The 57,671-nt window shown below is 60.9% G+C and carries 51 protein-coding genes, 1 tRNA gene and 3 pseudogenes (2 of these 55 cut by a window edge); 30 read left to right on the forward strand and 25 right to left on the reverse strand.

What is annotated here, in order from left to right; translation table 11 throughout:
• The 5 genes and pseudogenes from BN2475_RS01905 to BN2475_RS01930 all read left to right on the forward strand — a co-directional run.
• Positions 1-15: the 3' end of an ornithine cyclodeaminase family protein gene (locus tag BN2475_RS01905; protein WP_245841126.1), read on the forward strand. 921 nt of this gene lie to the left of the window's left edge; 15 of the gene's 936 nt are visible here — the last part of the coding sequence; its start codon lies beyond the left edge, outside the window; the stop codon is at positions 13-15.
• A gap of 117 nt (positions 16-132) precedes the next feature.
• Positions 133-1,122: a LysR family transcriptional regulator gene (locus BN2475_RS01910; protein ID WP_425435455.1), complete on the forward strand. Its 990-nt coding sequence runs from the start codon at positions 133-135 to the stop codon at positions 1,120-1,122.
• 215 nt (positions 1,123-1,337) lie between these two features.
• Positions 1,338-2,438, forward strand: coding sequence for a cis-3-hydroxy-L-proline dehydratase (locus BN2475_RS01915; RefSeq protein WP_094777887.1), 1,101 nt, complete (start codon positions 1,338-1,340; stop codon positions 2,436-2,438).
• A gap of 500 nt (positions 2,439-2,938) precedes the next feature.
• A pseudogene (locus BN2475_RS01925) lies at positions 2,939-3,971 on the forward strand (proline racemase family protein).
• Between the two features lie 339 nt (positions 3,972-4,310).
• Complete coding sequence (locus BN2475_RS01930) at positions 4,311-4,664, forward strand: BON domain-containing protein (protein ID WP_094777888.1); 354 nt, start codon at positions 4,311-4,313, stop codon at positions 4,662-4,664.
• Positions 4,665-4,851: 187 nt separating this feature from the next.
• Here the strand turns inward: BN2475_RS01930 and BN2475_RS01935 are convergent, their stop codons facing one another.
• A complete protein-coding gene (locus tag BN2475_RS01935) occupies positions 4,852-5,736 on the reverse strand; it encodes a LysR family transcriptional regulator (protein WP_094777889.1) in 885 nt (294 codons plus the stop codon).
• A 106-nt stretch (positions 5,737-5,842) separates the two neighbouring features.
• On the opposite strand from BN2475_RS01935, the gene BN2475_RS01940 reads away from it, so the two are divergent.
• From BN2475_RS01940 to rpiB, 8 genes are all read left to right on the forward strand, one after another.
• Complete coding sequence (locus BN2475_RS01940) at positions 5,843-6,121, forward strand: hypothetical protein (protein WP_094777890.1); 279 nt, start codon at positions 5,843-5,845, stop codon at positions 6,119-6,121.
• Positions 6,122-6,310: 189 nt separating this feature from the next.
• Complete coding sequence (locus tag BN2475_RS01945) at positions 6,311-7,036, forward strand: FadR/GntR family transcriptional regulator (protein WP_094777891.1); 726 nt, start codon at positions 6,311-6,313, stop codon at positions 7,034-7,036.
• 54 nt (positions 7,037-7,090) lie between these two features.
• Positions 7,091-7,993 (forward strand): NAD(P)-dependent oxidoreductase, encoded by a 903-nt coding sequence (locus tag BN2475_RS01950; RefSeq protein WP_094777892.1) that lies wholly within the window; start codon positions 7,091-7,093, stop codon positions 7,991-7,993.
• Between the two features lie 31 nt (positions 7,994-8,024).
• Positions 8,025-8,705 (forward strand): amino acid ABC transporter permease, encoded by a 681-nt coding sequence (locus BN2475_RS01955; protein WP_094777893.1) that lies wholly within the window; start codon positions 8,025-8,027, stop codon positions 8,703-8,705.
• Positions 8,706-8,732: 27 nt separating this feature from the next.
• Complete coding sequence (locus BN2475_RS01960) at positions 8,733-9,413, forward strand: amino acid ABC transporter permease (RefSeq protein ID WP_094777894.1); 681 nt, start codon at positions 8,733-8,735, stop codon at positions 9,411-9,413.
• The gene (locus BN2475_RS01965; RefSeq protein ID WP_094777895.1) at positions 9,406-10,209 is read left to right on the forward strand and encodes an amino acid ABC transporter ATP-binding protein; all 804 of its coding nucleotides are present in this window, start codon (positions 9,406-9,408) and stop codon (positions 10,207-10,209) included. The genes BN2475_RS01960 and BN2475_RS01965 overlap by 8 nt, the downstream gene beginning before the upstream one ends.
• 72 nt (positions 10,210-10,281) lie before the next feature.
• Positions 10,282-11,076 carry a transporter substrate-binding domain-containing protein gene (locus BN2475_RS01970; RefSeq protein WP_094777896.1) on the forward strand — a complete coding sequence of 265 codons (795 nt, stop codon included), beginning with the start codon at positions 10,282-10,284 and terminating at the stop codon, positions 11,074-11,076.
• 69 nt (positions 11,077-11,145) lie between these two features.
• Positions 11,146-11,595, forward strand: coding sequence for a ribose 5-phosphate isomerase B (rpiB, locus tag BN2475_RS01975; protein ID WP_094777897.1), 450 nt, complete (start codon positions 11,146-11,148; stop codon positions 11,593-11,595).
• Positions 11,596-11,611: 16 nt separating this feature from the next.
• Here rpiB and BN2475_RS01980 read toward each other — a convergent pair whose 3' ends face one another.
• The 3 genes from BN2475_RS01980 to BN2475_RS01990 all read right to left on the reverse strand — a co-directional run bounded on the left by BN2475_RS01980 (position 11,612) and on the right by BN2475_RS01990 (position 13,448).
• Complete coding sequence (locus BN2475_RS01980; protein ID WP_094777898.1) at positions 11,612-11,926, reverse strand: VOC family protein; 315 nt, start codon at positions 11,924-11,926, stop codon at positions 11,612-11,614.
• 367 nt (positions 11,927-12,293) lie between these two features.
• Positions 12,294-12,378 (reverse strand) — tRNA-Cys (locus tag BN2475_RS01985).
• Between the two features lie 197 nt (positions 12,379-12,575).
• Positions 12,576-13,448: a LysR family transcriptional regulator gene (locus BN2475_RS01990; RefSeq protein ID WP_094778017.1), complete on the reverse strand. Its 873-nt coding sequence runs from the start codon at positions 13,446-13,448 to the stop codon at positions 12,576-12,578.
• Positions 13,449-13,553: 105 nt separating this feature from the next.
• On the opposite strand from BN2475_RS01990, the gene BN2475_RS01995 reads away from it, so the two are divergent.
• From BN2475_RS01995 to BN2475_RS02005, 3 genes and pseudogenes are all read left to right on the forward strand, one after another.
• Complete coding sequence (locus tag BN2475_RS01995; RefSeq protein ID WP_094777899.1) at positions 13,554-14,627, forward strand: alkene reductase; 1,074 nt, start codon at positions 13,554-13,556, stop codon at positions 14,625-14,627.
• Between the two features lie 10 nt (positions 14,628-14,637).
• Positions 14,638-14,766 (forward strand): annotated as a pseudogene (locus BN2475_RS02000) (pirin family protein); the annotation flags it as partial.
• A 62-nt stretch (positions 14,767-14,828) separates the two neighbouring features.
• Positions 14,829-15,350 carry an isochorismatase family protein gene (locus tag BN2475_RS02005; protein WP_245841135.1) on the forward strand — a complete coding sequence of 174 codons (522 nt, stop codon included), beginning with the start codon at positions 14,829-14,831 and terminating at the stop codon, positions 15,348-15,350.
• An 83-nt stretch (positions 15,351-15,433) separates the two neighbouring features.
• Here BN2475_RS02005 and BN2475_RS02010 read toward each other — a convergent pair whose 3' ends face one another.
• Positions 15,434-16,168, reverse strand: coding sequence for a transporter substrate-binding domain-containing protein (locus BN2475_RS02010; RefSeq protein ID WP_094777901.1), 735 nt, complete (start codon positions 16,166-16,168; stop codon positions 15,434-15,436).
• 84 nt (positions 16,169-16,252) lie between these two features.
• Positions 16,253-17,296 (reverse strand): STAS-like domain-containing protein, encoded by a 1,044-nt coding sequence (locus BN2475_RS02015; RefSeq protein WP_218023678.1) that lies wholly within the window; start codon positions 17,294-17,296, stop codon positions 16,253-16,255.
• 622 nt (positions 17,297-17,918) lie between these two features.
• Here BN2475_RS02015 and BN2475_RS02020 point away from each other — a divergent pair.
• Positions 17,919-19,622, forward strand: coding sequence for an ATP-binding cassette domain-containing protein (locus BN2475_RS02020; RefSeq protein WP_143325718.1), 1,704 nt, complete (start codon positions 17,919-17,921; stop codon positions 19,620-19,622).
• 243 nt (positions 19,623-19,865) lie between these two features.
• Positions 19,866-20,228, forward strand: a pseudogene (locus BN2475_RS02025) (hypothetical protein); the annotation flags it as partial.
• A gap of 106 nt (positions 20,229-20,334) precedes the next feature.
• Here the strand turns inward: BN2475_RS02025 and BN2475_RS02030 are convergent.
• From BN2475_RS02030 to BN2475_RS02085, 12 genes are all read right to left on the reverse strand, one after another.
• Positions 20,335-21,168, reverse strand: a complete 834-nt coding sequence (locus BN2475_RS02030; RefSeq protein WP_094777903.1) for an AraC family transcriptional regulator — start codon at positions 21,166-21,168, stop codon at positions 20,335-20,337.
• 102 nt (positions 21,169-21,270) lie between these two features.
• Positions 21,271-22,494 carry a dienelactone hydrolase family protein gene (locus BN2475_RS02035; protein WP_094777904.1) on the reverse strand — a complete coding sequence of 408 codons (1,224 nt, stop codon included), beginning with the start codon at positions 22,492-22,494 and terminating at the stop codon, positions 21,271-21,273.
• A 131-nt stretch (positions 22,495-22,625) separates the two neighbouring features.
• Positions 22,626-24,266 carry an AMP-binding protein gene (locus tag BN2475_RS02040; protein ID WP_094777905.1) on the reverse strand — a complete coding sequence of 547 codons (1,641 nt, stop codon included), beginning with the start codon at positions 24,264-24,266 and terminating at the stop codon, positions 22,626-22,628.
• 78 nt (positions 24,267-24,344) lie between these two features.
• Complete coding sequence (locus BN2475_RS02045) at positions 24,345-24,740, reverse strand: RidA family protein (RefSeq protein ID WP_094777906.1); 396 nt, start codon at positions 24,738-24,740, stop codon at positions 24,345-24,347.
• Positions 24,737-25,180, reverse strand: coding sequence for an acyl-CoA thioesterase (locus tag BN2475_RS02050; protein ID WP_094777907.1), 444 nt, complete (start codon positions 25,178-25,180; stop codon positions 24,737-24,739). The genes BN2475_RS02045 and BN2475_RS02050 overlap by 4 nt, the downstream gene beginning before the upstream one ends.
• The gene (locus BN2475_RS02055) at positions 25,180-26,379 is read right to left on the reverse strand and encodes an acyl-CoA dehydrogenase family protein (RefSeq protein ID WP_094777908.1); all 1,200 of its coding nucleotides are present in this window, start codon (positions 26,377-26,379) and stop codon (positions 25,180-25,182) included. The genes BN2475_RS02050 and BN2475_RS02055 overlap by 1 nt, the downstream gene beginning before the upstream one ends.
• A 1-nt stretch (position 26,380) precedes the next feature.
• Positions 26,381-27,232, reverse strand: coding sequence for an enoyl-CoA hydratase family protein (locus tag BN2475_RS02060; protein WP_094778019.1), 852 nt, complete (start codon positions 27,230-27,232; stop codon positions 26,381-26,383).
• A 47-nt stretch (positions 27,233-27,279) separates the two neighbouring features.
• On the reverse strand, positions 27,280-27,840 hold the full coding sequence (locus BN2475_RS02065) for a MarR family winged helix-turn-helix transcriptional regulator (RefSeq protein ID WP_094777909.1): 561 nt from the start codon (positions 27,838-27,840) through the stop codon (positions 27,280-27,282).
• Positions 27,837-28,610: an SDR family NAD(P)-dependent oxidoreductase gene (locus BN2475_RS02070; RefSeq protein WP_094777910.1), complete on the reverse strand. Its 774-nt coding sequence runs from the start codon at positions 28,608-28,610 to the stop codon at positions 27,837-27,839. The genes BN2475_RS02065 and BN2475_RS02070 overlap by 4 nt, the downstream gene beginning before the upstream one ends.
• Complete coding sequence (locus tag BN2475_RS02075) at positions 28,607-30,979, reverse strand: bifunctional salicylyl-CoA 5-hydroxylase/oxidoreductase (protein ID WP_094777911.1); 2,373 nt, start codon at positions 30,977-30,979, stop codon at positions 28,607-28,609. Before BN2475_RS02075 ends, BN2475_RS02070 begins: the two co-directional genes overlap by 4 nt.
• 239 nt (positions 30,980-31,218) lie before the next feature.
• Complete coding sequence (locus tag BN2475_RS02080; protein WP_094777912.1) at positions 31,219-31,530, reverse strand: hypothetical protein; 312 nt, start codon at positions 31,528-31,530, stop codon at positions 31,219-31,221.
• A gap of 140 nt (positions 31,531-31,670) precedes the next feature.
• Complete coding sequence (locus tag BN2475_RS02085; RefSeq protein ID WP_094777913.1) at positions 31,671-33,152, reverse strand: M30 family zinc metallopeptidase; 1,482 nt, start codon at positions 33,150-33,152, stop codon at positions 31,671-31,673.
• A 1,253-nt stretch (positions 33,153-34,405) separates the two neighbouring features.
• On the opposite strand from BN2475_RS02085, the gene BN2475_RS34565 reads away from it, so the two are divergent.
• The 11 genes from BN2475_RS34565 (at position 34,406) to BN2475_RS02135 (ending at position 50,168) form a co-directional block, all read left to right on the forward strand.
• Positions 34,406-34,546 carry a hypothetical protein gene (locus BN2475_RS34565; protein ID WP_162844452.1) on the forward strand — a complete coding sequence of 47 codons (141 nt, stop codon included), beginning with the start codon at positions 34,406-34,408 and terminating at the stop codon, positions 34,544-34,546.
• Positions 34,547-34,646: 100 nt separating this feature from the next.
• The gene (locus BN2475_RS02090) at positions 34,647-36,314 is read left to right on the forward strand and encodes an Nramp family divalent metal transporter (protein WP_094777914.1); all 1,668 of its coding nucleotides are present in this window, start codon (positions 34,647-34,649) and stop codon (positions 36,312-36,314) included.
• Positions 36,315-36,465: 151 nt separating this feature from the next.
• Complete coding sequence (locus BN2475_RS02095) at positions 36,466-37,173, forward strand: MgtC/SapB family protein (RefSeq protein ID WP_094777915.1); 708 nt, start codon at positions 36,466-36,468, stop codon at positions 37,171-37,173.
• Between the two features lie 206 nt (positions 37,174-37,379).
• Positions 37,380-38,504 (forward strand): VIT1/CCC1 transporter family protein, encoded by a 1,125-nt coding sequence (locus BN2475_RS02100; RefSeq protein ID WP_094777916.1) that lies wholly within the window; start codon positions 37,380-37,382, stop codon positions 38,502-38,504.
• Positions 38,505-38,561: 57 nt separating this feature from the next.
• Positions 38,562-38,822 (forward strand): hypothetical protein, encoded by a 261-nt coding sequence (locus BN2475_RS02105; protein ID WP_094777917.1) that lies wholly within the window; start codon positions 38,562-38,564, stop codon positions 38,820-38,822.
• A gap of 433 nt (positions 38,823-39,255) precedes the next feature.
• Positions 39,256-40,467, forward strand: a complete 1,212-nt coding sequence (locus BN2475_RS02110) for an NHL repeat-containing protein (RefSeq protein WP_143325719.1) — start codon at positions 39,256-39,258, stop codon at positions 40,465-40,467.
• 856 nt (positions 40,468-41,323) lie between these two features.
• Positions 41,324-43,720, forward strand: a complete 2,397-nt coding sequence (locus tag BN2475_RS02115; RefSeq protein ID WP_094777919.1) for a phosphoketolase family protein — start codon at positions 41,324-41,326, stop codon at positions 43,718-43,720.
• A gap of 33 nt (positions 43,721-43,753) precedes the next feature.
• Entirely contained in the window at positions 43,754-46,249 is a 2,496-nt protein-coding gene (locus tag BN2475_RS02120; RefSeq protein ID WP_094777920.1) for a glycogen/starch/alpha-glucan phosphorylase, read from the forward strand.
• Positions 46,239-48,335, forward strand: a complete 2,097-nt coding sequence (gene glgX, locus BN2475_RS02125) for a glycogen debranching protein GlgX (protein WP_094777921.1) — start codon at positions 46,239-46,241, stop codon at positions 48,333-48,335. Before BN2475_RS02120 ends, glgX begins: the two co-directional genes overlap by 11 nt.
• Before the next feature lie 310 nt (positions 48,336-48,645).
• Positions 48,646-49,296: a TetR/AcrR family transcriptional regulator gene (locus BN2475_RS02130; RefSeq protein ID WP_245841127.1), complete on the forward strand. Its 651-nt coding sequence runs from the start codon at positions 48,646-48,648 to the stop codon at positions 49,294-49,296.
• Positions 49,293-50,168, forward strand: coding sequence for a haloalkane dehalogenase (locus BN2475_RS02135; RefSeq protein ID WP_094777922.1), 876 nt, complete (start codon positions 49,293-49,295; stop codon positions 50,166-50,168). The genes BN2475_RS02130 and BN2475_RS02135 overlap by 4 nt, the downstream gene beginning before the upstream one ends.
• A 160-nt stretch (positions 50,169-50,328) precedes the next feature.
• Here the strand turns inward: BN2475_RS02135 and BN2475_RS02140 are convergent, their stop codons facing one another.
• From BN2475_RS02140 to coxB, 5 genes are all read right to left on the reverse strand, one after another.
• Positions 50,329-51,096 carry a tetratricopeptide repeat protein gene (locus BN2475_RS02140; RefSeq protein WP_094777923.1) on the reverse strand — a complete coding sequence of 256 codons (768 nt, stop codon included), beginning with the start codon at positions 51,094-51,096 and terminating at the stop codon, positions 50,329-50,331.
• Between the two features lie 290 nt (positions 51,097-51,386).
• Positions 51,387-52,712, reverse strand: a complete 1,326-nt coding sequence (locus BN2475_RS02145) for a ferredoxin reductase family protein (RefSeq protein WP_094777924.1) — start codon at positions 52,710-52,712, stop codon at positions 51,387-51,389.
• 90 nt (positions 52,713-52,802) lie between these two features.
• Entirely contained in the window at positions 52,803-53,138 is a 336-nt protein-coding gene (locus BN2475_RS02150; RefSeq protein WP_094777925.1) for a hypothetical protein, read from the reverse strand.
• Complete coding sequence (gene ctaD / locus BN2475_RS02155; protein ID WP_094777926.1) at positions 53,135-55,672, reverse strand: cytochrome c oxidase subunit I; 2,538 nt, start codon at positions 55,670-55,672, stop codon at positions 53,135-53,137. The genes BN2475_RS02150 and ctaD overlap by 4 nt, the downstream gene beginning before the upstream one ends.
• Complete coding sequence (gene coxB, locus BN2475_RS02160) at positions 55,669-56,355, reverse strand: cytochrome c oxidase subunit II (RefSeq protein ID WP_094778021.1); 687 nt, start codon at positions 56,353-56,355, stop codon at positions 55,669-55,671. The genes ctaD and coxB overlap by 4 nt, the downstream gene beginning before the upstream one ends.
• A gap of 51 nt (positions 56,356-56,406) precedes the next feature.
• On the opposite strand from coxB, the gene BN2475_RS02165 reads away from it, so the two are divergent.
• The gene (locus BN2475_RS02165; protein WP_094777927.1) at positions 56,407-56,919 is read left to right on the forward strand and encodes a DUF2231 domain-containing protein; all 513 of its coding nucleotides are present in this window, start codon (positions 56,407-56,409) and stop codon (positions 56,917-56,919) included.
• Here the strand turns inward: BN2475_RS02165 and BN2475_RS02170 are convergent.
• Positions 56,883-57,395 carry a CopD family protein gene (locus BN2475_RS02170; RefSeq protein WP_094777928.1) on the reverse strand — a complete coding sequence of 171 codons (513 nt, stop codon included), beginning with the start codon at positions 57,393-57,395 and terminating at the stop codon, positions 56,883-56,885. The two genes, BN2475_RS02165 and BN2475_RS02170, sit on opposite strands and share 37 nt — an antisense overlap.
• Positions 57,392-57,671: the 3' portion of a cytochrome c oxidase assembly protein gene (locus BN2475_RS02175; protein ID WP_174641847.1), read on the reverse strand. Its footprint extends 446 nt past the window's final position; the window shows 280 of its 726 coding nt (coding positions 447-726); its start codon lies off the right edge, out of view — the gene reads right to left on this strand; the stop codon is at positions 57,392-57,394. Before BN2475_RS02175 ends, BN2475_RS02170 begins: the two co-directional genes overlap by 4 nt.

The raw sequence follows: 57,671 nt of genomic DNA on the forward strand, positions 1-57,671 counted from the left end.
GGCGCTAGCGTCTAGTGCGACGTGAAACGTTTTGCTTCGTCGGGCCAACGCGTTGAATCGGAAGCTTCGGGTGAGCAGCATACGTATCCCCTGAAAAACAGATACAGAAAAAGTCAGACCATGCAGAGGAGGATGCCGCTTTTCGCCGACCGCTTGCTTGTTCAGATGCCCTCGCTCAGAGCACTACGGTGCTTCGTAACGGCTGCACGTTATGGAAATTTCACGCAGGCAGCTGAGGTGCTCTGTGTTACTCAAGCGGCCATAAGCCGTCAGATCAAAGAGCTAGAGGATTCTCTGGACGTCGTTCTTTTCGAACGTTCAGGTCGGCGCATCGCGTTGACGGAAGCCGGTACGATTTTATATAACGCGTCCTACCTCTCCATCATGAACATCGCTGAGTCGATCGAGGCGCTGCGTCGGCATGGAAGGACTAAGTTGATTATCTGCGTGTCCCATGCCTTCTCTATGTTATGGCTCGCACCTCGACTCGCGGCATTCCAGGGACAGTTCCCCGATATAAGGCTGCATGTAGTCGTCACCGACCACTATGTGGAGTCTGACGGGATCATCGACCCTGACGTGATAGTCACTAAAAATCCACCGAGGGAAGCGGAATACAAGGTCGAGCAACTCTTTCACGACATCGTATATCCAGTCTGCAGCGAACAGTTTTTCCAGCAAAACCTTCGCGGCAAACGTCTTACGGCGCTTGGTTTGCTGAATTATCCGACCCTAAACCTCTCTCCCGTTGGCCGAACGCATCTCGGTGAACACGTCGATTGGCGCGTGTGGCGAAATTGGTTCCAGCAAGGCGGCGACGTCATGGAGCGGCTCATCGAAAACGAATGTCTGGTCAGCAACGACTATCAGCTGCTTGTTTCTCAGGCGGAAGCTGGCGAAGGAATGGTTTTGGGGTGGCACCATTTAGTTCACCGTCAGATTGAGAAAGGCGTTCTGGTGAGACCCATCGAGGAAAGTTTGGTATTCCGTGATAGGCACCACTACCTGATTACGCACAAGAACGCACTGAAAAGGCCAGACTACGAGATTTTTCGAGAATGGATGGTGGGCGAGGTCGAGAAGATGCTTTCCGGCTGGTGCGAGTCGGACGAAGTGCGCTGAGCCGTCCGGTTAGAGTCCGTCCGTTCCTCCGTCGGCATCTGCAAGACACACAACCTGGCCCGGACAACCCATCGCTATGGTTAACCCGATGGCGCTTCATTGACCTACGAATCGTCCGAATCATACAAGTTCTTGCGGGTAACCAAAGCTAATCTAACTGAACTCGGCACCACGTCGAACGCATCACCAACTCAACGCAACCAAGGAGCAGCAACTTGAAAATCACGAAGATTTCAATCTATCAAGTGGATCTTCCGTTGAAGGAAGGAAAGTACAGTTGGTCAACGTATTCCTTTTCCTCTTTCGATAGCACAGTACTTATCGTTGAGACCGACAGTGGCCTCACCGGGGTCGGTGAAATCTGTCCGCTTGGCCCGTCCTATCTTGCTGCGTATGCCGAAGGTGCCCGAACTGGTCTGATGAAGCTCGCGCACGGCTTGTTGGGCGAGGATCCTTGCCAACTCGGACGAATCAATCTCCGGATGGACGAACTGCTGAAAGGACATCCTTACGTCAAGTCCGCGTTCGATATGGCGTGCTGGGACATCCTCGGCAAAGCAACCGGGCAGCCCGTGTATAACTTGTTGGGCGGTCGCATTCACGACAAGGTCAAGCTCTTCAAGGTCGTTAGTCGTCAAGAGCCCGATGCAATGGCCGCCAAGATCCGGCAATACCAGGAAGAAGGTTTCAAGCAGTTCCAAATGAAGGTCGGAGCCGGCGCGGACTCTGACATCGAGAGGATCTTTGCGGTTTCTGCGGAATTGCGACCGGGCAATATTCTCGCTGCAGACGCGAATACCGGTTGGCGTCAACACGAGGCGATTCGCGTCGTGAAGGCGATTCGAGATGTCGACATCTACATTGAGCAACCTTGCCTCAGTTACGAAGAGTGCTTGACAGTCCGTAAGCATTCGGATCATCCCATGATCCTCGATGAATGCATGGAAGACATTAAGGTTCTCATGCGCGGTTTCCAGGACCAGGCAATGGACGTCGTCAATCTGAAAATCAGCCGAATTGGCGGGTTGACGAAGGCAAGGCAATTCCGAGATCTTGCTGCTACTCTGGGGATCTCGCTTACGATTGAAGACTCGTGGGGTGGGGAGATCGACACCGCCGCAATTGCACACCTCGCACATTCCGCTCCGACTGGCTACCACTTCCAGTCGTCCGCTTTTCACGAATATCACACCCTCTCGATCGCTTCGGGCGGCCCGGAACTTAGCGACGGCTACATGTACGCGTCCGATGCTCCAGGATTGGGCGTGACCCCGAACATGGAAGTTCTTGGTGATCCTGTCGGCGTGGTGTCGTAACGCCGAAAGGGTGTGGGGTTGAATCCGGAGAAGGCTCGACCTGAAGAAATATCTCGGTAGTTCACTGACGATCTATCCGAACCCGGTTGCGCTCGCGCAAGATCTGTCAGCAAAGCGCATCGACATCGGAATCGACAGCTATTTGACGGCGGCGTATAACCAGAAGACTGCGGGATATCGTGGATATAAGGTATTGCCGATCAGGGCGGACGCTGCAGTGCCGGCTTCGCAGAGCCCTAGCCAAGCGGGATTTCCTTATCAAAAGTCAAACAGTGCACTTGGCGAGGCGATAAGCGCGGATATCGCGGAGATGCATAAGACGGGGGAGATTGCCAAGATCATCCAGTCCTACGGCTTGCAACCTTCAGCGGCGGACGTCGGTGAACCACGGCTTGTCCAGTAGTCAGCAAGGCTGAGACCGTTCCTCAGGCCTTTGAGCTGGGCAAGCCGGGGAACGGGCCACGGCTTTATTTTCCAACATCGAAATAGGGCAATCAATCATGCGCTGGAAGAAGACTTTGCAATTGCTTGACGTTCACTGCGAGGGGGAAGTCGGAAAGGTCGTGTTATCCGGGATCTATGACATTCCGGGGGAGACGATGACCGCGAAGATGAACTACATCAACAAGGAGAACGATAGTCTGCGCCGTTTCGTTTGTCTGGAGCCACGCGGTGCAGTCAACCAAACGGTGAACCTTATGGTCCCGCCGTGCGACCCGACAGCAGACGCAGGCTTCATAGTATTGCAGGCCGATGAGGCGCATCCGATGTCAGGCGCCAACACCATGTGCGTTGCGACGGCCCTTCTGGAAACCGGAATGATCGAGATGCAGGAACCGCACACTCAGCTGCGCCTCGAGGCACCCGCCGGGATCGTAACGGCTAACGTCGAATGTAAGGATGGAAAATGTGTCCGTGTGTCTCTGGACATGATCCCAGCGTTCGTCGAAGCCCTGGATCAGGTTGTCGAAACGGAGGAATGGGGGAAGGTCAAGGTCGACATCGCGTTCGGGGGTGTCTTCTACGCTGTCGTTTTTGTCGACCAGCTCGATTTCGAAACCAGTCCTGAGGACACGGATAAGCTGGTCAGGGCGGGAATGGCGATCAAGAAGGCAGCGAATGAGGCGTTCAAGGTGCAGCATCCCGAAATTCCGTCAATCGACCATATTGCCTATGCGATCTTCGCACAGCGCATGCCTGACGGTGTGATTCGCACATGTTGCACGCTTTGGCCAGGTCGGGTGGACAGGTCTCCGTGCGGAACGGGAAGCTCAGCAATTCTCTCCGTGTTGCGCGCGCAAGGAAATTGCCATCGGTGATTCTCTCACCACGCAATCAATCATTGGAAGCGAATTTCGGGTGCGGCTGATCGGCGAGACCTCGGTGGGGACGAAACCGGCAGTGCTGCCGAACGTATCGGGGCGTTGTTGGACCTACGGAATGAGTCAACTATCATTAGATCCGACTGATCCTTTCGCTGCTGGATTTGCGCTTCCTGATGCTTGGGGAGCTGAGGCTATTCATATCAGGTGAATACACGGATGGGTGCGGTAGCGTCTCTCGACGCTGCCTTTTTCACTGGTGCAGCGCTCCTACCGCCGACTCGGCTGCGGGGACCTTTACGAAAAAAGCCGCAAGGTCCTTGAAAATATCCGCACGTTCTCGCCACAATGGGTGGACGTTCATTCATGTGGGCCGTGATGTGTCCGTCGAAACGCTCGATGCAGGCATTTACGTTGCACGGATAATCGACCTGCGAGCGGGGGCGCGTCCGGTGCGGGTTTTCCCTTAATCGTGCAAGCAGCTTTGTTAGAAGCGGAAAGTTGGCTATCTTTGACTCACCATCTGCCAAGCCGAACAACAGAGGCAATCATGAAAGCATGCAACGTCGTGAGTCTGATCGTCCTTGTGGGATGCGTGACGCTGACATCGAACGTCTACGCGCAAGCCACCGACACCATGCCGATGGCGTCGAGTCCGGCTGCAAGTTCAGGTAAGGCGACGCCAGCCGACAAGAAGCTGGCTCGCGATGTACGCAAGGCGTTATCGAAAGCGCCCAACTTCAACGTGTCGAACGTCTACGTCAAGGCGCGCGGCGGTGTCGTGACATTGTCCGGCAGCGTTCCGGATGGTCCTCAGATCCAGCAGGCCGCGGAAGTGGCGATGGGCGTGCCGGGTGTAACGTCGGTGAGTAACCATCTGACGCTTTACACGAGAGGGTATTAACGCTTCAAGGCGGCGCCAGGATGTACTGGCCGTTTTCAGCCGTGAATTTCGCAAGAGGAGCCGACGCTCCGTGCAATCGCACGCGATGCTTTAGCGGCTTCGACTTGCAACCCGGCCACTCATCCGTCGTCGCGTGCAATGGGTCTCTGTCCTGAGGAGAGCGAATCGACGCGACAGGGGACGATTTCTAGACCGCTTGCAGATCCCACAAGACATCGAGGACGTGTTGCGTAGAACTCTCGACGCGCCCCGCACGATGTGCGATGCCGAGCCGACGCCACAGCGCTGGTCGCAGCGGGCGCATGACAATGCGCGGATCGTGCGATGGAGTAGCGGCTTCATGAGGCAACAACGCCGCGCCGTATCCAGCCGCGACCAGACTTCTGATTGCGTCGTTGTAGTTGAGCTGAATGCGCGGTACAGGATGATGACCGCCCGCTGCAAACCACTCGGTGCTCAGGTGCGAGAGCCGTGTAGTCGAGTCATTGAGAACGAGTGGCTTGCCAGCCAGCCATTTGGGTGTGACGCGGGCCGGGCATTTCCACTGGGCAGGCATGAAGGCCATGACAGGATCACGGCGCCAAGGCTTGATCACAAGTCCCGCCATTGTGGGTTGAGGTAACGCGACTAGTCCGATATCCAGTGACCCTTCCGCGAGGCGGCTGAGCGTATCCTGCGACGTCAGCACCGAAACCTGGACATCGATCGCAGGATGCTGCTGCCCCAATGCTTCAAGGGTCCGCGGCAGCAGGTTTGCTATTGCGCCCGTCGACGCGCCAAGTCGTACCCGCCCCTCAAGTCCCTGTACTTGCCGCCGAACATCGTCCAGTACCTGTGCGGCATCGGCCAGCAGGTGCCGCGCCTTTGTCAGAAGGGTCTCCCCAATCGCCGTGGGTTGAACGTGTCCGCGCTTGCGTGACAACAGCGGCGCACCAATGCGCTCCTCCAGTTCCTGGATGTGAAGGCTGACTGTTGGCGCTGCCAGATGCAGGACACGTGCGGCCTCGGCAAAGGAACGATGGTCTACGATTGTCACCAACGTGCGCAGGCGGTCCAGACTAATCTCTCTCATGGTGGTACCAGATTAGGAATAACTGAACGTAGGTTTCAGGAAATTCAACTTTTCATATTTTATCCATGGAACCAAGATCGGAGTCATCGGTTCAGGAGGATAGAAAATGATTGGTATCAAGGAGAGCATGAAGGGCGATGAAGATGGCCCACTATCAGCAAGCGCTGTGGAGGCGCAACGATGGGTAGCTGCGCTGACGCTCACCGGTTTATTGATGACCATTCTGGTCATTGCCGGCCTGTATGTAGCGACGACGCCCCGCAATGTCAATCAGGCATGTTTCCAGGCAAAAATGGACGACGAGCACACCCTCCTGGAGGCTTCTTTCCAGACATCATCGGATCAGGATGCAATCGTGGAGGCGATGCGCGCCTGTTCGCGTTGATGAAACAGGCAAGTGGGATAAGAGCGCGTTGCGCACCGCCGGATTGTCGAGGACCCAGGGTTATCGCCGGCGAGAAGAAGCAACGTGCATTCGAGACGCAGCTCATGCACCCGGGTAAGTCCGTATAGGTAGGAGTGTACGCTCTCGCTTACCTTCTGGTCTTACCACGGTTTTACCGCACGATCCATCATGCAAATTGTTCGGCAAGAGGACGACAGCAAGGGCTTCGAGAAAGTCTTTTCTTTTCTTCGCGACCTGCTTCTGGAAGGCGCCATCCAGCCTGGCGACAAGCTCATTCCCGAGCGCGATCTCGCGTTGAAACTCGGCGTGAGCCGGCCTGTCGTGCGCGAGGCGCTGCGCGCGCTGTCGATGATCGGGGCGGTCGATATCCGCGAACGCGTGGGAACCATCGTCACGCGTCCCGACGTATCGACTCTTGGGGAGTTCTTCGCTTTCGCGCTCGCGCAGGAGAAGGACGTCGTCGAGGACGTGATGGAGGCCCGGATCGCCATCGAATGCCAGTCGATCAGGCTTGCGTGCCGGCGTGCGAGCCTTACCGACCTCGAGCGGCTGCGCGCCGCGCTCGATCAGATCGAGGCGACAGTCGACCAGCTCGAACTGGGCAGCCAGGCAGACTTCGAGTTTCATGCCGCGCTGGTGCAGGCGGGCGGCTCAAAGACGCTGATCAATCTGCATGGCACGGTCGCCGCGTTGCTGATGCACTCGCATCGGCATCGACGCGAAACCGTTCAGCTTCATCCGGATATCAAGTCGCGCGTCATCGCGGATCATCGCCGGATCTTTCAGGCTGTGGTCGATCACGACGAGCAGGCCGCCGATCAGATCCTGCGCGAGCACTTTCGCATCGGCGACGAGTATCGGCACAAGGCCGCGACCGAATGGCGGCCTTCCTGAGCGCAAAGGGGTTCGCGCCTTCGGCATGCTCAAACGAGATCAATAGGGGATTCGATGCCACACAGCACAGCGTTGCGCACGGTGGGTTTCATCGGGCTGGGGACCATGGGGCGCGAGATGGCCCTGAATCTGATGAAGGCAGGCATGGCGGTGCGCGTGTTCGACGTGCGCCGCGAGGCAGTCGACGAGCTGGCCGCGCTGGGAGCCCATGCGGCGCAAAGCGTTGCCGACGCGGCGCGCGGCGCGGATGCGGCGATCACGATGCTGCCGAACACGCCCGACGTGGAAGCGGTGGTGCTCGGCGAAGAGGGTTTGTTTGCGCATCCACCGGCGGGGCGTCTAATCATCGACATGAGCACGATCGCGCCTGCCGCCGAACGGCGCATGCACGCGCAGTGCGCGGCGCGAGGCATCGAATATGTCGATGCGCCGGTGTCGGGTGGCCCCATCGGCGCGAAGAACGCCACGCTCACGATCATGGCAGGCGGCACCGGGCAGGCGTACGAAATGGCGCTGCCGTTCTTCAAGGCGATGGGCACCACGGTCACGCACGTGGGCGCGAGCGGCGCGGGACAGACGGTGAAGCTCTGCAATCAGCTCATATGCGGCATCAACATCCAGGCAATCTGCGAGGCCTTCGCGCTCGGCCGTGCCTCGGGCGTGAATCTCAGGCAGTTGCGCGAAGTGCTGATGGGCGGCTCGGCGGCCTCGTGGATGATGGACAAGCTGGGCCCCGCGATGATCGACGGCGACGCGTCTGCGGGGTTTCGCATCGATCTGATGCTCAAGGATCTGCGCCTCGTGCAGGAACAGTCGCATACGCTGAACGTGCCGCTGCCGGCAGCGTCGCTGGTGACGAACCAGTATCTCGATGCGGTTGCGCACGGCGAGGGACGTAACGGCAATCAGGCGTTGTTCCGCGTCTACGACCGCATGACGGCCCAGACTTCCCGCTAGTCGGCCGCTACGCACATCGCTCCAGTCCGCCATGACGAACCTTGATTTCTCCGCCGTACTGTCGCACTGGCGCGAACTGATGGATGGCGCGCTGTTGTCGCTGATCCTCGCGACCGCAGCGACATTGCTGGGATTTCTCATCGGAACCTTGTGTGCGATCGGCCGCCGCAGCTCGATCGGCTGGCTTGCCGCACTCTGCAGCGGCTATATCGAAGCGATTCGCAACACCCCCCTGCTCGTGCAAATCTTCCTGGTCTATTTCGGCCTGTCGAGCATGGGTCTGCGGCTCTCCGCCGTCGCCGTGGCGATCCTCGCGCTCGTTATCAACGTCGGCGCCTACGCGGCCGAGATCATGCGCGCGGGCTTTGATTCGATCCACCGCGGCCAGATCGAAGCGGCCGAGTGCCTCGGGCTGTCGCGCCTGCAGGTCTATTGCCATGTGATCCTGCTGCCGGGCCTGGAGCGCGTCTATCCCGCGCTGACGAGCCAGTTCGTGCTGATGATGCTCGCTTCCTCGGTATGTTCGCAGATCTCGGCGGAAGAGCTGACGGCGGTGGCGAACTATGTGCAATCGGATACATACCGGCCGCTGGAGACATATCTCATCGTCGCGGTCGCGTATGTGGCGCTGTCGTTGCTGATGAGAATTGGCTTCTGGGCACTGGGCGCGTGGCTGTTTCCACGACGCAGAAGGCTCGGCACGCCGCTCTGAGGCGCGTTGAACACACGGATCGAAAAAATGCCTGGACACTTGAACGGCACTCATCTCGAGTTTTTGCTCGACGGCGCACTCTGGACAGTCGTCCTCTCGCTGGTGGCGTTGATCGGCGGCGGAGTGGCCGGCTTCGTCGTCGCGCTGGCGCGCATCTCGCCGCGCAAAGGCGTGAGAATTGCCGCGACCGGCTACGTGCAACTGATACAGGGCACGCCTCTGCTCGTCGTCATGTTCGTCACCTATTTCGGACTACCAACTGTGGGCGTGACCATTTCTCCGTTGGTCGCGGCGGGCGCTTCGCTCACGCTGAATGTCAGTGCCTATCTCGGCGAGATCTGGCGTGGTGCGATCGAATCCGTGCCGAAGCCGCAGTGGGAGGCGGCGGAGTGCCTTGCGTTGAGTCGCGCGCAGAGGATGTTCCGGGTGATTCTCCCGCAGGCGGTCAGGATCGCCACGCCGCCCACGGTCGGCTTCATGGTGCAGATCATCAAGAACACGTCGCTGGCATCGGTGGTGGGTTTCGTCGAACTCGCGCGTTCTGGGCAGATCATCAACAACTCGCTGTTTCAACCGTTCATCGTCTATGTGATCATCGCCGCCGTCTATTTCTGTCTGTGTTACCCGATCTCGCGTCTTAGCCGCTCGCTCGAACGCCGCACCGGATTCGCGCGGGCGCTGCAACTGGAGGCCATCGCGCATGACTGAATTTCCTCAGCCGGTCGAGGGAGCCGCACTTTCCGATGCCGGCGCTTCGGCAATCATTCCGCAAGCCGCCGATCCCGTCGTCGTGGTCAAGGATGTGCACAAGCGCTTCGGCGCGACCCAGGTCCTGAACGGTGTGAGCTTCGACGTGGGCCGTGGCACGGTGACCGTGATCATCGGACGAAGCGGCTCCGGCAAGAGCACGGCTCTGCGATGCATCAATCGCCTCGAAGCAATCGATCGCGGCGAAATCACGGTATGCGGGCATCGCGTGGATCAGGCGGACGTGTCGCTCAAGGCGCTGCGGCTCGATGTCGGCATCGTGTTTCAGCAATACAACCTGTTTCCACATCTGACGGTCGAGCAGAACATCATGCTCGCGCCGCGTCTGGCCAAATCGGTGCCGAAGAACGAGGCGCGCGAGATGGCGCGAGAAGCCATTGGGCGCGTGGGGCTGGCGGAGAAGGCCGATCACTATCCCGAGCAACTGTCGGGCGGCCAGCAGCAGCGCGCCGCCATCGCACGCTCGCTCGCCATGCAGCCGAAGGTCATGCTATTCGATGAAGTCACATCCGCTCTGGATCCGCAACTGACCGGCGAAGTGCTGCGCGTCATCGAGGACCTGGCGGCGGGCGGCATGACCATGATCATGGTGACGCACGAGATGGGCTTCGCGCGCAATGTCGCGGACCAGGTGCTCTTTATGCACGAGGGCCGAGTCTGGGAGCGCGGCGGCGCGGAAATCATGCGCGCGCCGCGCTCGGCCGAATTGCAGCAATTCCTCGACAGCGATCTATAGCACGCGCCCGCGCACGATTGGCAACCGCAGCGCGACGTTTGTATTCGATATCAACAAGGAGACACTTTCAACATGAATAAAAGCAAGATGCTCACCCTTGCCGCGATCACGGCATGCCTTCTCGGCACGGTCGCCGCCGTCGCGCATGCGGACGTACTCGACGACATTACCAAGGCGAAATCGATCCGCATTGCGACCGATCTCGCCATTCCGCCCTCGGGCATGATGGACGCGAGCATGAAGCCGATCGGCTCGGATGTCGAAACCGCGCAATTGCTCGCAAAGGACTGGGGACTGAAACTCGAGTTCGTGCAGACGACCGGCGCGACGCGTATCCCGAACCTGCAGACCGGCAAGGCGGATATCGCCATCTCCACGTTGTCGGTGACGCCCGACCGTGCCAAGGTGATCGATTTCTCGAGGCCTTATGCGGTGCTGGAATCGGTCATTGGCGGGAGGAAGGACGTGCCGGTTCACAGCATCGACGATCTGAAAGGGCGCACCGTCTGCGTCACGCGCGGCACGACGCAGGACGTCGAGCTGACGAAGATCTCACGCGACAAGGGCTTCGAGCTTGCCCGCTACGACGATGATGCAACCGACGTGACCGCAGCAGTAAGCGGACAGTGCGATCTGATCGCGACCTCGCTTACGATCGTCAACCAGATCACCAAAAAAGCGCCTGACCACCCGTTCGAGAAGAAGGTCGTGCTGAACGTATTCGATCTGGCAATCGGCGTGAAGAAAGGCGAGCCGCAGTTGCTTGCAAGGCTCAACGGGTGGATCGACGCGAACCTGAAAAACGGCAAGCTCAATACGATCTACAAGAAGTATCACGGCAACGATTTGCCGCCTCAAATGCGTTAAGCGGGTTTGAGACAGGCATCGGCGCGCGTGGCGCGCCAGGACGTTCAACATCACAACAAGGAGCATGGGATGCGCATCGCAATCGGTTCGGATCACGCAGGCTGGCCGTTGAAGTCCACGGTGATCGAACATATCAGATCTCTCGGCCACGAAGTGATCGACGTAGGCGGCTTCAGCGATACGCCCGTTGACTTTCCAGACGTTGCGCAGAATCTGACGAGCGAAGTGCTGGCGGGGCGCGCCGAGCGCGGCATCATGGTGTGTGGCACGGGCGTCGGCGCGTCGATTGCGGCGAACAAGATCCGGGGCATTCGCGCGGCGGTGTGTCACGACGTACATTCGGCGCATCAGTCGGTCGAGCACGACGACGTCAACGTGATGTGCCTCGGCGCGCAGATCGTCGGTGCGTGGCTCGCCACGGATCTCATCGACGCGTTTCTCGGTGCCGAATTCTCGACCGACGATGATTTCCGCCGGCGCGTGGAAAAACTCAATGCGCTGGAAAGAAGCCCACAGTAGCGATTGCCTACACTCGTCAGCGGGGCGCGGGAATGCCATAAGTGCTGACGATGCGCGCGTCCTGCTCAGCGGCTGAGAACAGCTCCCACTCGAGCCCGTTCACATCGAAGCTGCTCGAATAACCTTCCGCAGCATCGTCTTCAAATCCGATGTGTCGCAACTGCCCCGCCTTTTCGGGTTTCTCGTTGATCGAGAAGTTGAGCAGATCGGTGCGCCACATCGCATATTGGCCTGGCACGACGGCGGACGGTGATTGTCCGAGGCGGCGGCTATAGTCGCCGATCGATTCGTCGAGGTTCGCAACGGCCAGCGCAATGTGAAAACGCTTCATAATGGACTCCGTGATGGTTGTTGAACTTGAACCATCGTAACCACAACACACCAGCGTAACCAGTTCAGCGATTATGCTGGTATGTGTATTACCCGTCTTCTGCCAGCTGCCGCCTTTTCCTGCAGAACACGTCCAATTTTTGACAATCATGGCCTCGGTCCTGATAACTGAAACTGGACCCAATCCAGACGCTCGCATCCCCCGGCGTCGTGTGTCCGTCATGAGACACAGATTTGCCATTTACTCCGCGCTACCCATCCTGGGAACAGTTCCTTGAAAATGGGATCGATCCTCCAGCCGCTTGGCTACGCATGCACCATCAGTACTGCGAACTTCGTCACCGTGAGCCCATGCCGAAGCTGAAACATGGAGCAGGTGGCAGGATTCCAACCCACGTGGACATTGTCGCTGGTTTTGCAAACCAGTGCCTTCGAGCGCTCGGCCACACCTGCATCGGTACTGCACTCTACACAGCTGACCTTACGATTCGACCCCATTGGTGTGCGTTCCCGCACAAATCCTCAGTCGAATCGTCCAGGCGGGTCATGTGATCGGCTGCAAGAGCCACCGGGATAGCCTGTGGACGACCTTCTTTGCGGCGCGGACGTTCGCCACCGCATAGAGGGAAACAACCTGTCAGCCGTGCGAGCTACCGCCCTAATCGCTCCCGCAGGAACTCAATGAAGCGCTGCGTTTTCGCAGGCGGCAACCGGGTTTCGGTAATGGCATAGACAGGCATCGGCGTGCCGTGCCAAGCCGGCATGATGCGCCGCAGCTTCCCGCTGGCCACGTCATCGGCGACGATTTCCTCGGGCATCAGGATCACGCCCATATCGAGCGTCGCCAGCCGGCGGATCATGCCAACGTTGTTGAGCATGAACCGGCCACCCACCGACACCGTGACGGTCCGCTTCCCGTCCAGCAGCGTCCACGACCCTGCCTTCAGGATGCCTAAGCACTCATGCCTTGGCAGGTCGGCGGGCCTGGCTGGCTCGCCTGATCGTTCGAGGTAGCCAGGCGAGGCATAGAGGTGAGGCGTGAGCGAGGCCAACGTGCGTGCGATCAGTTGCGAGCTGTCGGACTCGCCCATTCGGATCGCCACGTCAAAGGGTTCGCTGACCAGGTCGACCCGTCGCGGCGTCAGGTCGAAGTCGAAGGTGATGCCGGGATAGAGACCGGCAAACTCCGCGATCAAGGGTGCCAGGTAGGTCACGGCGAAATCCACTGGTAACGATGCGCGCAGTACGCCGCTGGGCTGGGCCAGCATTTCGCCGAGCTGCTCGTGCGCCAGCCGGGCTTCATCGACGATGCGCTTGCAACGCTCGAAATAAATCTGACCGGCCTCGGTCAGTTCGATCTTGCGTGTCGTGCGATGCAGCAGGCGCAGCCCGATCGCCTTCTCCAATCCGCTGATCCGGCGCGACAGCGTCGAGTTCGGCACGCCCATCGCCTCGGCGGCACTGCGAAAGCCCTTGGCTTTGACGACCTCAACGAACAAGGCCATGTCGTTAAGCAGTTCCATGAACATTGCTCCATGAGCGGATCAATGTTCTCCAAATTACCATATTTATCCCGTATGAGGATCGCGCGATGATGCCTCCTTTCACTCCAACCAAGGAATTTCATCGTGAGCAAACTGTTCGATCCCATTCGCGTGGGCCGCTACACTCTGCAGAACCGTCTGGTGATGGCCCCAATGACTCGAAGTCGTGCCCAGTACGATGGCACGCCGGGAGAACTGGCCGCCGAGTACTACGCTCAGCGCGCCAGCGTTGGCCTGATTGTCGCTGAAGGCGCCCAGCCCTCGGACGACGGGCAGGGTTACTTGACTACGCCGGGCATCTATACCGACGCACATGTCGCCGGATGGAAGAAGACCACCGATGCCGTGCACGCCAAAGGTGGCCACCTCTTCATCCAGCTGATGCACGCCGGGCGCATGTCGCACCCGGATAACACGCCGCATCATCGGCAGGGCGTCGCGCCGTCGGCAAGCGCGCCGGGCGCGGCGATGTTCACGGTCAAGGGTATGCAGGACATACCTGTGCCGCGTGCGCTGACTACCGAGGAAGTGCGTCAGACTGTCCAGGATTTTCGCCACGCGGCACGCCGCGCGATCGAGGCAGGTGCCGATGGCGTCGAAATCCACGGCGCCAACGCCTACCTCGTCCAGCAGTTCTTCGCCCCGAGCGCGAACACGCGCACCGATGAATACGGTGGTTCGCTCGAGAACCGCGCTCGCTTTGCCATCGAAGTCGCCACCGCGATCGCCGAAGAGATCGGCGCGGACCGCACCGCCATCCGCCTGTCTCCCGGCACGGCGATATGGGGCATCGACGAAGGTGCCGAAGGGCCAGACCTGTACCGCTACCTTGTCGCCGAACTCGACAAGCTGGGGCTGGCCTATCTGCACATCATGGACCAGGGCAACGAACCGCTGCTGGCCGACATCCGCAAGCTGTGGCAGGGCACGCTGGTTTTGAACCGGCCGGGCCGACCGCGTGAGCAAGTTGGGGCCGACCTGGCGACGGGGCTGGCCGACCTGGAGGGCTATGGCCAGATGATCCTTGCGAACCCGGATTTCGTCGCCCGGCTGAAGAGCAGTGCGCCAATGAACGAGGCGGACCGCAATGACTTCTTCGGCGGTACGGCGCGGGGCTACACAGACTACCCGACCCTGAGCGAAACCCAGTGCGCCTGAGGTGAACATCATGCCCGTCATTGCCCCGCTGCAGCGCGCCAACCACGGCAGCCACTTCCGGGCCTACGGCTTGCGCGGTGTGGCCGCGCAGATCGATCCATTCCTCGGGGTCGATCACGCGTGGATGAGTGCGCCGACGCTTTCGAACGCTTCACCGGCGATAACGCTGCCTTTCTGTTGATCGACCACCAGGTCGGCACCATGGGCTGGGTACATTCCATTCCTTTCGAGGAGATGAAACGCAATGCGCTGATGCTGGCCAGGACCGCAAGCATTCTGAAGATGCCCGTGGTGCTGACCTCCAGCATGGAGGAGTACGCACAGGGGCCGTTGCTGAGCGAACTGGAGACTATCCTGCCGGACCAGTTCGCCGGCCGCATCAAGCGCATCGGTATCGTCAACGCGATGGACGACGAAAACTTCGCCGCGGCAGTCAAGGCGACCGGGCGCCGTAAGCTCATCATTGCCGGCGTCAGCAACGACGTTTGCACGGTGTTCCCGGCACTGAGCCTGGTTGGCGATGGCTACGAAGTGCAGGTGATCGCCGATGCCGGGGGCTCGCCGAGCGAGATTGGCGACGACATGGCCTTGCGCCGCATGGAGAAGAACGGCGTCACGCTCTCTAGTACGAACCAGGTGATCGCCGAGCTTGCGGGTAGCTGGAGCACGCCCGAAGGGATGCGGATTGTGCAGGAAGTGATCATGCCCGCATTGCAGGGTTGACGGAGCGAGCACTTCTAGTCAGGCCGGAGGTGCCGATCCGAAGGCCTGACGGTGCGCGCCGACCGCGAGCGGCATGCGGTGGATCAACGACCTTTCTCGTGACGTGCAGCAGCGAGCGCCGGATCGATCTCCCGGTGCGTGATCCCGAACTTCGCCATGCGGGCACGATGGTCCGCAGAGCCAAGATACAAGCGAAGCTGCTCGTTGATTCTGCGCATCAAATCGCCGTTGCTCTTGTTGAACGAGTAGGCCCCGGTCGGAGGGCACTGCCTTTCTGGATGATCGACCGCCTCCACAGAGCCGCCGCTGCGGTCGGCCACAATGCGATTGCCTACGGCCGTGCTCGCGTACGCATCGATCGCCCCCGAGCAAACCGCTTCGATTGCGTCGGCCTGTCGATCAAAAATGACGATTTGCTCTTCGGCAACTCCTGCGGCTCTCGCCGACTCGTGTTGCACCTGTCCGGCTATTATTCCAAGGCGCGCATTCGGATGAGTGGCGAGTGACTCATAGCTGAAGAGTCCCTTCGGATTCCCCGTTCGAATCAGAAAGCCGTCCCCGATCGCCCACACTGGCAAACTAAAGGAGACCATGGTGGCTCGCTCTGGCGTGACGAACAATGGCACATTCATATCCCAACGGCCTGCTGCAACTCCCGGCAGAAGCTCGCTAAACGTTGTCGGCCGATAGTCGATCCTGGTGACGCCGATGGCGTGAAGGAGGCTTTCGGCAAGATCGAGATCGGCTCCCGTAGCCGTACCGTCCGGCTCGCTCCAGCCGAAGGGCGGTTCTTCAATGTATGCGATTGTCACTTTCATTCGTTGCCTCGCAATTTGGAAAACCGTTTGCAGCCGGTGCGCGCTGCACCTGTCCCTCGCGCGAGCGCAGTGCTCTTGCGAGCGTTACCTCTCGTCCTTTGCCGCTAGCGCGCGCATGATCATGCTTTTCACTTCGGCATTGGTGTTCACAGGTACAAGCGCGATTTCCGGATGTTCTCTTGCAAAAACTCGGAAGATCTGATCGGCGAATGCTTGCCCGATAGAATCGACATCCCTGAAGTCGAAAATTACGCGTTTGAAAAGCTCAACTCGCGCCAACAGTCTTTTTGCCTGTGATCTGGACACAAGTTCGTCGGCGCCATATCTAGCCAAGTTCACGGGCACAATCGTCTTGTCAAACGTGTAGTCGTCGCTCTCTGTAAACTCGTCGAAGACCTTCCTTGTGGTCCTTGCCGTGTGGTTATTCAATTCCATAAAGACGGCAGTACCGGAGTGCGTCTTAGAGCGTTCGAGTAACCAATCCTCCGGCTTGCCCCGCTCGTGACTGAAATACAATCCACCGGAAAGGATCTCAAACTTATCGAACATTCGAGAAGTGAAGAAGATGCCCTCGCCGGAGTGGTTGCGAGGATCGGTGGTCAACTTTCCTTTCGAAAGCTCGAAGATGGCATGACGCTCGTCGAGCAGACCGAATTCGCTTTGAATCTTCTTGAAGATTCCCACGCCGTCATCGGAAATAATGATCTCCGTCGAAATCGCAGTCTTTGTGACTTGGACGGCAATCGTTGTGCCCTCCGAGTGGTCGATCGCGTTGTTGAACATCTCGGTGAAGCCGTGATGCCAGATATTGAGCACGTTGTCGGGTAATGGAGAGATAGCGTCCTTGATGTCCTTCCGCCAGACGACATCCTCCGCGAGTGAATCTGTAATCTGATAGGAGAAGGTTTGCTGAAAAAGCGGGACGAGCTTGTAACTAGATGCACGCCCCGTTCCTTCTTTTGTTACGGTTCCTTGCTCGCGCAGTCTTGTGAGATGCTTGTTCACCGCTTGCCGGGTGATTCCAAACTGTTCCGCTGCCAGTGCCGCGATGTCGCCGTTATGGCTTTCGATGTGCTCCAGTATGAACCGGCGCACCAATTCCCCCTTCTCTCGAACTGTGCTGATCATATGGCACCTTTGACAACCTTATGCGAGTAGATTGTCAACCCTGTATCTTGTTTCGTCAACCTTGCTTTCGTGAACCAGCAACGACTTCTTGGCTATTGGTTGCTCACGCGGTCGATGGAAATCCCGTGGATTGCGGAAACCTTCGTGCTCACACGACTGCTTTCGAGACTTTGTGGGTCGGCCGTACCTGCCATGCGAAATAGCGCCAAATTCCGTTTTGTGGATGGCTGCGTCCGAGCAGGATTGGTGACGGCTGCCCGCCGATCTTGGACAGGATGCCGAAGGCTCGTGTATTTCGTGGAGTAAAATCGACGCGAACAGTATTGCCTGTGGACTAACGGTCGCGCACGGAGATCAAGAAAAATGACATCAACGCGTCTTGCCTTCGTGGCGTACCCCTCCGGGGACTAGGCGATTCTGACGCTACTGCGATCCGGAATCGGAAAAGCGAACGCAAAGGCCCACACTACGAGGTTCGAGCCGTGGGAATTTAACGACATACTACGAATATGACGACGACAACGATCTCGCAAATCGGCTCACAAGTCATATAGAGGAGACGCCTCTTGAGTTCTCAAGCAGAATTAATGCGAAAGCTCCTGTATACGTAGTCGAGCCGCCCGTGAAGGGCACAGCAGCAACGATGATGACTTCGCGCTTGAAGGAAGCTCGATATCGCTACAGGAGCTTCAATCCCAGCGAAGATTCGCGGCTCTCGGCGGCAGATGCCATAAAACAGGTGGCGGAGTTTGCCGGTGTTCTGCTCTCTCTGGAGAGCGACCGCCACGATTGGGCAACGATTCATAATCTACGTGGGGTGTTTGTCGCGGGTTTAGGCGATGGAATGGGTAAGCCATCCTTGATTTTGTGTCCCGATGGCCATGACGCTCCCCTTGACGTACGTGACGAAGTCAAACTTTATAAACACCCAGACGACATAGGCGGGCACGTGGCAAGTCTGGTCCTTGATCTAACAGACTATCTGCAACAGGTCGACCCGCCATCCGGGAAGGTCGCGACCTCGCTACAGAGTTTGACCTTCGGTGATCCAACCGCCGAAAATGAGATGACCACGCTGGGTGCGTATTACTTGCGAACTGACCAGTTCCATCGAGCCCTTCGCGGTGAAGTAAATTTGGTCGTCGGGCGAAAGGGCTCAGGAAAAACTGCACTTTTCTTGCAGTTACGCGATCGCGTTCGTGCTGACAAACGCAACGTGATCGTCGACTTGAAACCAGAGGGCTACCAGCTTATAAAATTGAAAGAAGACCTTCTCTCATACCTGAGTGCGGGCACCCGGCAACACCTAATCACGGCCTTTTGTGAATATCTTTTGTTGCTCGACGTGACGTACAAGGTATTAGAGAAAGACAGAGTAACTCATAAGCATAATCACGAAATATACGATCTCTATTTGGACCTAGAGCAACCGTACAAGGTTGAGAATTTTTCAGCTGAGGGTGATTTTTCAGAAAGATTGTTAAATCTTTCAAGCCGGATAGCATCTGAATATCGCGAAAAATTTGGCTACTCCTCCGAAATAAAATTGTCTACCAAGGACGTAACGTCACTTGTTTATGCGCACGACATCCGTGCACTCGGAGAGAAGCTCTCAAACTACCTTGAAACAAAGCAGTCTGTCTGGATTCTTTTCGATAATCTGGATAAAGGCTGGAACACGGGTGGTGTGGATGAAATCGATGCCATAGTGCTGCGGTGCTTAGTCGAAGCAGGACGAAAGATCGAACGTGACATACGAAAGCGCGATCACACATTCCACTGTGTCGTCCTTATCCGTAATGATGTTTACAAACACTTAATGAAGAGCAGCGCAGACTATGGCAAAGACATGCGTGCCGTGTTGGATTGGACGGACCCAGACATGCTGCGAGAAATGTTAAGACTCCGGCTAGTCTCTGGCATTGACGGAATAGACCGAGACGTTAGCTTTGAACAGGTCTGGCGAGACATCTGCGTCTCCCACTATCACGGAGAAGACACTTCAGATTATATTATCGAGCGTTCACTAATGCGGCCACGCAATGTGCTGAAATTTTTTGCTCATAGTAAGGGATTTGCGAATAATTTTAACCACAACAAGATCGACGAAACTGATATCGAAAAAGGGATTAAAGCATATTCCCAAGACTTGTTGGTCGAACTAGATCATGAGCTGAACGACGTGTATCCGTCCGCGCCCGATTTGCTCTACAGCCTACTCGATAGCAAACCAGTCCTTACAAAATTGGAACTCTTCGGCATGATCCGATCTGTTGGAGCAACGTCGGCTGCGATGCCCGCGATAGCCGAGGGTAAGCATGGTTGACCGGCAAGAGTCTGCAATCAGAGTGGACGAGACGTTCGAGTGTCTGTCTGAGCGCTCAAGCGAACGGCTTGAGATGGCCGACCGTACTCATTCGGGCTCTTTGCAACTGGCCCGTCAATCTTTCGTTAGGTTGGGGAGCTACAGCGGCCACTGAAATCACATTCGGCCAACGTCCGCGAAGGCCGATCAATCGTCTATCCGTTCGCATCGAAAATCGTCAGGTTGCCGAACAAGCGCGACCCTCTGGATACCTTGATCACACTCGCGTCTTCGATATGTAGGAATCCTGCCATTACGCGCGACGAAAGACGGCGTCGTCAGACGCTCCTTGAATTGCTGTTGGACACAGCGGAGCAGTATCAATTGGAACTCGAATGCGACCGTGAACTGTTCCAGGTGATTGCCCTCGATGCGCATGGCGTGCCGCAAAGCCGCATCACGGCACGCCATGCGGCAACCCTGCTTGCCGAGGCATCGCAGAGAGCCAAAGCAACCAAAGCAAGCGTCGTCACAGCAAACGCTTCGCACTGCAAAAGCCCGTCACGGAAAAGCGCCACGGCGTTCACAGCGGACGCCACGCAGCACCCGGTTGCCGCGCCGCACTAGGCGACCTAGCAAGGCCGGCGAGTGCCAGGCCGATACGACAACGCAGTCACGACAACATCCGCGCGACTTTCGGGGCAATGGCCGGGCAAGCCGGCCATACCACGAATCAGGTCTTCAACGGCAACCAGATCTCCAACCCACCCATTCCACTGACCGGATTGAACTTCTCGTCATAGCGTTCGAAATTCGGCGCATCCGCAGGCACATGTCCCGACGCAGGCAGCCACTGATTCCAGATCGTATTCACGGTGCGGCCAATCGTCGAAATATGCTCGCGATGGCTGAACACCGCATACCGCTGTGCAGCGATCCGCACGCGACCGAACTCCGCCGGTAACGCCGAAAAATCGCCGACTTCGACGCCGCACAGATAGTCGAAATTGCCCGCGTCGTCGGTGTTGTAGCAGACGCCGTACGCCACGCGGCCTACTTGTCCCGGCACCTTGCCGAGGTAAGCGCTAAAGCGCTGCCATTGCGATGGAATCGCACCGCGGGTGTCGCACGTATAACGCTCGCTCAGACCCGCGACGAGAAACGGTTTGCCGTCTTCGAAACGCGGCGGCTCCAGATTGGTGAGAAGGGATTGATCCATTTTGATCGGCTCCACGATGCCAAGGTTGTCGAGATGACCACGCGCGCGCAGCGCTTCGGGCGTGAGTCCGAATTGCTCGCGAAACGCACGCGTGAATGCCTCGTGAGAGCCGTAACCGGCATCGATGGCGACCGCCAGGATGTCGGGTGCGCCGGCGGCCAAACGTCGTGCCGCCTCGCTCAGACGGCGCACGCGAACGTAGCGCATCACCGAAAGTCCGGTGGCCGCCTCGAACGCTCGCGCCATGTGAAAGCGCGACACGCAGCCACAGCCGGCGATGTCGTCGAGCGTCAGCTCGCCCGCAAAGTGGCTTTCGATAAACCAGAGCGCTTTTCCGACCGGGTTCATATCGGCTCTCATGTCAGCATGAAGCCAGCATAGCCAGCGGTGAGCCACTGCGTTTGATCGCGCTTGCGCTTTTGCGCCGCGTCTCGCGCGCTCACGGCCGGCTCAAACCCGCGATTTACCACCCATCAGTTGATTCGACGGCAAGGTCTCGTCGAGCAGCTTGCGCGCGCTTTCGATTCCGGCCACCGGCAGCCCCTCAGGGTTCAGCAGGCCCACCTGCACCAGCACTGAGGCCTGATCCCAATAGATGTGCTCGTTATAAAGCTTATCGCCGCGGAAGCACACCACGGCCAGCATCGGTACTTCGAAGTACTTGCCGGTTGGCGCGACGCCAGGCAACAGCCAGTCGATTTCGCAGCTATGCGTGCAACTGAAAATGAATTCGTCGACGATGCGATCCGCGCCGATCGTGCGCGAAATCGGAATCAGCTTCGTATCGGCAGGATTCGAGTTGACGAAGTGATGCGTGTAGAAGCGCTTGAGGTTGTCATGGCCGACTCCGCCGGTCATGGTCGGGACGTGATTGACGTAGGGTTGCGCGACCATGGTGGGCATCACCGCGTCGACGTCGCGCGTGGCGAACTCGTGGTAGCAGTGTGCTTCCCACAATGCGTTCAGATCGTAGACCGGCCCCAACACTTTGCGCAGCAGCGCGAGCGTGCGCGAATACGCCATCATCGCGGCGGGTTTGTCGTATTGCGGACGCGCTGGTGCCGCGAACGCGTGATCGCAGCCGGGGTACACGTATTGCTCGATTTGCGCACGCTCGCGCAACGCGGCGCTGATGCGTTCGCGCGTTGGCGGTGGACAGAGCGCGTCGTTTTCGGGGAAGTGAAACATCATCGGGCAGCGCACGGCGGGCACTTCGTCCAGATATGCTTCGAGGCCCACGCCGTAGTAGCTGACCGCGCAGTCGACATCGGTGCGCGCCGCGCCCAGGAACGCCAGCTTGCCGCCGAGGCAATAGCCCACGGCGCCTACCTTGCCGGCCTGCTCGGGCAGTGCGCGAAGGGCTGCGATCGTTGCCGCGATGTCGTCGACGGCGAGATCGACGTTGAACTGGCCCAGGTAGGCGAGCGCCTGTTTCATATCGGCTTCGCCATAGCCGAGCTCGATGCCGGGCTTGATCCGCCAGAACAGGTCTGGCACTAGTACCACATAGCCTTCTTCGGCGTAGCGGTCGGCGATCGCCTTCATGGTGTCGTTGACGCCGAAAATTTCCTGCAAGAGGACGAGCCCAGGGCCCGAGCCTTGCGCCGGACGTGCGATGTAGGCGTTGAAACGGCCGCCGTCTTGGGCGGCGACTTCGATGAAAGAGTCGGGCATGCGGTTGTCTCCTTTGTCGGCTGGAGTTAGCGCTTCAGCGCTTACTCCAGCCCCATGCAGAGCGGTCGGCTGGAGTTAGCGCTTCAGCGCTTACTCCGATCCCATGCAACACATTCACTGCCAAAAGCGACCTACGCCATCGTGCGCAACTCAAATCGTTTGAGCTTGCCAGTCTCGGTACGCGGCAACGCGTCAACGAACTTGATAACCCGTGGGTACTTATACGGCGCCACACTATTCTTCACGAAATCCTGCAGTTGCGCGACCAATTTATCATCCGCATCAAAACCCGGATTGACCACAACAAACGCCTTGACGATCTGTCCGCGGGTTTCATCCGGCACGCCGATCACGCCGCATTCGGCCACCGCATCGTGTTGCAGCAGCACGCTCTCCACTTCGGGACCGGAGATGTTGTAGCCGGCCGAGACGATCATGTCGTCGGCGCGCGCCTGGTAGAACACGTAGCCGTCTTCGTCGAGATAGACCGAATCGCCCGGCAGATTCCAGCCGTCGCGCACGAATTTCGTTTGCCGGTCGTCGGCGAGATAACGGCAGCCGGTCGGCCCGCGCACCGCGAGCTTGCCGATCGTGCCGGGCGGCACCGGTTGCATTGCGTCGTCGACGGCTTGCACGACGTAGCCCGGCACTGCGCGGCCGATCGCATGCGGGCGAATCGCATCGCCTTGCGCCGAAACGAAAATGTGGATCAGCTCGGTGCCGCCAATGCCGTCGATCATGTCGATGCCGGTCGCGTCGTGCCACAGCCTGCGCGTGGAATCGGGCAACGCTTCTCCGGCCGACACGGTCTTCTTCAAGCTCGACACGTCGTGGTGGGCGACGAGCGGCGCCATTTGCCGATAGAAAGTCGGCGCGGTGAACATGACGGTGGTGCGAAAACGTTCGACGGTCTGCAGCAGGCTCTCAGGCGTGAGCTTCTCGATCAGCACCGTGGACGCGCCGACCCGCAGCGGAAAGCACAGCAGCCCGCCGAGGCCGAACGTGAACGCGAGCGGCGGCGTGCCGCAAAAAATATCGCTCGACGAAGGCTTGAGCACGTGGCGCGGGAACAGATCGCACATTGCCAGCACGTCGCGATGGAAGTGCATGCAGCCTTTCGGCGCACCGGTCGTGCCGCTCGTGAAGGCGATCACGCAGACGTCGTCGGCGGCGGTGTCGCAGGCGGTGAAATGATCGGGCTTGTTGATCGCGAGAGTATCGAGCGAATCGGCGGCGTCGTCGTGAAACAGGCGCGATTGCGTCAGGCTCTCGCAATAGAACTCGTCCTGAGGATCGGCGCAACGCGCCAGTTCTTCGGTCAGCCGGGCGTCGCACAGCGCCGCGCTGATTTGCGCCTTGCCGATGATCTGCTTCAATTCCTTCGCTCGCAGCAGCGGCATGGTCGGCACTACGACCAGACCGGCCTTCAGCGCCGCGAGCGCGGTGACGGCCATCTGCAACGTGTTCGGCCCGCGCAGCAAGACCCGGTTGCCGGGCCGCAGCCCCATCTCATCGACCAGCACGTGGGCGCTTCGATTCACCAGCGCGAGTAGTTCGCCGTAAGTGGTGGCGCGCGGTGCGCCGTCCACCTCGGACCAGATCGCCGGACGGTCGCGATGCCCCGCCTCGATGGTCCGGTCGAGCAACTCCGTCGCGCAGTTCAGGCGCGCCGGGTAGGCGACGTCCGGGTTGTCGAGCAGTAACACAGGCCATTGATCCTGCGGCGGAAGATTGTCGCGCGCAAAAGTATCGACGTGTGCTGACGGTTCCATCATGGTCTCCCAGGCGTTGAGCCGGCTGAATGCGCTGCGGTTGGCGTGGTGGGCGGCTTGGGTTGTTTGCTTCGATGCTTACTGCGCAATCACGGCGGTTGCTTCGATCTCGACCTTCGCTTCGTCTTCGATCAGCGCGACGACCTGCACGGCGCTCATCGCGATGTCGTAGTCGCCGATCAATTCGCGAAACGCCCGGCCGATGTCTCTCAAGGCCGCGAGGTACTCGCGCTTGTCGGTGACGTACCACGTCATGCGCACCAAATGCTCGGGCTTGCCACCCGCTTCGCGCAGCACGGCCATGACATTCTTGAGCGCCTGGGTGGCTTGCGCGGCGAAGTCGGTGCTTTGGAACCGCGCCTGTTCGTCCCAGCCGATCTGGCCGGCGATGAACACCTGCGTGCCAGTGGCCGCGACGCCGTTCGCGTAGCCGCGCGGTTTGATCCAGCCGGCGGGAAGGAGAGCTTTTTTCATGAACGATGCGCCTCGATGGATTCAGTCTGTGGGGCGAACCTCGCGAGCGCGCTCGCGATGTCCGTGGGGATGTCGATGGATTTGCCGCTCTCGAACGACGTGGTCACGAGTACCTGTTTTGCGCGAAAGCGGGTTTCGCCGCCGCAATGGCCGACGATGTCGATGCTGATCGAGCGCCGGCCGACTGCGATCACGTTGAGCGTGAGGATGATCGTTTCGCCCATCTGACTCGGCCGCGAAAATTCGCAGTCGAGTTTGACGATCGGCAAGCCGACCCGGCGCCGCGCGATCATCTGCGCGTAGTCGATGCGCAGGCCTTCGTTGAACCAGTCTTCGACCAGCGCGTTGGTCATCACCAGATATTGCGGAAAGAACACGATGCCCGCCGGATCGCAGTGCGAGAAGCGGACGCGCACCGGGCGTTCGAAGGGCGCGTTCATCAGCGATGCGCTCCGGCGATGGCATGCGCTTTCAACAGATCGCGGCCGATGATCAATTGCTGCACTTCGGTCGCGCCCTCGTAAATGCGCAGTGCGCGAATCTCGCGATAGAGCATCTCGACGGCGGTGCCGCTTTGCACACCCATACCGCCAAAGAGTTGCACGGCGGCGTCGATCACTTGCTGCGCGCCTTCGCTTGCGTGCCACTTCGCCATCGCGGCTTCACGCGTGACGCTTTCACCCTGATCGCGCAACCACGCGGCGCGGTAGACCAGCAATGCGCTGCTGTCGATGGTCAATGCCATCTGCGCGAGCTTGGCCTGCGTGAGTTGAAAATCGCCGAGCGTCTGCCCGAACATCTCGCGCGACGCTGCGCGTTCGAGACCTTCGGCCATCGCATGGCGCGCGAAACCCAGCGACGCGGCCGCGACCGACGTGCGGAAAATGTCCAGCGTGCGCATCGCGAGCTTGAAGCCCTCGCCGGGCGCACCGAGCATCTGGCTGCGCGGCACGCGCGCTCCGGCAAAATGCAGACGCGCGAGCGGATGCGGTGCGATCACGTCGATGCGTTCGGCGATCTCGAGCCCCGGCGTGTCGGCATCGACGATGAATGCGCTGATGCCGCGTGCGCCCGGTGCTTCGCCGGTTCTGGCGAACACCACATAGAAGTCGGCGATGCCGCCGTTGGAGATCCATGTTTTCTCGCCGTCGAGCACGTACGCGTCGCCGTCTTCGCGGGCCGACAGCGCCATCGCGGCGACGTCCGACCCTGCTTGCGGTTCCGACAGCGCGAAGGCGGCGATCGCCGTGCCATTCGCGACGCGCGGTAGATAGCGCGTCTTTTGCTCATGGGTGCCGCCGAGCGAGATCGCGCCGGAGCCAAGACCTTGCATCGCCAACGCGAAGTCCGCGAGGCCCGAATGTTTGGCGAGTGTTTCGCGCAGCAGGCAGACGGCGCGTGTGTCGATCGTGTCGCCGTGACCGCCGTACGCCACGCCGCCTACACCGTATTTCAGCCAGCCGGCCGCGCCGAGTTCACGCACCAGGCGCCGGCAGGTCGCATCGGTGTCCTGATGGTCTTGATGCGCGAGATTCGCGGCGCACCAGGCTTCGATGCCGGCGGCCAGTTCGCGGTGACGCGGCTCGAAGAACGGCCAGGCGAGCGCGCCATGCAGATCCAGTTGATTGTCGGCGCTCAATTCAGTCTCCCTCGAACACAGGACGCGACTTCGCGGCGAACGCCTTGTACGCGCGCTCGAAATCGCGCGTGGCCATGCAGATGGCCTGCGCTTGCGCTTCCGATTCGATCGCTTCGTCGATGCTCATGCTCCATTCCTGATGCAGCATCTTCTTCGTGATGCCGTGTGCAAACGTCGGACCGGCGGTGAGATCGGCGGCGAGCTTCTGCGCTTCTTCGACGAGCGCAGCCGGTTCGCACAGCCGGTTGTAGAAGCCCCACGCATGGCCTTCGTCGCCGCTCGCCGAGCGGCCGGTGAACAGCAATTCGGCGGCGCGACCCTGGCCGATGATGCGCGGCAGGATCGAGCAGGCGCCCATATCGCAACCGGCGAGGCCGACACGCGAGAACAGGAACGCGAGCTTGCTGCGCGCGGTGCCGAGGCGCATGTCGGAGGCCATCGCGAGAATCGCGCCCGCGCCGGCGCAGACGCCGTCGACGGCCGCGATCACCGGTTGCGGGCAGTGGCGCATCGCCTTGACGAGGTCGCCGGTCATGCGAGTGAAGAGCAGCAGTTCCGGCATCGGCAGATCGATCAACGGCGCGATGATGTCGTGCACGTCGCCGCCGGAACAGAAGTTCTCGCCCGCACCGTGGATCACGACTGCCTTGACGTCGGTCGCGTAGGCCAGTTGGCGGAACAGATCGCGCAGCTCCGCATACGATTCGAAGGTGAGCGGGTTCTTGCGTTCCGGGCGGTTCAGCGTGATCGTCGCGACTTTGCCGGTCACCGACCAGCCGAAGTGCCGTGCTTGGTATCCGGCGAGTGTCAGGCGGTTGCCGGCCAGCAGCGCGTCGGCGTTGGATCGTGTCATGAGTGTCTCCAGTCCCATGCAAAATAGTTGCATCGGTTCAGTGCGATTCAGTCTTTCAAACTATCGAGCAGATGTTGCTTCAGTTTGCCGAGGCGCTGATGGGTGCGCGATTTTTCATCGAGACTCAAGCCGCCAAACAGTTCGACGACCCATTGCTCGTGCGCGACCGCCATCTTGTCGAACGCTTTGCGGCCGGCGGGCGTCAGACACACGCTGATCGAGCGGCGATCGTTCGGATCGGTGTCGCGCGACACCAGCCCTTCCTTTTCGAGCTGATCGGTAATGCCGGTGACGTTGCCGCCCGTCACCATCAAACGGCGCGACAGCTCCGTCATCTTCAGGCCTTCCGGATGACGCTCGAGTTGCGCCATCAGATCGAACCGCGGCAGCGTGGTGTCGAATTCGTTGCGCAGACGCTTGCGCAATTCGGCTTGCACGAGGTTGGTCGTGGTCAGCATGCGCAACCACAGACGCAGCCCCATGTGGCTGTCCGCACCCGTGCTCATTTCGAGGTCCACGACGTTCTCCGCAGGTTGGGCGACGCCTTTGCGCGGCGGCTTCGTGTCAGTGGCCGCGGCGGTCTTTCTGAGGTTCGATGATTTGGTCACATCACTTCTCCGCCAGAGATGGAAATGGATTGCCCCGTGATTGCGTCCGAGCCGGGTTGGCACAGCCAAAGCACGGCATTGGCGACCTGCTCGGGACTCACGAAGCGGTGTTGCGGATTCGAGCGCAGCAAGGTCTCGCGCGCTTGCTGTTCGGTGCGCGAGGTCTTGCTGGTGATCTGTTCGAGCGATGCGTGCAGCAGTTCGGTCTCCGTGTAACCAGGGCAGACGGCATTGACCGTGATGCCTTTGGTCGCGACTTCGAGCGCGAGTGAGCGCGTGAGACCGATCACGCCGTGTTTCGCGGCGCAGTAGGCGGCGACGTACGCGTAGCCGATCTGCCCCGCCGTGCTGGCGACATTGACGATGCGGCCGCGACCGCGTTCGAGCATGCCGGGCAGCACTGCGCGTGTGCCGAGAAACACGCCGGTGAGATTCACGTCGAGCATGCGCTGCCAGAGCGCCGCGTCGGTGTGCGTGAACGGGGCGGCTTGCGCCTGGCCTGCATTGTTGACGAGGATATCGACCGGGCCTGCTTGGCCGAACGCATCCATGACCGACGCTTCCTGCGTCACATCCACCCCGATGCACGCGACGTCGCCCAGCGCCCGGCACTTGTCGCGTTGCAGCTCGAGCCGCTGCACGTTGCGGCCCATCAAGGTGACGCGTGCGCCGGCGCGCAACAGCGCTTCTGCGACCGCTGCGCCGATGCCGCTGCCACCGCCGGTGACGACGGCATGCTGTCCCGCAAGCGGGGAGATAGGCGTATTCACGTGGTCCCTTCTGCGCGTCCTGCGCGTTCTTGCGGCGACAGGCCGGCGTTCGCGGCCGCGAGCGCACGCTCGCGTTCCAGATTGCGTTCCAGTTGCGACTTCGCCGCGGTGTAGGGCTTCGGCCATGCCACGTCCAGATAGCCGATCTTCGCCGCTTCGTTCAGCGTCCATGACGGATTCGCCAGATGCGGACGCGCAATCGCGCACAGGTCCGCGCGACCCGCGGCGATGATGCTGTTCACGTGATCCGCCTCGGAGATCGCGCCGACCGCGATGGTCGCGATACCGGCTTCGTTACGCACGCGGTCGGCAAACGGCGTCTGGAACATGCGGCCGTAGACGGGCTTTTCTTCCTTGCTGACCTGTCCCGACGACACGTCGATGATGTCGGCGCCCGCCGCCTTGAAGGCTCGTGCGATCCGTACGGCGTCGTCCGGTGTGGTGCCGCCTTCGACCCAATCGTGCGCGGAGATGCGCACCGAAATCGGCTTGTCTTGCGGCCAGACGGCTCGGATCGCGTGGAAGACCTGCAGCGGATAGCGCAAGCGGTTTTCGAGCGAGCCGCCGTATTCGTCGGTGCGATGGTTGGTCAGCGGCGACAGGAAGCTCGACAGGAAATAGCCGTGTGCGCAGTGCAGTTCGAGCCAGTCGAAACCGGCTTCGACCGACATGCGCGTCGCCTTGACGAATTGCGCTTCGATTTCGCGCAGTTCGTCGTGCGTGGCCTCGCGCGAATGCTGGCTGACGCCGCGCAGATACTGTTGCGGCGATGCCGAAACGAGCGGCCAGTTGCCTTCCGCGAGCGGCTGATCGATGCCTTCCCACGCCACACGCGTCGAGCCTTTCGCGCCGGAGTGGCCGAGCTGAATGCCGATTTTCGCATCAGACTGACGATGCACGAGATCGACGATCCGCTTCCACGCCGTGAGATGCTCGGGTGCATACATGCCGGGACAGGCGGGCGTGATGCGCGCTTCGGGCGACACGCAGGTCATTTCCGTCATCACCAGCGCGGCGCCGCCCATCGCGCGAGCGCCGAGATGCACCAGGTGATAGTCGCCGGCGATGCCGTCGACCGCCGAGTATTGCGCCATTGGCGACACCACCACGCGGTTTTTCAGCGTGACGCCGCGCAACGTGAATGGCGTGAACATCGGCGGGACGGAATGCTTGTCCGGCGTGCGTTGCACGCCTGAACGCCGGGCCAGCCAGTCTTCGAAGCCCGACAGATAGCGCGCGTCGCGTTCGCGCAGATTTTCGTGCGAGATGCGCTGCGAGCGCGTGAGCAGCGAATACGCGAACTGTTCCGGCTCGAACGACGTATAGCGGTCGACGTGCTCGAACCATTCCGTCGAATTGCGCGCGGCGTTCTGGATGCGCAACACGTCGATGCTGCGTACCTCGGTGTAGTGCTTCAGCGCGGCGGGCAAATCGCCGGGATGGGCGCCGATGCTGTTGGCAAGTTCGATGGCGTCTTCGAGCGCGAGCTTGGTGCCCGAGCCGATCGAGAAGTGGGCGGTATGCGCGGCGTCGCCCATCAGGACGATCGGCGTTTGCGTGCCGTTCGCGTTGCGGCGCCAATGCACCCATTCTTCGTTGACCACGCGGGGGAAACGGATCCATTGCGACGAGCCGCGCAAATGCGCGGCGTTCGACATCAGCGCGTTGCCGTCCAGGTACTTCGCAAACAGCTTTTCGCAGAAGGCGATGCTGTCTTCCTTGCTCATCTCGTCGAGACCGGCGGCGCGCCAGACGCGCTCGGGCGTCTCGACGATGAACGTGGACGTCTGATCGTCGAAGCGATAGGCGTGCGCCTGGAACCAGCCGAATTCGGTTTGCTCGAACGCGAAGGTGAAGGCGTCGAACAGCTTTCTGGTGCCAAGCCAGACGAAGCGGCAGTCGCGCGTGTCGATGTCCGGCCGATAGGTGGCCGCGTACTTTTGCCGGATCGCGCTGTTCAGGCCGTCGCAGGCGATGATCAGGTCGGCTTCGTAGACGCTGTCGTCGCTCACCTGGGTTTCGAACACCAGCTTGACGCCGAGTTCTTCGCAGCGCGCCTGCAGGATATTCAGCAGACGCTTACGGCCGATGCCGCAGAACCCATGACCCGACGAGCGGATTTGCTGGCCGCGGAAATTGATTTCGATATCGTCCCAATGATTGAACGCGTCGAGGATCGCGTCGGCGCTGGGCGCGTCGGCGGCCCGCAGGTTGCCGAGCGTCTGGTCGGAGAACACGACGCCCCAGCCGAAAGTGTCATAAGGACGGTTGCGTTCGACGACCGTGACTTCGTGATCCGGATTGCGGACTTTCATCAACAGACCGAAGTACAACCCGGCCGGACCGCCGCCGATACAGACAATGCGCATGCTGGCTCCCCCAATGTGGATTCTGCTCTTGGGGTTAATTTAGACCTAGATAGTTTAGATGTCAAGTAAATATCGGGGGATAGGGGGCGCCGGCAGGTTTTGATTGATCTGAAATAAGAAAGTCGGTCGGAACGAAATAAGGACGGTCGAGGACCGTCCGCCTGGACCGAAGGGGAAGCGCCGTGCTGCAGGCCGTGATTTCAAGGCAACGCCCGTTAAACCGTGGCGCGGCTAATACCTCAAGGAGCCTTTGCGTCGCCCTCGGTCACCGAGTCAACCTGAATAGCGGGCAGCCCTGACGGCACAGCGTTGGCGGCGACATGCCCCGTGACATGCACGATTCTGTTTTGCAGTTTCATTGCCGAGGCGCGCTCGACCCCGACAAGCTGCCAGACCTTTGCGCTAGTCGACACGACCGGATACGTGAACGGCTCGTTACCGCGAATCGTCAGCGTACCTCGTACCTCCACCTTGTCGCCGACATGCGGCGTGCCTGCGCAGGCCGTGCCGACGCTGAGAACGAACAGGGAAAGAATCAGTTTTCTGAGCATAGGGGCTGTCAAAGGCTGTGCAAGTGCATAGCGAGAAGCTTTTGGCCTGCGACCATCTTGCAGGAAAAAAGCCGTCCCGGAAAGGAGACGGCTTCTGGAATGAAACTGGCGCGAACTCGTCGCGCCGCTGCGTTCCAGCGTTACTGCACAACCACCGACAACGTCACACCCGGCGGAAGCGTCACCGTTTCCCGATAGCTGCTCGACACGTTTGCGCGCACGGCCGGCAGGCTGGCGTAGCCAAGCAGGATGCCCGGCGATGTCGACGGCAGGTCACGCGTCATCGTCGACGGGTCGATGGACGGCAGCGTGAAGCCACCTTCCGAGCGCGACGGGAATCCGTACTGGCTCATGTTTGCGCCGAACGGGATTTGCCCACTGGCCGCGACGGTGAAATGCCGCAACTCTTGCGCCACGCTCGAGCCCGGGCGGACCTGGTTGATGGCGTCGTTCAGGATGTCGATCGATGCCGTCGCATTCTTGTCGTTCAGCAAGGTCTTGTAGAAGGTCAGACCGAGCTGGCGATTCAGAAAGCCGCCGAACGAACCATTCGTCGTGTAGCTGTCGCAAGTCGTGCCGCCTACGATCCACGTCGTCAGGCCGCAGGTATAGCTGCCGTGGCCGTTGTACGTCAGGTAGTCGCTGAAGCGACCGTCTCGTACTGAGTTGAAGGTAGGATCGATATTGAAGCTCACCCAGTCTTCCATCATCATGGCCGTGGTCTCTTCGAGCCACGTGTCATACGCGTATTGCGCGCCCATCAGCATGTCGCGACGGTAGAAGTTCTGCATGTGCGTGCTCTCGTGCGCCATCACGGTCTGCATTACCTGCATGCCTGTGGTGCCTGCCAGATACAGGGTCTCGGAGTCCAGATAGAGCGACAGGTCCGAGTTGCTGAGTGACGTCAGCGAGCCGCTACCCTGGTTGACGAAATTATTCATCGCCCAGAAGTAACCGACGGTCCCGTAAGGCTGCCCGTCATGGTTGAAGTTCGCCACGACGAGGTCCACCGGTTGGCCGGCGGGAATCATGCCCGTGGCGGTGACCGTACCCCAGAAGGGGCCGCCCACGCCCGTGACCATGTCATACACGCCGCCTGCGCCGGCGTAATTCTGCAGAAGCGTACTGACGATGGCCGGAGTGATTTTCCCCGTGCCGTACTCAGTCGTTTCGACCCAGAGGTTGACCTTCGTGAGGTCGGCAGTCGTGGCCGTAGCCTGAAGCGTCATGTGGCGCTGGGATCCATCCGCCAGCCAGAAGTCGCGAAGGTCGCCGACGTTGTAGGTGATCACGGAACGTTGCACTCTACTGACGACATCGGCCGCCGCAGCGGTACCCGGCGTCGATTGCTGCTTGACCAGCGCTTTCCAGCCGTTCGTATTGAATTCGCGGACGGCCGTCATGTGCGGGTCTTCGGCGACAGTCGAGCGTTGCGTCGACGCCTTGGCGACGACATCAGCTGCCGACATCACGCTTGCGCTGATGGACACCGCTGGCATCGTCTGGTTGCTGCTGCTTTCGTTGGTGTACACGAGTGTCACAGTGCGTCCGGTCGCACCGTTGATAGCGACGTTGACCGTCTCGTTCTGCGTGCTCGTGTTGAGCGCTTGCCACAAGCCCACGCCGCTGCCGGAGTAGGTCGAGTCGTCGGCCGCGCCACAGTGGCTGCATGCCGCGTGAAGCTTGCCGTCGGCTGCCGGCGTGGTGGTAACGGGCGCAAGGGATGAACCGGTGTTCGTTGTGCCGGAGGCGGTATTGGCTGTGCCGCTACTTCCACTTCCACCACTTCCACTTCCACTTCCACTTCCACCACCGCCGCCACCTCCGCCACCGCCGCATGCTGAAAGGCCTGCCGCCAGGGAGACTATCGCAATTGCCCCAAAAACAGACTTCAAGCGTTTGATGCGCATCCTGTTGCTTCTCCATTACGGCTTCGTGCCGTTTAAAAGTTTCTCGTCCTTATGGGGCGGCTGCTTTGTTTCTGGACCGTCTGGCGACGGCCAGCAAGCAGGGTGCTGGTTCAGCTCTGGACCGGGCCAATTCCTGGTGGCAACGACTACTCCCCGAACGGTCGCGAGCCTCGACATGCACTCAACCTTTATCGGCAAAAAGATTTTGTAATTTAGGGTAAGGAGTGAATTGGGTGACGCCGGAAATTCGGACAGGGCGATGAGTGGAACTACGAGAATCTGAACCCGGCGTAATGCCGGCGAAGGAAAAAGATTGGCGGCCTCTATTGCGTATAGGTCAGAACATGACGTTCGTCCGCAACCTATCCTGAAAGCATTGACGAAGCGTTCTGTAAGCTTGCGAATTGGCCTGAGCCAGTACACGCGAAGCGCCGAAATTTATATGGGTTCTGCTTGGCGATGCGTGTTGACTGCCGCTTGAAGCCGTGCCTAAAATCATCAATCTTCACAAATGAGGCCGATGCCTTGGACACCTGCAGTAGCCGACCTTCGAACTGTTTGACTGCCTGACCGGCAGGACGTCCAGCGCCTCTTCTTTCCGCGCCGTCCTGCCAGCAGGCAGGCGGTGCGCGCCGTCGCAACACTCCCCGTGCACCTTGATTAGCGCCATTCGGGCAGCGCGTTTGCGCGTCCTGATGGCATTGGATTCGCGAGCGCTCACTCGCGGCCGCATCCGTTCGCGCCTGACCGTGGCGGGGGCGGGCGCGTGGATAAACGCGTTTTTTCGCAGCACAGACAAACAAGGAGCCGAAATGCCGGACAGTGACAGTTACCCCATACGCCGCTCACCTCAATCGTTACCTGAGGAAAGCGAGTAGACCGCTGTCGCCGCGCTCATGACGCCCGGCCTCCGTGTCCGCTGGCTTTCCGCGCAACGCGTCAAGCCAGACGCACGGAGATACGTCATGAACTTCCTTCTTCTGTCGCAACTGCCGCGCATTCAAGCCTCGCGCAGCCACTACGACGCGATGCCGTCACTGGGCGTGCGCCGCCAGCCACAGCGCGTTAGTGCATTCTGGCGCCGCCTCAAGGCCTTCGTTTATTAAGTAGCAGGTTGCTTTCCGTCATACGTAAGCGCTGCACTCGCCCTTCGTATGGCGGTGATGCGCGCACGACGGTTCGTTCATATCTCGGGGAGAAAATAAAATGTCCACGCCATCGAATATCTCACCACGCAGCGTCGTGTCCGAACGCAGCGCAGTCCTCGATTCGGCCCACCTTGGCGATATCACGGGCGCGTTCGGCACGATTGCCCATCACGACACCGCGCCGCGCACCAATTGGTGGGCGCGTGTTCGTACGCTGCTCGCCATCCTTGGGCCCGGCCTCATCGTGATGGTCGGGGACAATGACGCTGGCGCGTTTGGCACCTACACGCAGGCCGGCCAGAACTACGGCACGACCCTGCTGTGGACCCTGCTGCTGCTGGTCCCGGTTCTGTTCGTCAATCAGGAAATGGTGCTGCGCCTGGGCGCGGTGACAGGTATCGGTCATGCACGCCTTATCTTCGAGCGCTTTGGCAAGTTCTGGGGTGCCTTCAGTGTCATCGACCTGTTCATCCTCAATGCGCTGACGATTGTCACGGAGTTCATCGGCATCACGTTTGCGCTGAACTTTCTCGGCGTCCCGAAGGTCGTGGGAGTTTGCATCGCGGCGGCGCTTACCATGGCTGCGGTCAGTACCGGCAATTTCAGGCGCTTCGAACGATTCGCGCTCGTGCTCTGCCTGCTGAGCCTGCTGCTGGTTCCCGTGCTGGTGTCGATTCATCCGCCCGTCGGACAGATGACGCGTGACTTCCTGATCCCGAACTGGCCCGCGCACTCGAGGCTCTCCGACGTGATGCTGCTCGTCATCGGCATCGTGGGCACGACCGTCGCGCCGTGGCAGCTGTTCTTCCAGCAGAGCTACATCATCGACAAGCGCATCACGCCGCGCTTCATGAAATACGAAAAGGCCGACCTGTGGATTGGCATCGGCTTCGTGATGATCGGCGCTGTCGCGATGATTTCCTTCTGTGCGGCGCTCTTTGCAGGCCGTCCCGAGTTCGGCCAGTTCACGGATGCGGGCGAGGTCATCGCCGGGCTGGACAAATATGTCGGCCGCACATCGGCCACCATCTTCGCTGTTGCGCTGCTCGACGCGTGCATCATCGGTGCCGCCGCTGTGTCGCTGTCCACGGCCTACGCCATTGGCGACGTCTTCAGGATTCGCCACTCGCTGCACCGGGGCGTGAGCGACGCCAAGGGCTTCTATCTCGTGTACTTCGCGATTATTGCCTTTGCCGCTGCGCTCGTACTGATTCCAGGCTGTCCGCTTGGACTTCTGACGGAAGCGGTGCAGACGCTCGCGGGGGTGCTGCTGCCGAGCGCCACGGTTTTCCTGCTGCTCCTTTGCAATGACCGTGCGGTGCTCGGTCCGTGGGTGAACTCGAAGGCACTGAACGTGTTTACCGGCGCGGTGGTGTGGGTGCTGGTGATGCTGTCGATCATCCTGACAGCCTCCGTGATGTACCCGAACATCACGGGGGAGACCATCGGCGCGATACTCATCGGCGGGACCGTGCTTGCGGTGGCGGGCTACGCAGCCACCACACTGCTGCGCAAGAGGCGTGCTGCTGCGGGAGCAGTCACGGTTGGCGCGCCGGCGCAAAGCCGCCAGTTGCGTGACGTCTGGCGCATGCCGCCGCTCGACGAACTGCCGACGCCCCAGCTAACGCTGTCCCAACGCATCTGGATGACCGTGCTGCGCGGCTACCTCGTCATCGCTGTCGGCCTCGTCGTCGTCAAGGTCGTGCAGGTGATGATGCTTCGGTAGGTCAGCCGCACAATGGACCGGCTATTCGGCCCGGTCTGCTGTCCACTTGCCACTGGTACGTCACAGAGGTATCGGGATGTCGTGCGCGATATCCCGATACCAGCGGTCTGCTGGGCATGGGGCCGCGAGTATTCCTCTACTCCCTGCAAACATGACTATCGACTTCATCTTGCGACTGCTCGCCGCGTTTGCGTGCGGTGTCGCCATTGGTCTCGAGCGCCAGATGCGCCAGCGCACCGCCGGGCTGCGCACCATTACGCTCGTCGCAAGCGGCGCGTGCCTGTTCGTCACGCTGGGCATGCTGACCGGAAATGGAACGACTGGCGTCACGCAGATAGCGGCGTATGTCGTATCGGGCGTCGGCTTCCTTGGTGGTGGCGTCATCATGCGCGACAAGGGCTCGATACAGGGCATCAATACGGCGGCCACCCTGTGGTGCGCGGCCGCGGTCGGCGTGCTGTGCGGTACGGGACACTTCGGGCCCGCGATCGCGGGGACTGTATTGGTGCTGGTAACCAATACCCTGCTGCGCGAGGTCAGTCGCGCCATTAACGCCACGCCAGTGTCAGTTGCAGACCTGGTGCGCGAATATGTGCTGACCGTTGTCTGCCGTGAACAGGACGAAGTCCATATCCGCACGCTGCTGTCGAACTCGATGTATTCACAGCCGTTGTCGTTCCAGAGCCTGACCAGCGAGGACGTTGAGGGCGACCCTGCACGCATTGAAGTGACGGCGACCGTGCGCATGCATCCGAAGGACCAGGCGAAGCTCGAGCTGATGGCAAGCCGTATCAGCATGGAAAAGGGAGTGTCCAGCATCAGCTGGTCTGCGACGGAAGCCGAACCTGCGTCGGAGTAACGGCGCAGCGAAGCGCTGGTGATGGTGGTGTTATCCGGACCCAGGTGCAACAGTAGTAGTCAGACCGCATCGCCACTCATTCAGACGCGCGGATATCCATGAGGCCCATTGCCGTTTTCGATCAAAAGCCCGAATCCGGGTCTTGCACATCAGGGCCCAACTAGTGGATAAACTTGCACAGGTCGAGAACGCACCGAGGCGACATCATGGCATCCAGACAGGAACTCAGGCGATATCGCGCGCATCTTGCCGACGAACGTCATAGTGCGGCAATCTATGAGACGCTCGCGCACGTTGAAACGGATAGCGCGCGCAAACAGGTCTTCGGTGAACTGGCTGCGTCGGAACGGACACACGCAAAAGTCTGGGCCGACAAGCTCAAAGCGAACGGACATCGCGTATCGGATAGGCACAGCGTCAAGACCTTCCTGATGAGAGGTCTCGTTCATCTGCTCGGCCCAAGGTTTGTGCTGCCCACGCTCGCAGCCGCAGAATTTGCCGACCGTAACAAATATGCGGGCAACCCCGAAACCGCAACAATGTCCGCGGACGAGCGACATCACGCCAGCGTGGTACAGGGCCTGGTGAATGCAGGCAAACGGGAACCGGCCAAGGGAGCGGAGATTGCCGAAGCCGAGTCCTGGCATCGAGGTGTGTCGTCAGGCAACGACCTTCGCGCAGCCGTACTGGGTGCCAATGACGGCCTCGTTTCCAACTTCTGTCTGATCATGGGCGTCGCCGGCGCGGGAACAGGCAATAAGTCGATCCTGTTGACCGCATTGGCGGGACTCATAGCGGGCTCGTGTTCGATGGCACTCGGAGAATGGTTGTCGGTGACGAACGCCCGTGAACTCGCAAAGACGCAAATCGCCAAGGAAGCCGATGAGCTTGAACATACTCCCGAAGCCGAAGAGCGCGAACTGCGGCTTATTTACCGCGCGAAAGGACTGGATAGCGATGAAGCAAAGCGTGTGGCTTCGCAGATCATGCGCGACAAGAGCAAGGCATTGGACGCGTTGACGCGCGAGGAACTTGGTTTGGACCCGGCGGAACTGGGCGGCAATCCGTGGTCTGCTGCAGCAGTTTCGTTTTGCCTGTTTGCAGCGGGTGCCATCTTTCCCGCCATGCCTTTCTTGTGGACGTCAGGTACGACAGCCATCGTCCAGTGTATTGTCCTCAGCATTCTGGCGTTAGCTGCCATCGGCATTTTCACATCGCTTTTTAACGGACGCAGTGCCAGCTTTTCCGCAATTCGCCAGGTCATCATCGGTCTGGTTGCCGCTGCGTTCACGTTCGGAGTCGGGCATCTGCTGGGTGTATCGGTATCCTGATCGTCGTTTCGGCATCGGTCATATTGTCAAAGCAACGTTGCTGGAGTTCACGCCATCATGAAACCCCTTTGCTTCGCAGCGGCCCTTCTCATGCTCACTACCGGCTGCGCCTCGACGTCGTCGCCTTCGAATAATCAGACCGCGCAGCCAGGTCAGGCCGACACGGATACCTACATTCTGCACACTCCGAACGGTGCGACGCGCGGTGACTCCAGGTCAAAGCCACCGAGGCTCAGCGTCGGCGTCAGCTATTCCGATACGCAATTGATTCTGCCGTGGTTTCTCAATGACATCATCAACTTCGTCAACTATCGCTAGTCTGGAAATCATCAAACAGTTCCGCGGGTGATGAGATCGACTTCTGGATTTCTTCGTCTATACAAAGACTCCAGTCGGCGAGAATGCACACGTTATAACTATAAAAGTCGGGGCTCGATTTAACGTTTTCAAACACCACGTGGTCGTTCACCAGTCACAAACCCGCGGCATTGAACGTGCTAATGGGCGATGCAAGGTACGCATCTGATCCACATATGTCAATGTGCTTCTACCGAGCGCGGGGCACACCGCTCAAACGCGGTCATTTTCACACGATTTAATAATTGGTGACTTGATGTGCATGTGGTTGTTATTCAGAATGGCGGTGCTCGCCACGTTGTAAAACGCGTGCTTTGCGCATCAAAGAACCATAAGCTGTAGCGCCGAAGCCGACACCGCCGAGTCAAAAATTATCAGAAAACGGGAGCAACACATGCAATTTCTTTTACGTGCCGCTTTTGTGGTGTGTTGCGGCGTATGTTTAAGCGCTTGCGGCGGTGGATCGGGCAACTCGGGTTCGACCTCGGCTTCGACGTCGCCTGTCACCTTGGCGGCAGGTTCCAGCATGACCATGAAGGCAGACAGTTCGGTGAATGTGCCTGCCGGAACTATCGTTACTGCGCCGAACGGCACGGTCGTTACGATTAGCGGGTCGTCAGATACCGTCATTACGCAGGCAGGCGCAGTCGTCACCGTACCCGCCAGTGCGACAGGCCCGGCGAACGATGTCGTGACAACCGGGCAGGCATCCGGTAGTGGTCTGTCGACGTCCGCGTTGTCGGTGACGAGTCTCGCCGGTTCGGCAACCACCAACCTGCAACCCGCCGACGGGACGGGAGCCGCCGCCGTTTTCTGGGGTGGTGGCCATCTTGCGACGGACGCACCTGGCAACATCATCCTGTCCGATCGAGGCAGTCTTCGGAAGGTCACACCGTCAGGTGTGGTCACCACCTTGGCGACTCAATTCTCCTGGGACGGCGTTGCAGTCGACCCGTCCGGCAACATCTATGGGGCGGGAAATGCCTTGGCAATCGCAGGCCCGTCAGGCACATTTGCGGCGTTGCTGCAAGAGTTCTCTGTTTCGGGCACGTACCAGCAATTGTTCGCGAACTGGGAAAGCGCGGCCAAGAATCCGTCAGTCGGCGAGGGCGGTCTCGTCATGGACAGCAAAGGGGCACTGTTTCTGGCGGATGTGGTAAACAACCGCATTGTGAAGTTCAACGTCGGCAGCAACACCTGGGCGGTTTTTGCAGGCAGCGGCACCAGCGGCAATCAGGATGGGGTTGGCACTGCCGCGACATTCACGCTCAATGTGCAGTCCGATCTTGCAATCGACAGTAACGACAACCTGTATGTAAGAAGCGTCGACGCCGTTCGAAAAATCGCACCGGACGGCACGGTCACCACGGTCGCAAGCCGGTTGCCAACATCCGGCACGATCGCCGTGGACAAGGCGGGCAACATCTACACGTCGGGTACTCTGGTGATCGATCGTATTGCCAGCGACGGCAGCGTCGTTTCGTATCCGTTCACAAACACGACGGACTTCATCACCTCGCTAGTCACCGACAGCAGTGGCAACCTCTATGCAGGTACGCGAGGTTTCGGGGCGCAGATATTCAAGATCACGTTCCCAAGTGACTGATCGTGGCTTCTGGCATGCACGATCACGCCGAACGGAGGCGGTCCTGGACGGGGGCAACTGAACTGATGCGCGAGAACGTCGACGTCGCCCTTGCGTTTTCGCGCGCTCCCGATGATCCGCCCGTCGTCGTCAATAACGGCAAGCGGCACGGCGCAAAGCGTTGGTGTTGATAGGCGAGCTTCGAGCTTCCTCAATGACATCATCAACTTCGTCAACTATCGCTAGTCTGATAGAGACTTGCCGCGGTGTGACAGCGAGCGGCTCCTGACTGACTTCATGTGAGGTTGGCAATGACGATCGTAGAATATGCCCGCCGATCGGACGGGCAGTACAGCCGCTAAACTTCACTCTTCATCAGTGCAACAGTGGCCATAGGCTGTCACACGTCCGTCACGCAGAGCGTGCGGTGCCGAGCGCGGACCGGCGAGTGTCGGACGTAGCTCATTCCTCGGTCACCTTCGAGTCCACCGCTTCTGCATATCCTGCATCTGCTTAGTCACCGTGGCGCCTGTTCGCGCCCACGCGTCGGCGGATGAATCGGAACATATGACGATGCATGCGGAGACGGCCGGCGCTCCCGCGCAGAACCCGTTCAAGCCGTTCTCCCGCAGGGCGCTCCGCGTTTCGCGACACGGCTTCGCAAGCCGTTCGACACTCAACCGGATCATCCTTGCAATCTGCGTACGGTAACGTATTCTGGCTTATTGAATGCTCATGAGCTGGGCGAAGAACACCCGGTTGCAGAGGTCCGCCCACAGGCGCGACGTGGACCCGATCAATCATCGAAGCGCCTGCGCAGCGCACCCGACGCGAGCCACACCTTCGCGATCGGGCTGCAAGGACAGGAGACGTCGATATGGGCAAACATCCCACGGCGGACGCTTCGCAGCAGACCGCACTCGGCAGCGACGAGCTTCAGCTTATCGATGCGTGGTGGCGCGCATGCAATTATCTTTCGGTCGGCATGATCTATTTGCTCGACAACCCGCTGCTGCGGGAGCCGCTGAAAGCCGAACACGTCAAGTATCGCCTTCTCGGACACTGGGGCGCGAGCCCGGCGTTATCGTTCGTATGGGCGCATCTGAACCGTGTGATCAAACGCGACGACCTCGACGTCATCTACATGGCAGGTCCCGGACACGGTGCGCCCGGCGTGCTCGGCCCCGCCTATCTGGAAGGTACCTACTCGGAGATCTATCCAGACAAGAGCGAAGACGCCGAGGGCATGCAGAAGTTCTTCAAGCAGTTCTCGTTCCCGGGTCATATCGGTTCGCATGTGACGCCGGAGACGCCAGGCTCCATCCACGAAGGCGGCGAGCTTGGCTATAGCCTGTCGCACGCGTATGGCGCCGCACTCGACAACCCGGACCTCATCGTGGCCTGCGTGGTCGGCGATGGCGAGGCGGAGACCGGGCCGCTCGCCACCGCGTGGCATTCGAACAAATTCATCAACCCCGCACGAGACGGCACCGTGCTGCCGATCCTGAACCTGAACGGCTACAAGATCGCCAACCCGACCATCCTGTCGCGCATCAGCAGCGAGGAACTGGAAGCGCTCTTTGTCGGCTATGGCTACAAGCCCTATTTCGTCGAAGGATCGGATCACGCGGAGATGCATCAGAAGATGGCGCGCACGCTCGATGTCATCCTCGCAGACATTCGCGCCATTCATGAGCAGGCGCGCGTGAACGGCAGTACCGAGCGGCCGCGCTGGCCGATGATCGTGCTGCGCACGCCCAAGGGCTGGAGCGGACCGAAGGAAATCAACGGACACAAGGTCGAGGGCTCGTGGCGCTCGCATCAGGTGCCTTTTGCGGACGTGCGCAATAACTCCGCGAATCTCGAAGTGCTAGAGCAGTGGATGCGCAGCTACCGGCCCGACGAACTCTTCGATGCCGACGGCCGGCTGATTCCCGAACTCAAGGCGCTATCCCCTGAAGGCGCGCGGCGCATGAGCGCCAATCTGCACGCGAACGGCGGGGTACTGCGCAGGGAATTGAAGCTGCCCGACTTCCGTGCCTACGCGGTGGACGTGCACCACGCGGGCCAGGTGCTGCAGGAGAACACGCGGCCGCTCGGCGAGTTTCTGCGCGACACCATGCGCGCGAACATGAGCACCTTCCGCGTGTTCGGCCCGGACGAAACGGCTTCCAATCGTCTTCAGTCGATCTACGAGGTCAGCAAGAAGGTGTGGATGGCCGATATGCTTCCCGAAGATGAAGACGGCGGCGAACTGGCGCGCGACGGCCGCGTGATGGAGATGCTGTCGGAGCATACGCTGATGGGATGGCTCGAAGGCTATCTGCTGTCGGGCCGCCATGGCTTCTTTCATACCTATGAAGCCTTTGCGCACGTGGTGGATTCGATGTTCAACCAGCACGCGAAATGGCTGGACATCTCCAGGAATCACGTGCGTTGGCGCGCGTCGGTTGCGGCGGAAAACATTCTGTTGTCGTCGACCGTGTGGCGGCAGGATCACAACGGCTTTTCGCATCAGGATCCCGGCTTCATCGACCTTGCCACCAACAAGAGCCCGTCGGTCACACGCGTCTACCTTCCGCCGGACGCAAACACGCTGCTGGTGGTGGCCGACCACTGCCTGCGCACGACCGACTGCATCAACGTGATCGTGGCCGACAAGCAGAAGCACTTGCAGTTCACCACCATCGACGAAGCCGTCGTGCACTGCGCAAAAGGCATCGGCGTATGGCGCCGCGCGAGCAACGACGAGGATGACGAACCGGATGTGGTGATGGCGTCGTGCGGCGACGTCGCCACCCAGGAAGCGCTGGCGGCGACGGCGATCCTGCGCGAACGCCTGCCCGAACTCAAGCTGCGTTTCGTCAACGTGGTCGACCTGTTCAGGATGCAACCGGCAAGCGAGCACCCGCACGGGTCGACCGAACGCGAATTCGACAGTCTGTTCACGACCGACAAGCCGGTGATCTTCAACTTCCACGGCTACCCGTGGCTGATTCACAAGCTCGCGTATCGCTTTCGCAATCACGAGAATCTGCACGTGCGGGGCTACAAGGAGAAAGGCAACATCAACACGCCGCTTGAACTTGCGATCCTCAATCAGGTGGACCGCTTCAATCTGGTGATCGATGTGCTCGACCGCGTGCCGCGCTTGCAAGGCAGAACAGCGCATCTCAGGGAGGACATGAAGAACGCGATTATCGGCAACCTGAACTACGCGCATACGCACGGCACGGACCGCGCCGAGGTTGCCGACTGGGTCTGGCCTTTCTGAACGTCGTGGACAGCAGGCACCGGGAAAAATGCCATGGCCGACGCCCTCACAGCGACCTCGCCGGATAGCGCGGAACCGGCACGCAGCGGTCTAAGCGCCGCTGCGTTGCAGCGCGGCGTGGTCGACAATCTGCTCTGCCTGCAGGCGCGCTATCCGGCGATCGCCGCCCCGCAGCACTGGTACATGGCGCTCGCCTATAGCGTGCGTGACCGCATGCTGGCACGCTGGGCAGCCACCGTGCAGACCTACGCCGCGCACGATGCGCGGGTCGCCTGCTACCTTTCCGCCGAGTTCCTGATCGGCCCGCAACTGGGCAACAACCTCGTCAACCTCGGCATCGAAGCCACCGCGCGTGAGGCGTTGCAGGCGCTCGGCATCGACCTCGACACACTGCTCGCGCTCGAGGAAGAGCCCGGGCTCGGCAATGGCGGGCTTGGCCGACTCGCGGCCTGCTACATGGATTCGCTCTCGACACTGGAAATACCGGCGATCGGCTATGGCATCCGCTACGAGTTCGGCATCTTCGATCAGGAGATTCGCGACGGCTGGCAGGTTGAAGTCACCGACAAGTGGCTGCAAAAGGGTAATCCATGGGAGATCGTGCGTCCGGAGGTGGCTTACTACGTGGGGCTCGGCGGCAGCACACGGAACGAAAGCGATGCACAAGGGCGCCTGTGTGTGCGCTGGACCCCGGCGAGGCAGATCAAAGGCGTGGCCTGCGATACGCCGATGCCCGGTTATCACGTCAACACGTGCAACACCTTGCGGCTGTGGAAGAGCGAGGCGGTCGAGTCGTTCGACCTGCAAGACTTCAACGTGGGCGACTACTACGCGGCCGTCAACGAAAAGGTGATTTCCGAAACGCTGTCGAAGGTGCTTTATCCGAACGACGAGCCCGCGATCGGCAAGCGTTTGCGTCTCGCGCAGCAATACTTCTTCGTGTCCTGCTCGCTGCAGGACATGCTGCACCTGCTCGACCTCAAAGGCGACCCGATCGGGCATTTTGCGGAGCGGTTCACCGTGCAGCTGAACGACACGCACCCGTCGATCGCCGTTGCCGAGCTGATGCGTTTGCTGGTGGACGAACGTCAGGTGCCGTGGGACGAGGCCTGGGATATCACGCGGCGCGCGCTTGCTTACACCAATCACACGCTGTTGCCCGAAGCGCTCGAGACCTGGGGGCTGCCGCTCATGTGCAGCCTGCTGCCGCGTCTGCTCGAAATCATCTATGAGATCAACCGCCGCTTCCTCGACGAGATCCGGCAACGCTATCCGGGCGACGAAGCGCGCGTCGCGCGCATGTCGCTGATCGACGAGCGCGGTGACAGGCTCGTGCGCATGGCCCACCTGGCGACGGTCGGCAGCCACGCCGTCAACGGCGTGGCCGAGCTGCATTCGGGGCTCCTCAAGCAGACCGTGCTGCGCGACTTCGCCGAATTGTGGCCCGAGCGCTTTCACAACGTGACGAACGGCGTCACGCCGCGCCGCTTCATGCTGCTGTGCAATCCGGCGCTCGCGCAGCTGCTGGACGAAACCGTCGGCGATGGCTGGGTGACCGATCTCACGCGACTACGCAAGCTCGAAGCGTATGCCGACGACGCTGCGTTTCAGGAGCGGTGGCGTCGCGTGAAGCAATCGAACAAGGCCGTTCTCGCCGAGCGCATTCGCAGCGCCACAGGCATAGGGGTCGACGCCGCCGCGCTGTTCGACGTGCAGGTCAAGCGCATTCATGAATACAAACGGCAACATCTGAACGCACTCCTGATCGTCACGCTGTACCAGCGCCTGCGGCGTAACCCGCAACTGGCGCTGACACCGCGCTGCTTCGTGTTCGGCGGCAAGGCCGCGCCGGGCTATGCGATGGCCAAGCTCATCATCCGCCTGATCAATGGCGTCGCCGAAGTGGTGAACAACGATCCGGCGGTGAATGGGCGGCTGAAGGTCGTGTTCTATCCGAACTTCAGTGTGAAGAACGGGCACTTCGTCTACCCGGCCGCCGATCTGTCCGAGCAGATTTCGACAGCCGGCAAGGAGGCCTCGGGCACCGGCAACATGAAGTTCATGATGAATGGCGCGCTGACCATCGGCACGCTCGATGGGGCCAATGTCGAAATCCGCCAGGAAGTCGGCGACGAAAACTTCTTCCTGTTCGGCCTGAGCGCCGACGAGGTGGAACGCGTCAAACGTGCGGGTTATCGCCCCGCGGACTACGTGAACGCGAACGACGAACTTCGCGAAGTGCTGGAGCTGATCGCCAACGGTCACTTCTCGCGCGGAGATCGCGAGATGTTTCGTCCGCTGATCGACAATCTGACGCAAGCGGACCCGTTTCTCGTCCTTGCCGATTATGCCGACTACGTGGCGCGTCAGGACGACGTCAGCGCGGCCTGGCAGGACACGCGGCGCTGGACTCGCATGTCGATCCTGAACACCGCGCGCTCGGGCAAGTTCTCTTCCGACCGCGCAATCGACGAATACTGCGAGGAGATCTGGAAGATCTCGCCGGTGAGGATCGCCCTTGATCGATGACCCTGAAACAGAATCGATCCGTGCTCATGCGGTTCGCGCCGGGTCGCGTTTCCCCCTGGGTGCGACCGCGGTGCCCGGCGGCATCAATTTCTGCATCTTCTGTCGCCACGCGACGCGCGTCGAATTGCTGCTATATGAGGCTGCGGACAGCCCCGAGCCGTTTCAGATCGTCACACTCGCTGCCGAGAGCAATCGCACCTTCTTCTTCTGGCATGTGATGGTGCAAGCGCTGCCGCCCGGCACGTACTACACGTGGCGGGTGAACGCTTCGCGCGATACGCAGTGTAGCGGCGACGCGTTCGATCTCCGCAGGGAGCTCCTCGACCCGTATGCCCGCGCGGTCAGCGACGTTCTGTGGACACGGCGTGCGGTCGGCGATCCGGATAGCACCGCGCACGCAACGCACCGCGCGATCGTGACGGAACCGCTGCCCGCATCCCACACCCGGTTCTCGCGCGGACTCGACGATGCAATCATCTACGAGCTGCATGTCGGCGGCTTCACACGACATCCGTCGAGCGGCGTGAAGCATCCCGGCACCTTCGCCGGCCTGATCGAGAAGATTCCCTACCTCACGCAGCTTGGCGTCAGCCACGTCGAGCTGCTGCCGGTGATGGCCTTCGACGAGCAGGATGTTCCGCCCGCGTCGGCGGCACGCGGACTGGTCAACTACTGGGGTTACAGCACGCATAGCTACTACAGTCCGCATCCTCGATACTGCTGCGACCCGGCACGCGCGCCACAGGAGTTTCGCGCACTCACCGACGCATTTCACGCCGCCGGCATCGCCGTGCTGCTCGACGTTGTGTTCAACCATACGGCGGAAGCGGGCGAGGCGGGACCCGTCATCAACTTCAAGGGTTTCGCGAACGATATCTTCTACCACCTCGACGCGGCCGACCGGCGCCGCTATCGCGACTACACCGGCTGCGGCAACACGGTCAATTGCAACCATCCGCTGGTGACCGCATTCATCGTTCGCTGCCTCGAATACTGGGTGGAAGAACTGGGCGTCGATGGATTCCGGTTCGACCTGGCGAGTATCTTCGCGCGTGACCAGCACGGCGAACTGATGGCCGATCCGCCGCTACCCTGGGCGATCGAGTCTTCGCGTGTGCTTTCGCACGTGCCGTTGATCGCCGAAGCGTGGGACGCCGCGGGCATGTATCAAGTCGGCGCCTTTCCCGGCATGGCGTGGGCCGAGTGGAACGGCCGCTATCGGGACGTGATCCGCCGTTTCGTGCGTGGCGACCCGGGCCTGATCGGGGTGGTCGCCACCTGCATCGCGGGCAGCTCGGACCTCTATGCGGACGACGGCAGGCTGCCCATCAATAGCATCAACTTCGTGACGTGCCACGACGGTTTCACGCTGAACGATCTGGTGAGCTACGATTCGAAGCACAACGAAGCAAATGGCGACGAGAATCGCGACGGCAGTTCCGATAACCTGTCGTGGAACTGCGGGGCCGAGGGCGAGACCAGCGACGCGGAGATTCTCGGTCTGCGGCGCCGCCAGGCGCGCAACCTGATGGCCATCCTGTTCCTGAGCCAGGGCGTGCCGATGATGCTCGCCGGCGACGAGGTGTTGCGCAGCCAGCGTGGCAACAACAATGCCTATTGTCAGGACAACGCGCTCGGCTGGTTCGACTGGAAGCCGACTGAAGCCGGCGCGGCGATGTTGCGCTTCATGCGGGAGTTGATTGCGCTGCGCAAGCGCCACGCGAGTCTGCGCCGGCGCCACTTTCTCACCGGACAGCCCTCGCCCGGCCAGACCCGGCCGGATGCAACATGGCACGGAGAGCGCCTGCACGAGCCGGGCTGGCACGATCCCGGCGCCCGGCTGCTGGCCTTCACGCTGGGCGGCGAAGAGCCCGGCGAGCCTGCGCTGCACGCGGTGTTCAACATGGACGATGCCGCGCGCACGGTCCAGCTGCCTGCGCCCGATGGGCGGTGCTGGCGGCGTATCGTCGATACCGCACTCGACAGCGCGCATGACATCGTGCACCCGGCGCAACTGGCCGCGATCGAGAACGAGCAATGTCGCGTGGACGCGCGCAGTGTCGTGGTTCTGGAAGAAGAGGGTTAAGCGCAGACGCCCGAATCGCGGGTGAGGCGGCTGGAGTTGCGACGCTTTTTTTATGTGCTCGCCCGGTTCTAGTGCCGTGGGTTGCGTGCGATCTGCAGATTGTGCCCGCGAGTGAGCAGCAGAAGCCGAACGCCAATAGTGTTCTTCCTTCTATTCGCCCGACGATTCGAGCACGTTCGGGTGGCCTTTACGTTGCCCTCCTGGTTCAAACGCCGCGCGAAGAGCCTAGCCGGTTGCCGCCGCACCGACCTGCTGAGCGAGCGGCGCGCGTTGGCGTGGTTCGTGCGTTCCGGCAAGGTCAAATTAGCGCTTGACACGCGAAGACGCACGGCTGTATTTTGAAGTCAATACGCACGACCGTATTCCCGCCATGAGCAAGCCATCTTTTCGCGAAGGCATTCTCGCCGCCGGCCTCCAGGTCATGCTGCGCTCGGGCTACGAGGGGGCGAGTGTGCGCGATATCTGCGCGGCCGCCGGCGCTCCGCACGGCTCCTTTACCAATCACTTCCGCTCCAAGGAGGCGTTCGCCGGGGAAGTGCTGGACCGCTATTTCGCTCACACCAAGGAGTTCGTCAAAAAGGCGCTGGACGACAAGTCGCTGACTCCGCGCCAGCGACTGAAGCGCTATCTGGACATCATCAGCGGCGTGCTCGCAGATGACAAATGGAGCCGCGGTTGTCTGATCGGCGACTTCAGTCTCGAGACCGCTTCTCGCAGCGGTCTGCTACGCGAGAGGCTGGAGGCCATCTTCCAGGAGTGGCGCGCCCTGTTTGCCGCGTGCATCGCCGAAGCTCAAGCCGCCGGCGAAATTAGCCCGGCCTTCGATCCGATGGATCTCGCCGAATTTCTACTGGCCTCCTGGGAGGGCGCCATTCTTCGCATGAAGGTCGAACGTGGCCCCGCCGCGCTCGACCGCTTCAAGAACATCGTTTTCCAGACCATCTTCAAGGAGCAGAAATGACAGTTCCTTTCGATGTTGTATTGCCCCAGATGAATGTTCTCGATTCCACGATGGCCTATCGGGAAGCAGGACACCCCGAAGCACCGGTCGCGCTTTTTCTGCACGGGAACCCGACCTCGTCGTACATATGGCGCAACGTCATTCCGCTGGTTGCACCGGTGGCGCATTGCATCGCGCCGGATCTCATCGGGTTCGGCCAATCGGGAAAGCCGGATATCGAGTATCGGTTTGCCGATCACGTCCGCTACCTCGACGCGTTTCTCGCCAATGCCGGAATCTCGTCGGCATTCGTCATCGCGCAGGACTGGGGAACCGCGCTGGCATTTCACCTGGCAGCCCGCCGGCCCGAGTTCATCCGTGGGCTAGCCTTTATGGAGTTCATCTGGCCGATGCCTCGCTGGGAGGATTTTCACGCCAATGCGCGCGAAATCTTCCAGAAGTTCAGGACGCCCGGAGTGGGCGAGCAGTTGATTCTTGAAGGCAATGCATTCGTGGAGCAAGGTCTGCCTGCGGCAACCCTACGCAAACTGACGGACGAGGAAATGGCTGTTTACAGAGCGCCATTTCCAACCCCTGAGTCGCGTCGACCGACGTGGCGTTTCCCGAATGAACTGCCGATCGCTGGAGAACCGGCGGATGTGTATTCAACCTTGGAAAAAGCACATCGTGCGCTAGCAGAGTCCTCTTATCCGAAACTGCTTTTCACAGCAAATCCGGGCGCTCTGGTATCGCCGGCCGTCGCTGAAGCTTTTGTGAAGAGACTCAAGGACTGCAGAGTTGTGGAGCTTGGCGAGGGGCTTCACTACTTGCAGGAGGATCATCCGGAGGTGATCGGTGCCGCAGTCAAGGAGTGGATCGAGCGGCTGATCTGATCAGAAGTTCTTCCAGCTTGAAACAGACGCTCGCATGATTGGCATTCCTATGAAATTCCGACTGGAATAACAGTCGATCGGCGGATCAGTTGTAGTCGTCTGTGAGCGACGAGCTTGCTCAATTTTCCGATCACAAACGGAAAGGATTGACGGCCCACCTTCACCGTCGCGCCGATGAAGTCGCCAGCCCCGCCTGCGCACGCTGCAACCATTCGCGGTTATGTTCCCTTGCGTGGCGCGTCCAGTGTTTGGCGTCGTGAACGATTTCGCCGTACAGGCTGTCGGCGCGCTGGCGATCCGCCGCGTCCGGTTGCGCCGCGAGCCAGTCGGCGAACAGACAGCGAGGGGCCACGTCGCTCGCGCAGGTCAGCGCCTGCTCGAAGGCCGCTCGCGCACCGGGTGCGCCGAGCGCGGCGAGCGCGCGTGCATGGAGCAGGGCGGGTGCACCCTGATTGCGGGCCTGCGGGTTGGCCGCGAACAGGCTCGACACGGTGGCGTCGGCCGCGCGGTAGTCGCCTACGGCGAACTGCGCCTGGCCGAGGCCGAGCAGCAGCGCGGGGTCGTTGGCGAAGGGGCCGTTCGCGGCGGCCTGATAGTGTTCGAGCGCTTCACTCGCATCGCCCGCCGCCAGCAACGCTTCACCGAGTCGCATGCGATGCTGGACGGTGGGCGCGCGATCGAAGTTGACGCGTGCCTCGCGCACGGCACGATTGGGGTCGACGAACTGCGTGATGGCCTGGGCCGCCGCGCGTGCCCCGCGCGACTGACGCAGACTCGGCAGATAGACGGCGAAGAGATACACGATGCTGCCCAGCATCGGGAATACGAAAAGAATGAAAAGCCAATACATGCCTTGCCGGGTGCGCACTGCGTGCACGGCGAAGAAAATGGCGATGATGACGTGAAGACCGATTCCGAAGAAGCGCATAGCGATTCAATTTTCTGGCTTGAGAGTTTGAGGACGCACCTGCCGAGGCAGCTGCAAAAACACCTGCCGCAGCACCCGCCACGAATGGCGGCGCCGGTTTCCACAGGCTAGCTTATGACAGTGTACGTGCCCGCAACGTTCCGACAGTTTACGCTTGGGGACGCATACCGTCGCGCTGCTAATGCGATGAACTCACGCGCAGCAGCGCAAACACGAACGACAGCACCACCACGATCACGCCCGTGGCAACGACGAGGCGATTAGCGAACAGTCGGCGCATCGCAACTCTCCTACACGAAGCTATAGCGTTCGGAATGGTACCTGGCGAGCGGCACTTTCATCTCGCCCAGCGCGGTTTCGATTGCATCCATCATCACGTCGGGTCCGCAGATAAAGTACTCGTGATCGGCATACGCGGGCCGCAGATGACGTCGGAACATCTCCGCGTTGATGCGCCCGCTTTCTCCGGTCCAGCCATCGGGCGGGTCTGTGAGGACGTACACGATCTTCAGGTCGAGTCGCGCTTTGAGCGTCTCCAGCTCCTCGCGAAAGGTCAACGATTCCCAGGACTTGCTGCCGTAAAGCAGCACGAGCGGACGCGTGTCGCCGCGATCGGCCAGCGTGCGGATCATGCTCATCATCGGCGTGATGCCGATGCCGCCCGCGATCAGCACGTGCATATCGGTCGGATTGCCGATCGTGAAGGCGCCATAGGGTCCGTCGAGATAGACGCGCTGCCCGACCGGCACCGTCTTCACCGCGCTGGTGAAATCGCCGAGGTTGCGGATCGTCATTTCGACGCGGCCGTCCGCGGCTTCGGCACTCGACGAAAACGAGAACGGATGCCCGGTGATGCGAAACGGGCTTGCCCATAACGTTAGCCAGCCGAATTGGCCGGGCTTGAAGCGAAAGCCCGCGTGACCCTCCGGCCGCATCACCAGCGTCGTGGTGTCGCCGCGCTCCGTACGCACCTCCGTCACGCGATACGGACGTCGCAGCATGAACAGCGGCTTGAAGAGGCGCACATAGAACAGCAGGCCGATCCAGAAGACCGTCATGCCGATCCACAGCGCGCGCTTGAGCGGATCGGCCAGATAGAAGCCCCAGCCGACCATATGCAGCATGCCGGCCGCGATAGCGGTCAGCGCGAGCACGATATGAGACAGATGCCAGAACTCGTAGCGGATCTTCAGTTGCTTGCGCCACAACGCCATGACCACGAGCACGATCAACGCGCCGATCGATAGCACTGCGAAACGCGCGCCCCACGGGATGTCCCAGATCGACTCCGGCAGCGCGAGCGATTCCGAGCGGATCGCGATCAGAATCAACGGATGGGCCACGACGAGGCCGACCGCCAGCAGCGAGACACGCCGATGGAAGTGATAGATGACGTCTTCGCCCCACGGCTCGGTCACGTGGCGAAAGCGCGCGGTAAGGCCGAATTGCAGCCCCATCATCGCGAGACCGGAATAGCCGAGCGCGACCGAGAACTCGGTGGCGAAATTGCGCGCGGGCGGCAGGTTGCCCGCGAGCAGCGCGAACAGCGGCGCGAGAATGAAGAGCAGATAGATGGCGGACCAGATGGCCTTGCGCACGAGATCGCGATTCTGCATGAAGGCCTCTCTATTCCAGCCGCGAAATGCATCGAGTGGGCCGCGCCGCTGAGTGCCGTCCCGGTCATTTCGCGCAGGACTGCGCGCCGGTCAGAGGCACGTGGTGAGCAAAAGCGCGGGTCCGAACGTGATGACGGTGGCAGCCAATGCGGCGATCAGGGTCCAGACAACGACGCTATGCATGAACGAGCTGATGCGCTCGGGACCCGGATCGCGGCCGGCCGCACGATAGCGCCATAGCCCGCCGATCGCGACCAGGTGCAGCAGTAGCACGATCGCGAGGCTCACACGCAGCGGGCCGGTCGGCCAGCCGAACCCGCAGCCGATCGCGTGCAGCGCATAGAGAATCACCACCGCGAGACACCAGATCGTGAAGCCGGCGGCGAGCCACCACAAACGCATCGGCGCAAGCGGGCGTTCGTTCATGGCCGGGCTCCCATCATCGCCACCAGGCCGGGCAATGCAAGCACGAGGGCGAGCGCGATGAGCGCCGTCACCTCGGTGTAGTCGAGCCAGATACGCGTGAGGCGCAAGTCGGTCACCCGTCGCGCGGAAATGAAGCCGGAGCCGAGGCGCAGGAAATTGCTGATCAGGAACAGCACGCCGATGCCGGCATGGATGCCGACGTAGGTGAGCAGCGCCGCGGCCGTCGCGCCGAGCGCGTGCTCGCGAGGATGCGGCGTGACGCCGGTGATCAGCGCGACGTCGGCGGCGATCGCGACGATCAGCGCCAGCGCGGTCAGGCCGATCCAGCCATGCGCGCCGCGCTCCGCGGCGACGGCGTGCAGCGTGCCGCGTGCGCAGGCCGCGGCGGCGGCGAGGGCTACCACCGTGACGAGCGCGAACAGGCGGCTTGGTTCAGGCGTCGCCGCAGCCGGCCAGTTTGGCGCGGCGAACCACAGATAGTACGTCCCGAACACCAGCGACGTGAACAGCGTGCCATTGGCCACCAGCGCGCAGATCAGCGCCAGCCGCGCCGGCGCGCCGTCCACTTCGGTATGCGGCGGCACGCTGACGCCACGTCCTACCGGCAGCGGCCCGTAGTCGCGCGCATGGCCGGCGCTCTGGCCGGCATAGATGAAGAGGCCAAAGGTCACGAACGCTAACGCGAGCGACAGCAGATAGAACTTGAACAGCATCGCCAGCACCGCCGCGCAGGTGACGAGCGCGGTGACGAGCGGCAGATAGGTCGCGCGTGGCAGCACGATCAGTTGTTCTGGCTCGCCCGAGGTCATATGCACGCCGAGCGTTTCCTGCCAGCCGTTGCGCGTGAAGCCGAGATAACCTTCGCCGCGTGCGAGCGACGCCGCCAGCGTGCCGGGCGTCACGCCTTCCGTCTCGGCGCCGATCCGTGGAATCGAGGCGAACGCATACGGCGCGGGCGGAATCGGCATCGCCCATTCGAGCGTGGTCGAGTCCCATGGATTGCGCCGCACGCGCCGCCCGTAGCGCAGTTGCACGAGGATGTCGATCGCTACCAACGCGAAGCCGATCGTCATCACGAAGCTGCCCACCGACGACAGCAGGTTGAGCCAGTTCCAGCCTTCGTCGCCGCGATAGGTGAAGATGCGCCGCGGCATGCCGAGCAGGCCGATCAGGTGCATCAGGAAGAACGTCATGTTGAAACCGATGAAGACCAGCCAGAAGGCCGGCAACGACAGCTTGTGCACGGCGGTGCGGCCGGTCAGCAGCGGCAGCCAGTAGTAGAACGACGCCAGCATCGGAAATGCGAGCGCGCCGGCCGCCACGTAGTGCATGTGCGCGACGACGAAATAGGTATCGTGCGCCTGCCAGTCGAATGGCACGATCGCGAGCATCACGCCGGTCAGTCCGCCCGCCGTGAACACGAAGAAGAAGCCGAACACATACAGCATCGGCACGTCCCAGCGCGGTCGTCCGTGCGACAGCGTGGCGAGCCACGCGAAGACCTGAATCGCGGTCGGCACCGCGACGATCGCGGAGCCCGCCGAGAAGAACGCCAGCGCGAGATGCGGAATGCCCACCGTGAACATGTGATGGACCCAGATGCCGAAGCTCAGGAAGGCCAGCGCGATGATCGCGACGACGATGGTCCGATAGCCGACCAGCGGCCGCCGCGCGAAGACCGGGATGATCGTCGACAGCACGCCCGCCATCGGCAGGAAGATGATGTACACGTCGGGGTGGCCGAATAGCCAGAACAGATGCTGCCAGAGCAGCGCGTCGCCACCGCGCCGCGGGTCGAAGAAAGGCAGATCGAACGCGCGCTCGACTTCGAGCAGCATGGAGCCGAGGATCAGCGGCGGGAACGCCACGATCATCATCATCGCGGTGACGAGGATGTACCACGCGAAGATCGGCATGCGGTCGAGCGACATGCCGGGCGCACGCATTTTGAGGATCGAGACGACGATCTCCACCGCCAGCGAGAGCGCTGAAATCTCGACGAACGTGATGCCGAGCAGCCACACGTCGGCGTTGATGCCCGGCGTGTAGACGCGCGAGCTGAGCGGCGTGTACATGAACCAGCCGCCGTCGGGCGCGGAGCGCATGATCAGCGACACCGTCAGGATGATGCCGCCCAGCAGATAGCACCAGTAGCCATACGCGGTCAGACGCGGGAATGCAAAATCGCGCGTGCCGAGAATCTTCGGCGTGAGATAGACCGCGAAGCTTTCCACCATCGGAATGGCGAACAGGAACAGCATCATCGAGCCGTGCATCGTGAAGACCTGGTTGTAGGTCTCGGCGTCCATGAAGGCTGCGTGAGGCGTCGCGAGCTGCACGCGCGTGAGCATGCCCAGCACGCCCGCGATCGCGAAGAACAGGAACGACGTGATCATCATGCGCATGCCGAGGACTGTGTGGTTCACGGCGGCGAGCTGCTGCACCCCCGGTCCGGTGGCCCAGATCGCGGCGAGCTGGCGGTGCAGCCGCAATGCGCGCATACCCTGTGACGACGGCTCGGCAGGCACACTCATTTCTTCACCTCCCCGTTGGCGGCCGCCTCCTTGACGGCGGCGGCAAAGTCTTCCGGACGATCGACGATCACCGCGAAGTGCATGCCGGTGTGACCGACCCCGCAAAACTGATTGCACTGCCCTTCGTAGCGACCGGGTTGATCGGCCTCTACGCGCAGACGGTTGGCATGCCCGGGCACGGCATCGATCTTGCCGGCGAAGCGCGGAATCCAGAACGAATGCAGCACGTCCTCGCTGGTGACGACGATATCGACCGGCGTGCCGGCGGGCAGGTGCAGCAGGTTGCGTGTTTCGACGCCGCCCTGGTCCGGGTAGCGGAAGGTCCAGACCCATTGCTTCGCGATGGCCTCGATGCGCGGCGGCGTCATGCCCGGTAGCGGCAGCAATCGTTCGCCGGCAAACAGGCCATAACAGATCAGCGGAATCAGGATTACGGCAGGCAACACGAGGCCGCCGAGCACCACCCAACGCGCCGCCGACACACGCGAGCCCCAGCCAGGCCGGTAGATCACCAGCAGGAATAGCACGAGCACCAGCGTGAACAGCACGACCGATCCGGCCAGCATCGTCCACCACAGCCCGGCGATCGACGCAGCCGAGCGGCCGGACGGCGTCAGCGTCGACAGCGGACCCGCACAGCCCGACAGCGCCGCGAACAATCCTGCTTGGACCGGTACACGCAAGCAGCTATGATGCTTCGAAGGATCACGCATTCGACGCGGGGGACTTGCACCATGGCAAAGAAAGACGATTCCGGATCTCATGCCAGGAGCGAAGTGCTGCTGGAATTGTTGCGGCTGGATGCGGGGTCGGCGGTCGCGCTCGTCGGCCATCCGATTCACGTGATGATGGTGCACTTCCCGATTGCGTTCGTCGTCGCCACGCTTGGGGTGGATGTCATCTACTGGTGGTCGGGCGATCCGTTCTGGGTCAGGGCAGGTCTGTGGGTGGCCGGCTTTGCGTTCTGGAGTGGCGTGGCCGCGAGCTTCGTCGGTACTGCTGAGCTTTTGCTCGTACCTGGCATCCGGCTCAGGGAGGCCAGCTGGTCTCATGCCGTCGCGGCGATGACTCTCGTCGCGATCGCGGGCGCGAACTGGGGCGTGCGTCTCTTCTATCCCGCGGAGATCCTGCCGCATGGGCTCGCGTTGTCGGCGCTCGCGTCGGTGATGACGGGCTTCGCCGGCTGGCATGGGGGCAAGCTCGTGTTCGATCATGGCGTCGGCATCATGGTTTCGCCGAAGGAATGATGCAGCCATCGGGCGAGTCCGCCAGGCTCGAACAGATGCGGGGCGAACAGGGTTGCGTCGATGTGCGGCTTGGCCAGCACGACCCAGATGATCGCGACGATCACCAGCACATAGGCAGTCGTCAGCGCGATCCACGACAGGCGGCCGAAGTGGCCCTCGGGCAGGAACAGGTGCAGCAGCACGAGCCCGGCCACCACGTGCAGCATCGCCATGATGCCGACCAGCACCATCTTCACGGAAAACCATTCGACGAAGGTGGCCTGCAGGAAGATCAGCCACGTGCCGCTTGCAATCGCAACAAACGCGGCGGGCGATGTCAGTTCCACATAGACCAGTCTCGCGATGCGATGCAGCCGGTCGAGGTCAGGACCGGCCGTCAGCATGCGGCGCTGCCAGAACAGAAAGGGCAGCACGATCAGACCGCCCGACCAGATTGCGATCGCGCCCAGATGAATGAATTTCAGCAGGGTCGTCACAGTGCGGGCTCTCTTGCGCGCAGGCTGGACCAGGCGATCCAGAGGCCAGCTGCCAGATAAGGGACCATCGCCAATACCCACATCAACAGCCCGGCGAGTTGCTGGTCGGCGAGCGGGGTGAGTCCCCAGGCGGCGGTGGTGCCCAAATGCGGCACATACAGCGGTACGGGAGCGAACACGATCAAGGCGCCGAGCAGACCCATCTGTCCGATCGTCGCGCCGAGTGCCATCAACGCGGCGCCTGTCTGCATCGACGGTGCCAGGATACTGCGCCAC

Origin of the sequence: Paraburkholderia ribeironis (genome assembly GCF_900019265.1) — a bacterium.
Lineage (GTDB): Bacteria > Pseudomonadota > Gammaproteobacteria > Burkholderiales > Burkholderiaceae > Paraburkholderia > Paraburkholderia ribeironis.

Bases quoted from the DNA above. Each gene is read 5' to 3' on its own strand.
- BN2475_RS02165 (WP_094777927.1), top strand. From the start codon at position 56,407: ATGGCAAAGAAAGACGATTCCGGATCTCATGCCAGGAGCGAAGTGCTG.
- BN2475_RS01990 (WP_094778017.1), bottom strand. From the start codon at position 13,448: ATGGAACTGCTTAACGACATGGCCTTGTTCGTTGAGGTCGTCAAAGCC.
- BN2475_RS02050 (WP_094777907.1), bottom strand. From the start codon at position 25,180: ATGAACGCGCCCTTCGAACGCCCGGTGCGCGTCCGCTTCTCGCACTGC.
- BN2475_RS02005 (WP_245841135.1), top strand. From the start codon at position 14,829: ATGGGCTGGGTACATTCCATTCCTTTCGAGGAGATGAAACGCAATGCG.
- BN2475_RS01960 (WP_094777894.1), top strand. From the start codon at position 8,733: ATGCCTGGACACTTGAACGGCACTCATCTCGAGTTTTTGCTCGACGGC.
- BN2475_RS01965 (WP_094777895.1), top strand. From the start codon at position 9,406: ATGACTGAATTTCCTCAGCCGGTCGAGGGAGCCGCACTTTCCGATGCC.
- BN2475_RS02030 (WP_094777903.1), bottom strand. From the start codon at position 21,168: ATGAACCCGGTCGGAAAAGCGCTCTGGTTTATCGAAAGCCACTTTGCG.
- BN2475_RS02040 (WP_094777905.1), bottom strand. From the start codon at position 24,266: ATGGAACCGTCAGCACACGTCGATACTTTTGCGCGCGACAATCTTCCG.
- BN2475_RS02045 (WP_094777906.1), bottom strand. From the start codon at position 24,740: ATGAAAAAAGCTCTCCTTCCCGCCGGCTGGATCAAACCGCGCGGCTAC.
- BN2475_RS02090 (WP_094777914.1), top strand. From the start codon at position 34,647: ATGTCCACGCCATCGAATATCTCACCACGCAGCGTCGTGTCCGAACGC.
- BN2475_RS02135 (WP_094777922.1), top strand. From the start codon at position 49,293: ATGACAGTTCCTTTCGATGTTGTATTGCCCCAGATGAATGTTCTCGAT.
- BN2475_RS02075 (WP_094777911.1), bottom strand. From the start codon at position 30,979: ATGCGCATTGTCTGTATCGGCGGCGGTCCGGCCGGGTTGTACTTCGGT.
- BN2475_RS02115 (WP_094777919.1), top strand. From the start codon at position 41,324: ATGGGCAAACATCCCACGGCGGACGCTTCGCAGCAGACCGCACTCGGC.
- ctaD (WP_094777926.1), bottom strand. From the start codon at position 55,672: ATGAGTGTGCCTGCCGAGCCGTCGTCACAGGGTATGCGCGCATTGCGG.
- BN2475_RS01930 (WP_094777888.1), top strand. From the start codon at position 4,311: ATGAAAGCATGCAACGTCGTGAGTCTGATCGTCCTTGTGGGATGCGTG.
- BN2475_RS02140 (WP_094777923.1), bottom strand. From the start codon at position 51,096: ATGCGCTTCTTCGGAATCGGTCTTCACGTCATCATCGCCATTTTCTTC.
- BN2475_RS01945 (WP_094777891.1), top strand. From the start codon at position 6,311: ATGCAAATTGTTCGGCAAGAGGACGACAGCAAGGGCTTCGAGAAAGTC.
- BN2475_RS02120 (WP_094777920.1), top strand. From the start codon at position 43,754: ATGGCCGACGCCCTCACAGCGACCTCGCCGGATAGCGCGGAACCGGCA.
- BN2475_RS02150 (WP_094777925.1), bottom strand. From the start codon at position 53,138: ATGAACGAACGCCCGCTTGCGCCGATGCGTTTGTGGTGGCTCGCCGCC.
- BN2475_RS02010 (WP_094777901.1), bottom strand. From the start codon at position 16,168: ATGAAAGTGACAATCGCATACATTGAAGAACCGCCCTTCGGCTGGAGC.
- BN2475_RS01940 (WP_094777890.1), top strand. From the start codon at position 5,843: ATGATTGGTATCAAGGAGAGCATGAAGGGCGATGAAGATGGCCCACTA.
- BN2475_RS01910 (WP_425435455.1), top strand. From the start codon at position 133: ATGCCGCTTTTCGCCGACCGCTTGCTTGTTCAGATGCCCTCGCTCAGA.
- BN2475_RS02100 (WP_094777916.1), top strand. From the start codon at position 37,380: ATGGCATCCAGACAGGAACTCAGGCGATATCGCGCGCATCTTGCCGAC.
- BN2475_RS02145 (WP_094777924.1), bottom strand. From the start codon at position 52,712: ATGCAGAATCGCGATCTCGTGCGCAAGGCCATCTGGTCCGCCATCTAT.
- BN2475_RS02015 (WP_218023678.1), bottom strand. From the start codon at position 17,296: ATGATCAGCACAGTTCGAGAGAAGGGGGAATTGGTGCGCCGGTTCATA.
- BN2475_RS01950 (WP_094777892.1), top strand. From the start codon at position 7,091: ATGCCACACAGCACAGCGTTGCGCACGGTGGGTTTCATCGGGCTGGGG.
- BN2475_RS02080 (WP_094777912.1), bottom strand. From the start codon at position 31,530: ATGCTCAGAAAACTGATTCTTTCCCTGTTCGTTCTCAGCGTCGGCACG.
- BN2475_RS02035 (WP_094777904.1), bottom strand. From the start codon at position 22,494: ATGCCCGACTCTTTCATCGAAGTCGCCGCCCAAGACGGCGGCCGTTTC.
- BN2475_RS34565 (WP_162844452.1), top strand. From the start codon at position 34,406: ATGAACTTCCTTCTTCTGTCGCAACTGCCGCGCATTCAAGCCTCGCGC.
- BN2475_RS01955 (WP_094777893.1), top strand. From the start codon at position 8,025: ATGACGAACCTTGATTTCTCCGCCGTACTGTCGCACTGGCGCGAACTG.
- BN2475_RS01980 (WP_094777898.1), bottom strand. From the start codon at position 11,926: ATGAAGCGTTTTCACATTGCGCTGGCCGTTGCGAACCTCGACGAATCG.
- rpiB (WP_094777897.1), top strand. From the start codon at position 11,146: ATGCGCATCGCAATCGGTTCGGATCACGCAGGCTGGCCGTTGAAGTCC.
- BN2475_RS01935 (WP_094777889.1), bottom strand. From the start codon at position 5,736: ATGAGAGAGATTAGTCTGGACCGCCTGCGCACGTTGGTGACAATCGTA.
- BN2475_RS01970 (WP_094777896.1), top strand. From the start codon at position 10,282: ATGAATAAAAGCAAGATGCTCACCCTTGCCGCGATCACGGCATGCCTT.
- BN2475_RS02105 (WP_094777917.1), top strand. From the start codon at position 38,562: ATGAAACCCCTTTGCTTCGCAGCGGCCCTTCTCATGCTCACTACCGGC.
- BN2475_RS02060 (WP_094778019.1), bottom strand. From the start codon at position 27,232: ATGACACGATCCAACGCCGACGCGCTGCTGGCCGGCAACCGCCTGACA.
- BN2475_RS02110 (WP_143325719.1), top strand. From the start codon at position 39,256: ATGCAATTTCTTTTACGTGCCGCTTTTGTGGTGTGTTGCGGCGTATGT.
- BN2475_RS02095 (WP_094777915.1), top strand. From the start codon at position 36,466: ATGACTATCGACTTCATCTTGCGACTGCTCGCCGCGTTTGCGTGCGGT.